Below are 55355 nucleotides of genomic sequence, written 5' to 3'. Positions count from 1 at the left end.
GCGCCGCCGTCAGCGTCGTCTTGCCGTGGTCCACGTGACCAATCGTGCCCACGTTCACGTGCGGCTTGGTGCGTTCGAATTTACCCTTTGCCATGGCTGCTTCTTCTCGAGTAGATCGTTAATGAACTTGCTAATGGTGGTGCTCACGAATGGAATCGAACCATCGACCTCCTCCTTACCAAGGAGGTGCTCTACCGACTGAGCTACGTGAGCGAAAAACTTTCTTACTGCTACGGTTACTGGCGCTTCGGTGTTCAGTGGAGCGGGAGACGGGAATCGAACCCGCACCATCAGCTTGGAAGGCTGAGGTTCTACCGTTGAACTACTCCCGCGCCGGGAGACAACCACAACACACAACATGAATTTTGGTGGAGGGAGGTGGATTCGAACCACCGAAGGCGTGAGCCAGCAGATTTACAGTCTGCCCCCGTTGGCCGCTTGGGTATCCCTCCGAATCACCGGATCGACCCGACCGGCGCGGTCAAATCAAACCAGGGTGAAACAGCCAGAGATTTTGGCCTGAACCGGCGCGGCTGTCAACGCGCAGATACCAACATTTTTCAGACATTGAATCGGAAGTGCAGCACATCGCCTTCTTGGACCCGGTATTCCTTGCCTTCCAGACGCAAGCGCCCCGCATCGCGAGCACCGGATTCGCCCTTGTACTTGATGAAATCGTCGAAGGAGATGGTTTCGGCGCGAATGAAGCCTTTCTCGAAATCGGTATGAATGACCGCTGCGGCCTGAGGCGCCGTGGAGCCGGCCTTGACCGTCCACGCGCGCACTTCCTTCACCCCAGCGGTGAAGTAGGTCTGCAACCCCAGAAGCTTGTAGGCAGCACGGATGACCCGGTTCAAGCCCGGCTCCTCCAGACCCAGATCGGCCAGGAAGGCATCGCGGTCCGCTTCGTCCAGCTGGGCCAGCTCCTCCTCGATGGCGGCGGAAACCGGCACTACTTCCGCCCCTTCGGCAATTGCGCGCGCGCGAACGAGGTCCAGGTAGGGGTTGTTATCGAACCCATCCTCCAGCACGTTCGCCACATACATGACCGGCTTCAAGGTCAGCAGGAACAAGTCACGCACCAGTGCCTTTTCTTCCTCATCCAACCCCAACGCACGGCCCGGCTTGCCGTCGCTCAGGCCCGCATGCAGCTTCTGCAGCACCGGTTTACGCGCAATGGCGTCCTTTTCGCCGGCCTTGGCGGAACGTTCGGCGCGGTTCAGTGCTTTTTCGACGCTGTCCAGATCCGCTAGCGCCAGTTCGGTGTCGATGGTGTCGATATCGGAGATGGGATCGACCTTGCCGGCCACATGCACGATGTCGCCATGTTCGAAGCAGCGCACGACATGGGTGATGGCGTCCACTTCACGAATATGCGCCAGGAATTTGTTGCCCAGGCCTTCGCCGCTGGCAGCACCCGCTACCAAGCCGGCGATGTCGACGAACTCGACCGCGGTGGGCAGCACTTTCTGCGGTTTGACGATTTCGGCCAACTGATTCAAGCGCGGGTCCGGCACCGGCACCACACCAACATTCGGCTCGATGGTGCAAAACGGAAAATTGGCCGCAGCGATACCCGCCTTCGTCAGCGCATTGAACAGGGTCGACTTGCCCACGTTGGGCAGACCGACGATGCCGCATTTGATACCCATGGATTAAAGCCGCCAATGATGAAAAGTAAAGGGTAAAGAAAAGCGCTTCGCCACTCTTTACCGTTGACTCTTTGCAAGCGGCACTTGCCGCTGGTTTTACTACTTGTTGGTATGCAACCTCTTCATTGCCTCGTTGAAGTCTCCCGCCACTGCCAAAGGCAGCACCTCAATGGCGTCGTCGACGGCTTGGCCGATCAGTATCTCGTCGTCTTTGCCGGGCTTACCCAGCACCCAACTGGTCACTCTATCTTTGTGGCCTGGGTGGCCGATGCCAATCCGTAGCCGATGGAATTTGCCGTGACCCAATAGCTGGATCGTGTCACGCAGGCCGTTCTGACCACCGTGGCCGCCATCGAACTTCAAACGCGCGGTGCCGGGAGCCAGATCCAGCTCATCGTGCGCGAGCAGGGCTTCTTCCGGATCGATTTTCCAATAGCGCAATGCCGCGGTGACCGATTTGCCGCTCAGGTTCATGTAGGTAGCCGGCTTGAGCAACCAGATTGACTGACCTGCAACCATTACCCGGGCCGTTTCGCCGAACAGCTTGCTTTCCAGGCCGAACCGCTCGCCTTGCCTTTCCGCCAGGGTGTCGACAAAACGGAACCCGGCGTTATGCCGGGTTCGCGCGTGTTCGGGACCAGGGTTACCCAGCCCGACAATGAGACGTATGCCTGCCATAGCAAAGCCCCGCAACGATGCGCCCGCCTTTGCGGCGAGCGCATCACGGCAGGATTACTTCTCGTCCTTCTTGGTCGCCTTGGCTGCCGGGACGTCCGCGGCCGGCGCTTCAGGCGTCTCCACTTCCTCGACACGGCCGTGCTTGGCGATCACCACCGCCACGTCGTGCTCCTTGCCCAGCTTCAGTTCCGGCAGTTCGACGCCGGCCGGCAGCTTGATGTCGGACAAGTGGACCACATCGCCCACCGACAACGCGGACAGATCGACTTCGATGAACTCCGGCAGATCCTTCGGCAAGCAGCTCACGTGCAGCTCGTTCAGTTCGTGGGTCACGACGACCTCAGCGGACTTGCCGGCCGGCGACTTGTCTTCATTGATGAAGTGCAATGGCACCGTGGCGCGCAGCAGCTCGTTTTCGTTCACGCGCTGGAAGTCCATGTGCATGATCTGTTGCTTGAACGGGTGGCGCTGCAAATCGCGCAGCAGCACTTTCTGGATGTCGCCGTTGAGGCTCAGGTCCAGGATGGACGAATAGAACCAGTCGTTCTGGCTCGCGAGCCAGATTTCATTGTGGTTCAGCTGGATGCTGACCGGCTTGAGATCACTACCGTAAACGATAGCGGGCACTTGGCCAGCGTGACGCAGGCGGCGGCTCGCACCCTTACCTTCGTCTTCGCGGCGTTGCACCTTGATTTCATGTGTCGTTGCCATTTTCTTACTACCTTCAGTTGAATGAACCGTCTCGCGACGGTTTTGGAGACTCTTCCGCGACCAGAAGAGCCTGGGTGACGCGGGAAAGCGGGGAACGGGGAACAGGGAATGCGGAGCTACCGCGATCTGCTACCAATTGCGCTTTCACGCCTTGCATCTGGGCCCGGAGCCGCCACCGCGAACGACACCCATCATTCCCGGCTCCCCGTTCCCGCTGTTGCTCAATCCACGTACAACGAGCTCACCGACTCGCCAAAGGCGATACGGCGGATCGTTTCTGCCAGCAGCTCGGCCACGCTGAGCTGGCGAATCCTGCTGCAGCCTTTCGCTTCCGGCGAAAGGGGGATGGTGTCGGTGACGACCAGTTCGTCCAGCACCGACTTGTTCAAATTGTCCACCGCCGGGCCCGAGAGCACGGGATGGGTGCAGTAGGCCGCCACTTTCTTGGCGCCTCGTGCTTTCAGCGCGGCGGCCGCGGCGCACAAGGTGCCGGCGGTGTCGACGATATCGTCGACCAGCACGCAATCCTTGCCTTCCACGTCGCCGATGATGTTCATCACCGTGGCCACGTTGGCGCGCGGACGGCGCTTGTCGATGATCGCCAGATCGGCGTCGTCCAGCCGCTTCGCCACTGCACGTGCGCGCACCACACCGCCCACGTCAGGCGACACCACGATCAGATTGTCAGTGCCGTAGGCGCGCCAGATGTCAGCCAGCAACAACGGTGACGCGTATACGTTATCGACCGGGATATCGAAGAACCCCTGGATCTGGTCGGCGTGCAGATCCACCGTCAGCACGCGGTCGGTACCCACCGCGCTGAACATCTTGGCCGCCACCTTGGCGGTAATCGGCACACGCGAGGAACGCAAGCGGCGATCCTGCCGCGAGTATCCGAAATACGGCACCACCGCGGTGACGCTGGACGCCGATGCGCGCTTCAGCGCGTCGATCAGCACCAGCAGTTCCATCAGGTTTTCTGCGCTGGGTGCACAGGTCGGCTGAATGACGAACACTTCCTGCCGGCGCACGTTTTCTTCGATTTCCACCTGCACTTCGCCGTCGGAGAAGCGCGACACCAGCGCCTTGCCGGCGCGCACGCCCAGCTCACGACAGATACTGGCGGCCAACGGCTTGTTGGCGTTGCCGGTGAAGACAAGCAGGTTACGATCATCTTGCATCTTGTCTCTCACCGCTGTTGGCTACCGAAGGTCGGGCTTGAATCCCCACACGAGTGTGCGGATTTTGCGCAGAGAAACCTGCATTTATGGCTGGGGCGGTAGGATTCGAACCTACGAAATGCCGGGATCAAAACCCGGTGCCTTAGGCCTCTTGGCGACGCCCCAGTGTGTTTTTCAAGCTAAGTGTTTTTTCAAGCTAGTTCCGCCAGGGATTCGTGCAACGGCGAGCGCGCCGCGCCTTCCGCAACCCAGGCGCGCAGGCCGACCGGTAGCTCCCGTAGCGCAGCCTCGGCAGAGGTGCGATCAGCGAATTCCACGAAACAGCCGCTGCCGGAACCGGTCAGACGAGGTGAGCCAATACGCGACAATGCCGAAAACACAGCATCTACGGCTGGTTCACGACGGCGCAGCACCGGCTCGAACGCATTGTCGAGCAAGTTTCCCGAAACGAAGTCGCGTATTTTCGCGGGTGCAGCATTGCGCGTCAAATCCTCTGATCGAAAAAGATCGCCCGTGGGGACGTGAACACCCGGATCAACCACTACATAACAGGCCGGCGGCAGCAAGATCGGGGTCAATTTCTCCCCCACTCCTTCGGCCCAGGCATTCTCACCCCGGACGAAGACTGGCACGTCGGCGCCCAACGCCAGTCCAAGCTCGGAGAGGCGATCCAGCGGCCAATTCACCTGCCATAACCGATTGAGCACCACCAGAACGGTTGCCGCGTTGGAAGACCCTCCTCCGAATCCGCCGCCTACCGGAATGCGCTTTTCGACGGAGATATCTGCTCCTTGCGCGATCTTAGCTTCTGTTTGGAGAAGAACCGCCGCCCGAACCATCAGGTCATCCGTTTCCGCCACACCGGCAACGGAGTCACCTACTCGCTTGATCAGGCGGTCGCCGCGAACACGCAAACGCACCGTATCGCCCCAATCCAGCACCCGAAAAACGGTCTGCAGCTCGTGATAGCCGTCCGCGCGGCGGCCGGTTATGTTCAGGAACAGGTTCAGCTTGGCAGGGGCAGGCCAAGCTGACCACCCTGCCGATACATCGAAGTCGCTCATTGGGAGCCGAAATCCCAGCGATCCACGATCAGGCGCACTTTGGCGCCTTCACGTACGGCAATTATCTGGCGCGGCAAGGCAGGACGATCACCCTGCGGCTCAAACCAGAGTGCGTAATCGATCCGCCAGCCCGACTCCTGCACGCTGCGCAACCGCCCATCGGGTGCGAAGTCGATCTGTTCGGCCGTCGCGCCCGGGGCCGGCATGCCTTGCGCCCACCGCGTCAATGCCTGGATCGGAATGTCCCAGCCGGTGGCTTCGCGCAACAGTTGTTCGGCGTCCTCGCCCTCGCGTGTGCCGCCCTCCAAGCCTTCCAGCCGGCCGGCCTTGCTTTGCGTGTCTCCGATCAATCGCCAGCTTTGGCGGGTGACCGGCGCGCTTAGCGAAACCTCATAGCGGTCGCCTTCCTGGCGCCAATCGATTCGTCCGTTTCCGCCTTTGCCGTTGTTGTTGATCGCCACGCGCCCCTCGAAAGTCCAGCTACCGTGCGTCCGCAGCCAGCTTTCGCGGATGGCCTGCTGGGCTTGCGCCGCGGCCACTGCTTCCGGGTCGGTCAGCTTCGCCGGCGTTTCCATCCGCGGCCCGCGGCTGACACAAGCCGCCAACACCACCACCATCATGCTCAGGCAGAGCGCCCGCCCCATCCTCTTGCACGGCCTCATGCGCCGGTTTTCTCCAGGGCTCGTTGCAGCGCACGGTTCTCAGGATCGAGCTTGCGCGCCTCATCGAAGTATCTGCGCGCCTCATCCTTTTGGCCGGTGACCCACAGCACTTCGGCGATATGCGAGGCGATCTCCGGATCTTTTTGCAGGGTGAACGCGCGGCGCAACTCCACCAGCGCTTCCTTGTTGCGGCCCAGCCGATAAAGCACCCAGCCGTAGCTGTCGATGATCGCGGCATCTTCCGGCGCGGCCGTGCGTGCGCGGTCGATCAGCTCCAGAGCTTCCTGGTAGCGGTTGGTACGGTCAGCCAAGGTATAGCCCAGCGCGTTCAGCGCGGCCACGTTTTCCGGATCGATCACCAATATCTTGCGAAAGTCCGCCTCGGCGCGATCGATACGATCACGTCGCTCCCACGCCAATCCGCGCGAATACAGCAGCCCCAGATCGTCAGGATAGGCCGCCAAGCCGCGTGCGAATACATCCAGTTCGCCGGCATCGTCCTCGTCCTTTTGCCGCAGCTCGGCCTCCATCAGATAGGCATCGCGGCGTGCTTCATCCTCTACCGTGGCGTCGCCCTGAAGGCGGCGGGCCTCGGCGAACGCTTCATCCTTGCGCTTCAGTTCGTACAGCGTGCTGGCGATACGCAATCTCGCTTCCGTGCGCTGGTCACCAGTGGGTACGCTGCGATACCAGGTCAACGCCTCCTCATTGCGCTTCAGGAACTCGGCAATCTTGCCCAACAGCAGTCGACGATCCGGGCTATAGCGGTCGCTGTCCAACGCCTCGTCCGAATCGCGCCGCAACTCGTCATAGAGCTTTGAAAGTGCGTCGTTGTTGTCGCCTTTAGCCAGCAAGGAAGCTCGCAAACTGTAGGTCAGCGTGTCCTGAGGCCCTTGCGCCAATGCATTGGACGCCGCGACCGCATCCCCCAGCCGGTCGTATTCTTCGGCCAGGTTCAGCCGTACCGTGCTGTTGGAAGCGGCCGTCGGCAGCAGCCCATCCAATATCTTGCGAGCTTCATCCTGCTTGTCGACCTGCCGCAGCTGGCGGGCATGCAGTAGCGCCACCAGCGGCTCCTCGGGAAACCGTTCCACCACATCGCCGACGATGCGCTCGGAAAGTTTCGGCTGATCCAACTGCTGCGCCAGCCCCGCGAATGCCAGCCATGCCTGCAATTTGTCCGGGATAGCTTCGTCATCGACCAGTTCGTCCAGCAGACGCGCGGACAACTTGGGATCCTTGCCGCCGCTGCCCAGGGCGGTCAATGCGTGACGCCAGCCCAGATCGTCGGGCTCCTTCATCAAGGCTCCCAGTTCGCGTCGGGCCGTGCGGGCGTCACCCTCGCGTAGGGCGAGCGTGGCTTCGGCGCCGCGCATGGCCATCGACTTGGGTGCGCGCTGCCGCCATAGCTTGAGCGCTTCGGCGGCACGGCTGTCCTCGTTGGCCAGCAGCGCTATACGCGTGGCTCGTTCGGCCAGGCCGGCATCGTCATCCTGCTGAGCCGCTTCCAAATACCAGCGCGATGCTTCCGGCAGCTGGCCGGCCTGCAGGGCGAATTCTCCCGCCATGACCGCGGCGAGCGGGTCATCGGCGGAAACGGGCTTTTTGGCCGCCTGCGCGGGCTGGATCAGTGCCAGCGCCAACAACGCGGCAACGGTGATACGAATCATTGCGGGCATAAGCATCATACGGGCCGTAAAATAGCGGCCCTCACCAGCCAGCAGCTTAACGCAAGCACCTGAACGATGACGTTGTGGGTTCTCGGCCTCAACCACCAGACCGCGCCGGTCGAACTGCGCGAACGCCTCGCGTTCGACCCGGCGTCGCTGCCTGGTGCGCTGAATTCGGTGCGGGCGCTGCCGCAGGTGACCGAGGCGGCGCTGCTTTCCACCTGCAACCGCACCGAGCTGTACGCGATTGCCGAGGACGGCGACGCACTGGCGAACTGGCTGGCGACACACGCTGAGGGACTGGATGGATATCTGTATCGCCACGCCGATGCCGATGCCGTGCGACACCTGTTCCGGGTCGCGACCGGCCTGGATTCCATGGTGCTGGGCGAGCCGCAGATCCTGGGACAGGTGAAGGATGCCTGGGCCATGGCGCGCGAACACGGTGCTCTGGGCAACCGTCTGGACCGGTTGTTCCAGCAGACCTTCGCCGTCGCCAAGCGCGCGCGCACGGACACGCGTGTCGGCGCCAATCCGGTTTCGGTCGCCTCCACCGCAGTGCGGCTGGCGCAGAACTCCTTCGCCCGGCTCAGTGAATCCACTGTGTTGTTGGTCGGCGCCGGCGAAACCATCGAGCTGGCCGCCAAGCACCTGAGCGAAGGCAGGGTACGGCGGTTGTTGATCGCCAACCGTACGCTGGCGCATGCGCAGGAACTGGCCACCCGCCATGGCGGTTACGCGCTGCCGCTGTCCGAACTGGATCGCCATTTGGCGGAGGCCGATGTGGTGTTTTCCGCCACCGCCAGCCGCGAGCCGGTGGTGACGCGCGCACAAGTCAGCCACGCCTTGTCGCAGCGCAAGCACAAGCCGATGCTGTTGTTCGATCTGGCGGTACCGCGCGATATCGAACCGGACGTGGCGCAGTTGGCTGATGCCTACCTGTACACCGTAGATGACCTGGAACGCGCCGTCGAAGACAACCGACGTAGCCGCCGCGAAGCCGCCGAAGCTGCGGAAGCCATCATCGACCTGCAAGTGCAGCGCTACGTCGAAAGCCTGCATGCCGGTACACGCCAGGAGCCGCTGAAGCGGCTGCGCGCACTGGGCGATGTCACGCGCGACGACGTACTGGCGAAAGCTCGCCAACAACTGGCCAATGGCCGCAATGCCGAGGAAGTACTGGACTTCCTGGCGCACACGCTGACCAATCGGCTGCTGCACCCGCCTACCGCTGCGTTGCGCGACGCGGCGTTGCGCGGAGATGCCGAACTCACCCGCGCCGCCGACCGCCTGTTCCCGGCGCAACCTCCCTACTCCCACCTCAAGAAAGACGATGACGCCGACGCTGCGCCGTAAACTCGAAGCGCTGGCCGAACGCCGCGAAGAACTCGAACGCCTGCTCGCCGATCCCGGCGTGTTGGGCGACAACGACCGCTTCCGCAACTACTCGCGCGAGTTCGCGCAGTTGGAGCCCGTCGTCACCGCGCTGGCCGAGGAAACCAAAGCCAAGCGCGACCTGGCCGCGGCCGAAGCAATGCGCCACGACCCCGAGCTCAGTGAACTGGCCGAAGAGGAAATCGAGCTTGCTCGCAACCGGTTGGCGCAACTGGAAGACGAGCTTTCGCTGCTGCTGGTGCCGAAGGATTCCCGCGACGACGCCAACCTGTTCCTGGAAGTGCGCGCGGGCACCGGCGGTGATGAAGCAGCGATCTTCGCCGGCGATTTGTTCCGCATGTACGCGCGCTATGCCGAGCGGCAGGGCTGGAAGGTGGAGATCGAATCGGATAGTCCCGGCGAACACGGCGGCTACAAGGAAATCGTGGCCAAGATCACCGGGCGCGGCGCGTTCTCCAAACTAAAATTCGAATCCGGCACCCACCGTGTACAACGCGTGCCGGAAACCGAATCCCAAGGCCGCATCCACACCTCCGCCGCCACCGTGGCCATCATTCCGGAAGACGAAGCGGTGGATGAGATCGTGATCAATCCGGCCGACTTGCGCGTGGATACCTTCCGCTCTTCCGGCGCCGGCGGCCAGCACGTCAACAAGACCGACTCGGCCATCCGCATCACCCACTTGCCCAGCGGCGTGGTGGTGGAATGCCAGACCGAGCGCTCGCAGCACGCGAACCGCGACAAGGCGATGAAACGGCTGAAAGCGCAGTTGCTGGATGCCGAACGCAGCAAGCAACTCGCGGCGCAGGCCGAATCGCGCAAGCTGCAGGTGGGCAGCGGCGACCGCAGCCAACGCATCCGCACGTACAACTATCCACAGGGCCGGATCACTGACCACCGTGTGGAAGGTTTGACGCTGTACGATTTGCCCAACGTTCTGCAAGGTGACCTGGACTCGCTGGTGGATCGACTGACCCGCGAATACCAGGCCGACGAACTGGCACGCCTGACCGAGGCCGCATGATGGATGTTCGACGCGCGACTATCGATGATGCGGATGCCATCGCGCCGCTGTTCGACCTGTACCGGACGTTCTATGGGCAGCCAAGCGATCTTGCGCTGGCGCAGCGCTTCATCGCCGAACGTCTGCAAAAAGGTGAATCCGTTATTTTCCTGGCGGAAGCGGACGACAAGGCAGTGGGCTTCACTCAGTTGTTCCCGTCGTTTTCTTCCGTGGGCGCCACGCGCGTCTGGATACTCAACGATCTCTACGTCGATGCCGCTGCACGTCGGCAAGGTGTGGCGCAGGCACTTCTGCAAGCCGCAACAGATTTCGCACGCGCCGACGGTGCACGCCGGCTTGAACTCGAAACCGACCACAGCAACGATTCCGCGCAGGCGCTTTACCGTCGTCTGGGTTGGGAGCTGTACGAAGGTACCCTGCGCTTCCGGTTTCTGCTGAATCCGTGAATCAGGCCTCAGCCGATCCACAGCTGACGCGCCTGCGGCAGACGGTGCACGGCAACCCGCAGGATTTCATCGCCTGGGTCATGCTGTCCGAAGCCGAACTAGATCACGGCGACGCCGCGGCCGGAATACGCGCCGCGGCACGCGCACTGACGCTCCGCCCCGGCCATCCTGAAGCGTTGGCGCGCCTGGGCCGGGCGTATTGGATGCAGGGCCAGCATGCGCAGGCGGTCGAAGCGTTGCGGCAAGCTGCAACGCAAGCACCGCAACATCCCGGCATCGCCTTATGGCTTGGCCACGCACTGGAAGATGCCGGTGAAGCCGAAGCCGCCGCTCAAGCCTATGAACACGCTTACCGGCTGATGCCGAGCGAACCGTCGATAGCGGCGCACCTGTTGAATTGGCGGCGCAAGTTGTGCGACTGGCGAGAACTTGGGACGCTTTCCACGCAGGTGCGGCGCGCGGTGCATGAGGGGCGCGCCGCGGTCGAGCCGTTCGCCTTCCTAAGCGAAGATGCCCCGCCTGCCGAACAACTGGCATGCGCGCGTTTACGCGCCGCCGAAATCATCCAGAGAACCCGGCCGATGCCGGCGGTGCCGACGCCATCACTTGGTCGCAGCACGCTGCGGTTGGGTTTTCTCTCCAACGGCTTCGGTGCGCATCCAACCGGGCTGCTGACAGCGGCATTCTTCGAAGCGCTTTCCTCGTATTCGGCCATCGAAATACATTTGTTCGCACTGAACCGCGATGACGGCAGCATCATTCGGCAACGGTTGCAAGCGGCGACTCGCCTGCATGACGTCGCGGGACAGCCTCATGCGCGCATCGCTCACATCATTCGCGAACAGAACATCGACGTGCTGTTCGATTTGCGCGGCTGGGGCGGTGGCGGCGCGCCGGAAGTGCTGGCGATGCGGCCAGCACCAGTACAGGTCAACTGGCTGGCCTATCCCGGCACGTCCGGTGCGCCGTGGATGGATTATGTGTTGGCGGACCGGTTCGCGCTGCCGGAGGCGCTCGCACCACACTACTCCGAACAGGTGAAATGGTTGCCGGGTTGTTTCCAGCCGTCAGACACGCAGCGCGCGATTCCGCCTGCGCCATCGCGCGCCGAATGCGGGCTGCCGGAGCGAACGGCAGCGGGCGGAGTGGTCTACTGCTGCTTCAACAACAGCTACAAACTCAATCCGCTCAGTTTTGAACGGATGATGGCGGTGCTGCGCGGTGTACCCGGCAGCGTGTTGTGGCTGCTGTCAGGTCCTGGTCGCGCCGACGATCGTCTGCGCGATGCGGCGCGCGATGCCGGCGTCGATCCCGCCCGGCTGATCTTCATGCGCAAGCTGCCGCATGCCGATTACCTGGCGCGGTATCGGCATGCCGATCTGTTTTTGGATACGCATCCCTACAACGCGCACACGACGGCTTCCGATGCGTTATGGGCCGGTTGTCCGGTACTGACTTGCCCTGGCGAAACTTTCGCTGCGCGGGTAGCGGGCAGTCTCAATCACCATTTGGGAATGGACGCGATGAATGCGGCTGACGAACAGAGCTTCGTCGCGCGTGCTATCCAACTAGGCAATGATCCCGCCGTGTTGGCCGTGCTGCGGGAAGAACTGGCAGCGTGCCGCGAGCGGCGGAACGGTTTGTTCGATATGGCGGCGTTTTCTGAAGGCTTCGTTTCCGCCGCGCAGGAAATGCACGCGAGCGCTCAGCGCTAAGTAGCGCATCGTTCGTCAGCGCCAGCCAGCGTCGCGTGCAGCACGCTCACCTTCTGCGTTCAACGGTTCTCCCTGCATCCGCGCATCCACTTGCTCCAACAGCGCTGACGGCAAGGCACTGGATGCCGTCCGCATTTCGCCGCTGGACAATGATTGGGTCTCCATCAATGTCGGCACATACCAACCTTCCGGGCTACGGCAGGCCAGTCCAGCCAGTGTGCGCGGCTGAGTTGTGGCAAAGGTGCGGCAGTATTCGCCGTTGCTGGCCTCGAAGCTCAAGCCAACGGCAGCAACGCCGGCAGTGGGTACGCTAGCCAATTGCGTATCCAATGCTTTCGCCAGCTCGCCACTGGCCAGCAACACGCCGTCGGCGCCGCTCTCCCATGGGCTGGAGCCGCTGTCCGGCCACGTCCGCGCAAACAACACGCCAACCAGAATGCCGGCCGCCATCGCCCCCCAATAACGCCAGGTTCCGCGGCGGCGCGCGGGACTGCGGGTTGCCGGCGGCCGTGCTGTTTCGCCACGCGCGGCGGCGATGAGCCGTTCTGGCACTGGCTCTTCCACCACGGGATCGAACGCCGACCGCAGGCGCTGGCGCAGCGCGCGCTCGCGCGCCACCGCGGCCGCCAGTTCCGGATCATCCGCCAGCGCCGCCTCCACACGCGCGGCGGCGACCGAGTCCAGTTCGCCATCGACATAAGCCATCAGTGTTTCTTCCGCGATTTTCATGCCTCCACCTTGGCTTCATCGCCCAACATGCGTTGTAATGCTTCCCGGCCGCGCGCTAGCCGGCTGGTCAATGTTCCCATTGGGATTTCCAGTACCGCTGCCGCTTCCTTGTAAGCCAATCCTTCTATCAGCACCAACGCGACGGCGCTGCGTTGTTCTTCGGGAAGTTTTGCCATCGCCGCCTCCACCGACATCCGAATGAACTGCGCTTCGATACCCGACTCGCCCACGTTCGCGCCCGCTTCGTCCGGCGCGAACAGTTGTCTGACGCGGCCGCGTGAACGCACTTCGTCGATCCAGGCATTGCGGACGATGCCATACAGCCACGCATCCAGCCGCATGTCGGGCCGCCATTGCGAAGCCCGCGTCAGCGCACGCTCCACCGCCGTTTGCACCAGATCGTCCGCGTCATGCGGGTTGCCGGCCAGCGCACGCGCGAACCGCCGCAAGCGCGGCAGCAATTCGCCCAAGCCATCCTTCACCCGCTGATCGGAATCGAGCATCTTCATAACCTGTTACGAACGACAAGGGCGATTTAATCCCTCGGGTCGGGTTCTGCCCAGGTTTGGTGCCGCAGCAAGCCCGCATTCATCGCGATGCTAGCATCGTCGGCAATCCGACCGTGCCGAACGCGCTACCTATGAATGCCTGGATCCGGCCTCTGCTATCGACGTTTTCGCTGGCGTTTCTCATTGCCGCGCCTGCCGGAGCCCAGTTGGCGTTGCCTACCGTGCCAACGCTGCCGACGGACCTGCCGCAGCGCACGCTGGATTCCATGCAAAGCTCGGTGAACACAGTTAACCAGGAACTCGCCGGCCTGCGCGAGCTCCAGGTTCGCACGTTGCTACGCGACCATCCCGAACGCGTGGATACCGATCCGCGAGGCGCACTGGTGATCCGCGGCGAGGTGGTGGCGATCGATCCGTCGCCACTCTCGCTTCAACGCGCACGTGCGGCGGGATTCACGGTTACCCAGGAACGCACGCTCGATGGGCTGGACATTCGTCTTGTCGTCCTGCGCGCCACCACGGATGAGCGTACACGCCGCGCGTTGGCGCGCTTGCGCAAGCTGGATCCGGACGGTCTATACGACTTCAATCATCTGTACACCGGATCGGCCGCGCAGTCGTCGGCACCCGCTTCTCCTCCCACGGCACGCATGGCACAAGGAAATAGCGGAGCTTGGCGCGTGGGTTTGATCGACACGGGCGTGGATCGCAGGCATCCGGCGCTCGTCGGCGCGGATATCCGCACCTGGGGTTGCGATGGCGTTCCTCATCCGGACCGCCACGGCACCGCCGTCGCGTCGCTGCTGGTAGGCACCGAGAAAGACACCGCGCGCACTCACGCCAGCTTGTTCGCCGCGGACATCTATTGCGGACAGCCCGTCGGCGGGACCGTCGTCGCATTAGTGGAAGCATTAGGCTGGCTGGCACGCGAATGGGTGCCGGTGATCAACGTCAGCTTGGTCGGTCCGCCGAACGCGTTGTTGGAAAAAGCCATCCGTTCATCGCTTCAACGCGGTCACGTCATCATCGCTGCGGTCGGCAATGACGGTCCTGCCGCACCGCCGCTATATCCTGCCTCCTATCCGGACGTCATCGGCGTCACCGCGGTGGATGCACGTCATCGTGCTCTGCCGGAAGCTGGACGCGGCAGACAAGTGGACTTCGCGGCCATCGGCGCCGGCTTGAATGCCGCGGTGCTTGGCGGAAAGTCGGAATCCGTACGCGGGACCTCTTACGCCGCACCGTTGGTGGCGCGCATCGCCGCCCAGGTCGCCGCCGAACCACAAGCAGGGCTCACAGCGCGCATCCAGCAAACGTTAGCGGCCAAAGCGGTCGATCTGGGTCGGCGCGGCAGCGATACGACTTACGGATATGGCCTGCTTGGCGATGATATGTCCGCGGCGATGCCGGCAACGGCAAATGAACGTTCGCCAACACGAACCATAGGCCGGGAATAATCTGCTACTCCGGTTCGTAACTGCCTATGAGCGCCGCAGATGGTCTGCGGCTCGATTCGGAGGCAGAACATGAACAAGAAGACCCTATTGACCCTTGGCGCGAGTGCCGCGCTGTCGATGCTCGTGCTTCCCGCCCACGCCCAGCTGCTGGGCGGCGGCGCTACTGGAGGTATTGGTGGCCAGATCACCGGCGGAGTGGGTGCAGGCGGCGTGTTGGGCCCGCAAACCGACCCCGTGGGTGGAACGCTTCGCGGCGCATCGCGCATGACCGAACGTGGCATCGAACGCAGCGAGCGCCTGGCGCGCCGCGCGGAAGCACGCGCCCGCAAGGCTGCGGAGCGCGCAGGCAATGCAGCAAATCCTGGTGCGGCACTGGAACTCGCTGGTCAGGCGACTGGTTCGGCTCAGGCCGCAACCACAGCTGGTGCACTGGAAGCTGCCGGTAGTGCGGCCGGAAATGCGGGTGCTGCGACTCGACAGGGCAATACGGCCGCTTCAGCCGCTGGCGAAGCGATCGGCCAGGGCCAAGCCCAGCTGCAACCGCAGACTGGTAGCGCCCCCTCTGTGAGCCGAGCGCCCGATGCCTTGAATGGCGTTTCTCCGGTCGCGGACACTGTGCAGCGAACAACGTCTGGAGGACTGACTTCGCAGGGTGGGACCGCTGGCGACGCTTCGGCCGACGCGGCACAGAATGACGGCGCTCTCGGCGGGTCCTCGTCCGCTTCGGGCGACGGCAATGCTGCTTCGCAACGGAAAACGGACGGCGGGAAGCAGAGTGTCGACGCCAACTCATCGGCTCGCGGCAATGCCGGAGCATCCGCTTCGCGCAAGGATCGCAGCATTTCGGCGAATGCTGGCCTGGAAGCCAACGCCGGCGCATCCAAGGACAACGACGAGTAATGGAAATCCGGCGCCTCCCGCTTGGGGGGCGCCCCACACACATCCTTGTAGAGCGGAGCTTGCTCCGCTGCTCCTTGTTTCGGACGATGAAAGCAAAGCAGCGGAGCAAGCTCCGCTCTACGAGAAGCGCTTTTAAGCGGCTGTTTGCTATCACTTGCCGTTGCGACGGCCTCATTGCCACTGAGTCGGACCTATCGCGAGGCGCAGCTCCGCTCTACGTGAAGCGGAAAGCGGAAAGCGGAAAGCGGAAAGCGGAAAGCGGAAAGCGGAAAGCGGAAAGCGGAAAGCGGAAGCGAAATACATCAATAACGATTGAAAGGCCAGCACACTTGCCTATAGGCTGGCCGCATGAGCCATTCCTCTGCCTTGATTCCTCTAACCCTCTGCGTCTTGACCGTGTCGGATACCCGGACACTTGAGGAAGACCGCTCCGGCGATTATCTGGTTGAAGCACTGACGGAAGCCGGGCATCGGTTGGGCGGACGCGCGTTGCTCCCGGATGATCGCTACCGGATGCGCGCGCAGGTCTCGCAATGGATCGCCGATTCCGCCGTGGACGGCATTCTGGTCACCGGCGGCACCGGTTTCACCGGCCGCGATTCCACCCCCGAAGCCTTGCTGCCGCTGCTGGACAAGGAAATGCCGGGCTTCGGCGAACTGTTCCGGCAAATCAGCTTCGACGAGATCGGCACTTCTTCGCTGCAATCGCGCGCCTTCGCCGGCCTGGCCAACCAGACATTCCTGTTCTGCCTGCCCGGCTCCACCTCGGCTTGCCGCACCGGCTGGGAAAAAATCATTCGCGCGCAACTTGATGCCCGCACACAGCCCTGCAACCTGGCCACCCTGCGTCCTCGTTTGAAGGAGTAGTAAACCAATGTCGCCGCCACTGGACACCACGTTGCGTCTACTGGCCAAAGCCAGCGGGCTGACCGCCGCGGACCTCGCCGCCGCCATTCCACGCGCAGGCGCGGCCACGGTCAAAGCCTGGATGAGCGGCGACAAGCTGCCGGGCAAAGACCAGTTGAACGCACTGGCGCGCACTCTGGGCGTACCGGCCGGCGCGCTGTTGTCCGAACTTGCTTCAACACTGGACCCGGCACGCACACGCGGCGAACACGATCTGCTGGCTGCGTACCGCGCACTCAACACCCGCCAGCAAGGTGCATTGCTGGAAGTCGCGCGCAGCATGGCGGGACATTCCAAGCGTAAACGCTGATACGGGAAGATCGCGTCTGCCCTAGCCTTCGTTGGACAGCGGAGAACCCCGCGAAGCACATCGGGCGAAGTTCGCACCAACCGATTCGTTCCGAAAAGGGAGTGTCATGAAAAAGCTCAAACGCAAGGAATACGAAGCGCTGTTGGAACCCATGCAACTCGAACTAGCAGCAATGGCGCGCTGGGTCCAGCATGCAGGCAGCCGGATCGTGGTGGTATTGGAAGGGCGCGACACCGCGGGGAAAGGGGGCGCCATCGGCGCGATCGCGGAGCATCTGAACCCGCGGCAATGCCGGGTCGTGGCGCTACCCAAACCCAGTGAGCGCGAAAGCGCGCAGTGGTATCTCCAGCGCTATGTTTCCCACCTGCCAGCCGCTGGCGAGATCGCGTTGTTCGACCGCAGTTGGTACAACCGCGCGGGCGTGGAAAAGGTGATGGGCTATTGCACCGACGCGCAGTACCGCAAATTTTTGCAACAAACTCCGGTGTTCGAGAAAGCGCTGATCGATGAAGGCATCCTGCTATTCAAATACTGGCTGGCCGTGGATCAGGCACATCAGGAAGAGCGGTTCGCCGAACGCGCGGAAGAACCGTTGAAGAGCTGGAAGCTGTCGCCTATCGACCTTAAGGCGCGGGAGAAATATGGCGAGTACACCGACGCGCGCGAAGCCATGCTCAAGGCGACCCATACCAAGCATGCGCCGTGGACGCTCATCGACTTCAACGACCAACGCCTCGGCCGCCTGACCCTGATCAGGGATCTGTTGGATCGCTTGCCGGATACTGCGGTGCCACTGGAGCCTTTGGGCTTGCCGCCACTGAAAGGCAAACCGCTGAAAGAAAGATACGGCGTGATCAAACCATTGCCGGCCTTCAAGCCGCGCGCGTAGGGTGGGCCCCGGCCCACCATCGCCATGCCCGAGTTCACGACGACAATCCGCGGCGTCGGTCTGAAGCATCCAGCGATTCTTTTGATGGATGTCCGTGCGGCACCGAGATGGCAATGGTGGGCCGGGGCCCACCCTATATACCTTTCAATACAAGTGCCTGACGCGCATGTCGAAGTTAATGGCATAGCAAGCATGTAGGGCGGGTCTCGCCCCGCCATCACCCATCTCAATGCGGGCACGGGTACCCGCCATGTCGCGAGCGCCTGAGCCGGTTCCGCTGAAGGTCGTCGAGAACTCAAGCATGGCAATGGTGGGCCAAGGCCCACCCTACGCATGTGTCGCGAACGTCATGACAAGACGTCCTCCTGTCCTGTGAACGCCGTTGACTGGCCAAGGCATGACAACAATGTCTTGCTCTCATAAAGCCACACGGAAAAGCGAAATCGATTTCACTGGAGAAGAATGACGCGGGACTTCCATGAAGGCAGTCCCTGTTTGTCCATGACAAGCGCTTGTTTTCAACACGAAGTCGCTTGTCATGCGTGTTACGCACGAAAGCAAGCCAACTCTTCGATTTCATGCATCCGGTCACACTCCCTTTCTTCTCCGGTCAGGCATATGCATGACTGGCGCGGCGATTCGTCTCAGCGCCAAACATGCTGAATTCGATCGGGCGTAACGCGCATTTCCACGTTCGGACGACATGCGGCCCATCGACACACCATGCTGACTCCCCACGGTCGGCGGATATCACCAAACAGACAACGGGAGAGCGAAACATGAGGTTGATGAGATTGGGACTGAGGAGCTCGCTGGCGTGCCTGCTAGCGCTGCCGTGGACTTTCGCGGCACAGGCGCAGACCGTCAGCTGCGCCGGGATACCGGCTTGGGACGCGTCGACGATCTACCACGCCGGCGATCGCATGACTTACCAGAGCAAGCTGTACGAAGCGCTGATAGATATCTGGAACGCACCTCCTACTCATTGCGCCACCTGTGGCTGGTACCGCGATCTGGGAACTTGTAGCACCGGTGGCAATCAGCCACCCAGCGTCGCACTGACAGCGCCAGCCAATGGCGCCAGCTTCAATACGGGCGCCACCATCACCCTCTCCGCCACGGCCAGCGACAGCGATGGCAGCATCGCGCAGGTCCAGTTCTTCCGTGGCTCGACTTCGCTGGGAACGGATACCGGTTCGCCGTATAGCGTTGCCTGGACCAATGCAGCGGCTGGCAGCTATGCGCTGACCGCTGTGGCGACCGACAATGCCGGTGCGACGACCACCTCGGCCACGGTCAATGTCACGGTCGCCGCGGCAAGCGACACCACTCCGCCCAGCGTGCCGGCCGGATTAGCTTCACCTTCCAAGACCGCCAGCAGTATTTCGCTCAGCTGGAACGCCTCCATCGACAACAGCGGCGGCAGCGGTGTCGCCGGCTATGACGTGTACCGCAACGGCAGCCTGGTGGGCTCGCCTACGTCGACCAGCTACACGAGCACCGGTCTGGCGGCGAGCACCACGTACAACTTCACCGTGCGAGCACGCGACAACGCTGGCAATGCTTCGGCCCAAAGCGCGCAGATCAGCGTCACTACCTCAACCTCTTCGGACACCACACCACCGAGCGTCCCGACCGGGCTGACTTCACCGTCCAAAACGGCCAGCAGCATCTCGCTAAGCTGGAATGCCTCCAGCGACAACAGCGGTGGCAGCGGTGTCGCCGGCTATGACGTTTATCGCAATGGCAGCCTGGTGGGATCACCCGCTTCTACCAGCTACACCAGCACGGGCCTGGCGGCGAACACCGCTTACACCTTTACAGTGCGTGCCCGCGATAGTGCCGGCAATGCTTCGGCGCAAAGCACGTCCATCAGCGTTACGACGCAGCCCAGCAGCGGCGGCGGCAGCAAACGCGTATTGGGTTATTTCGTGCAGTGGGGCATTTATGGCCGCAACTATCGGGTCAGGAACATCGACACCAGCGGCACAGCAGCCGAGCTGACGCATATCAACTATGCCTTCGGCAATGTCCGCAACAACCGCTGCGAAGTGGGCGTGACGCAGGCGTCCGATCCCAACACCGGCGTGGGTGGCGATGCGTTCGCTGACTACACCAAAGCCTTCAGTGCGGCCGAAAGCGTGGACGGTGTGGCCGATACCTGGAACCAGACCCTGCGCGGTAACTGGAACCAGCTGAAAAAACTGAAAGCTAAACACGCCGGTTTGAAGGTGCTGATCTCGCTGGGTGGCTGGACCTGGTCGCGCGGCTTCTCCGAAGCAGCCAAGCCAGCCAATCGCCAGGCGTTCGTAGCTTCCTGCATCGACGCTTATATTCGCGGCAATCTGCCGGTCACCGATGGCGCGGGTGGGGCCGGTGCGGCGGCGGGCGTCTTCGACGGCATCGACATCGATTGGGAATACCCCAACGCATGCGGTTTGAGTTGCGGCTCGACAGAAGACCGCGCCAACTTCACCGCGCTGATGGCCGAGTTCCGTCGTCAGCTCGATGCGGTTCGCCCGGGGTTGCTGCTGACCGCCGCGGTCGGTGCCGGTGTCGATAAGGTCGCCGCCACCGATCCGGGCCAGTACGCGCAGTACCTGGACTTCATCAACGTCATGACCTATGACTTCCATGGCGCGTGGGAAACCAAGACCAATCACCACTCAGCCCTGTTCGATTCGCCCAGCGATCCCTCCACTGGCGATGTCAGGTTCTACAACAGCAACGATGCCATCGAGGCTTTCCTGGAGCGTGGTGTGCCGGCCAGCAAGTTGAATCTGGGCATCGGCTTCTACGGCCGTGGCTGGACCAACGTGGCGAACGTCAACAACGGCCTGTATCAGACCGGCAGCGCGGCGCCAGGCACCTACGAATCCGGTATTGAGGATTACAAGGTGCTGAAGAATTTGGCATGGCCGAGCTTCGTCGATAGCCAGGCGCGGGCGCATTGGATCTACAACGGCAGCACGTTCTGGAGCTTCGACAATCCCGCGTTGATCACCGAGAAGATGAGCTATGCCAAGACGCAAGGATTGGGAGGCGCGTTCTTCTGGGAATTGAGCGGTGACGATGCGCAAGGCACCTTGGCCAAGGCCATGAGCGCCGGATTGGAATAACCGTGCGACGCGGCAGGAGGGAGCGGTCGGCAGGGCCGCTTCCTCCCGCTTTTTTTTAGTGTGCGCTATGCGTACGAATGAGTGGCACCCCACCTCACGTGCGCACAGCGCACGCTACTTAACCGGTAACGAAGCCCGGGTTGACGGGACTGTCCAAAATGCTGCGTTCCACACGGTCCACGCGCGCCATCGGTGGCCCGTGCCGCAGCCAGGTTTCCAACGCATCGAGGGCGACGGCGTCGCCTTCGGCAACGACTTCCACGCGGCCATCCGGCAGATTGGTGGCGCGGCCCGACAAACCGAGGTCCAGCGCGCGTTCGCGAGTGGAGGCGCGAAAGAACACGCCCTGCACTTTGCCGCTGACCAGAAAACGCGCCGCCGCCATCACGCCTCCGCTTTCGGCCCACCGGCTGCCGCAATCGCGGCTTCTATCTCGCCGGCCGTCACCGGCCCCAGAAATTGCTGTGCGACCTTGCCATCCGGTGCGATCAGGTACGTCATTGGCAGACCGCGTGGGGTTGCGAAATCGGCTGGCGGATTCGCCACATCGACGATAGCGATGGGATAGACCACCGGCCGCTTGCTGAGAAAATCGCGCATCGATTTCGCGTCTATTTCCTCGTACGCCAGGCCGATCACTTCGATGTGCTCATGCATCGCGTCCAACGCGGACAGCTCCGGCATCTCCTTCAGGCAGGGTGCGCACCAGGTGGCCCAGAAATTCACCACCACCCATTTGCCGCGATGCGCCGCCAAGTCGTAGGTGAACCCTTCCACGGTTTCGACGCTCAGCGCAGGCACCTCGGCAGCCTGGCTTTCTTTCGCTGCGGGTGCTTGCGCGGCAGACGGCTCTGGCGCCGGCGATGCGGCAGGCGCTGGTGTTTCCTGCTGGCAGGCCGACACCGCCAACATCAACGGCAACAACAGCGCACCGGCAAACGAACCGCTTCTCATGGTTTTTCCTCGTGGTATCCAGCGTAGATATCGCTGACTTTTCGCTTCAACAAGTCGCGCAACGGCACACGCAGATCGTCCAGCGCCGCGCGGGCGGCAATGCCCAACGTATCGTCGCCGCATGGCAGGTGCGCTTCGGCGACGGGGATCCGCAACTGGCAGGCTTCATACAACGCCGCCACCGTCATATCGTCCAGGTCGCGCGCAAGCAGCCACTCGCCTTCTTCATCGCGCCGCAGCAGGTTGATCTCGCTCAGCTGGCCCAGCATCTGCTGGATCAGCGCGTCGGTGAGCATCGGTTCCATCGTCTGGATCTGATCGCTGTGCAGTCCCTTGCCTTTGGCACGCGCTTCGTTGAAACGCCCCAACATGCGCAGCAATCCGTAAATCTCGTAGCCCAAAGGCAGGCGCATCGACACGGGCTGATAACGGAACGCCGCCATCGACGAAGCCAACGACGCACCCAGCAACACCGCCACCCAGCACAGATATATCCACAAAAGCAGAATGGGCGCCGCCGCCAGCGCACCGTAGACTTTCTGATACGTGTTGAAGCTGCCCAAGTAAATGCCCAAGGCCCATTTAATGAGTTCGAGCAGGGCAGTCGCCAGCAATGCTCCGGCGATGGCGTATCGCCATTTGATAGTCCGATGCGGTACGACACGGTAGATGGCCGTGATGGCGACCAGTTCAATCACCATGGGCGCCACGCTGAGTGACAGGTTCTGCAGGAGTCTTCCGCCCGTGGTCGCAAAGACGGGTAACGCATAGAAACGCGCCGAAAGCGCCAGCGACGCGGCCGCCATCAACGCGCCCAGCGTCAGCACCGTCCAATACACCAGGAAGCGCGACAGCTTGGGCCGCGCACTGCTCACCCGCCAGATCCGGTTGAATGTCGCCTCGATACTGTTGAGCGTGATCAGCAGGGAGATCATCAGCGCCACCACGCCCAGCGCGGTGAGCTTGCCGGTATTGCTCAGGAAGATGTTCAACGTGTCCTTCAAGTCTTCCGCGGCGCCGGGTACGAAATTGGCGAAGACGTAGTCGCGCAACTGGTCGCTCCATTCCTGGAACGCGGAAAACGCCGACAGCACGCCGAAAACGACCATCGCCAACGGCACCAGCGCGAACAGCGTGGTATAGGCCAACGCCGCGGCCGCCTGAAACAGCCTCTCGTCCAGGAAACGTTTTGCCAGAAAGCGGGCAAAAGTACCGGCGCGCGCGCGATCGCGAAGGCGATCGGTCCAGCGGTTGAGTGAATCCAAAGGCTCCATGCGGGGAAGGTTAACCGATGCGCCGGGACGGCGACATCGCCGATACTAGGGCCCATTGTCAGACTCAGGAAAAAGGAACATGCCGGACATTCTGGTGCTCTACTACAGCCGCGGCGGCTCTGTGGCCCGGCTGGCGCGGCAAATCGCGCGTGGCATCGGCGAGGTGGATGGCATGACCGCTCGGCTGCGTACGGTGCCGCCGGTGGCTGCCGTCACGCAGCAGGCGGCGCCACCGGTGCCTGAAGAAGGCTCTCCTTATGTGGACCGTCGCGATTTGGATGAGTGCGCGGGATTGGTGTTGGGCAGCCCGACCCGGTTCGGCAACATGGCGGCGCCCATCAAGCATTTCATCGATGGCCTGGGTGCGGAATGGGCCAGCGGCACGCTGGTGGGCAAGCCTGCGGGAGTTTTCACCTCCACCGCCACCCAGCATGGTGGCCAGGAATCGACCTTGTTGTCCATGCAGATTCCCCTGCTGCACCACGGTTGCCTGATCGTCGGCATTCCATTCACCGAGCCCCTGCTCAGCACCACGCGTACCGGCGGTTCGCCGTATGGCGCCAGCCATGTGGCTGGTGGTGACAACGACGCGCAGCTGAGTGACGAAGAAGCTGCCTTGGCGCGAGCGCTGGGAAAACGCGTCGCCGATACCGTTCGCCGCCTGGGAGATCGCTGATGGCGGGTTCCGTACGTCCTTCCCGGGTGCTGTTGGGTATATCGCTGTTCGCGCTGTCGGTGTTGTTTGCCTTGTGGTTCCACAATGACAAGCACTACCTGGCGTCGATGATCGTTTTCGTCCTGCCGCCGTTGCTGATGCTGCTGGGGGTGCTGCGCGGCAGCGCCAAGGCGGCGTTCTGGTCCGGCGTGTTCGGCCTGTTCTGGTTCAGTCACGGCGTGATGGCCGCTTACTCACGGCCGGCGGAAGCCGGTTATGCAAGTCTAGAAATCGTTCTGTCCGTGATGATCATCGTGGCGTCCAGCTGGCCGGGATTGCGTGCGCGCTTTGGCCGGAGGCGATCGGGGTGATCGCCTCCAGGCTGTCGGCTTCTGTAGAGCCGAGCTTGCTCGGTTGATCTTCGTGAAGGCGCGATGATCCAGGCAGCAGCGGAGCAAGCTCCGCTCTGCGAGGAGCACCTTTAAACAGTTATTCGCTATCGCCTGCCGTTGCGACGGCCTCATTCCTAGCGGCTCGGCACTGTCGCGGGGCGCAGCTCCGCTCTACGAAGAGCGGCTTCGGGAGGTGAGATAGCCCGCAATGCGGGAAAAGTGCTCACGCGTGCGTGGAACAGCGATAATTGGCGGCGCGCACTCTGCCCATTAAATGGCGGCGGACCTGGTCACACCTGAATGAACATAAGCGGCCGGCCGAATGGCGCCTGCCGCGGGAGCAAACAAGATGGAAGAACTGCTGATCGTCACCACCGGCGGCACGATCGACAAGATCTACTTCGACGACAAATCGGACTACCAGATAGGCGAGCCGCAGATCGGCCGCATCCTCGAAGAATTGGGTGTCGCTTTCCGCTTCCATGTGATCCCGATCATCCGCAAGGACTCGCTGCACATCAGCGATGCCGACCGCGAACTGGTTCGCGCCACCGTGGCCGCGCAGAACGCGCGGCACGTGCTGATCACCCATGGCACCGACAGCATGGTGGAAACAGCCAAGGTCTTGGCGACGATCGAAGGAAAAACCATCGTACTGACCGGCGCTTTGAACCCTGCCCGCTTCCGCGGCTCGGATGCCGAGTTCAATATCGGTTGTGCGGTCGGCGCGGTGCAGTCGTTGCCGGCAGGCGTCTACATCGCCATGAACGGTCGCATTTGGGACCCGATGAAAGTACGCAAGAATGTAGCGGCCAATCGGTTTGAAGCGATTGGGTGAACGGTGGAGCGTAGAGCGGAGCTTGCTCCGCTGCTTTTGCGGCAAAGGCACCGCGAAGAGCAGCGGAGCAAGCTCCGCTCTACAAAAAAAATCCCCGGCCGAAGCCGGGGATCATCGCGACGCAGGGGAGAGACTGCGTTGCTTAGAACGTTACGCTCCAGCTGTTGATATAACCGGTGTCCTGGTTGGCGTTGTCGTTGACTCTGAGAGTCCACGTGCCGTTCAGGGCTTCAGACGACAGGTTGACCGTATAGGTCTGATTGATGTTGTTGGCACTGCCGCCACTGCGGTTGTGCAGCACATATACGCTGCCATCCGGCGCGATCAGGTCGACTTTCAGATCGCCGATATAGGTGTGCACGATGTTCACCGCCACCGATGCGTTGCTCGGTGCATTGCCGGTACGTCCGGAAACAGCGACCGAACTAGTGACAGTGGTGTTGTCGCTGATGGTGACGTCGGTGCCGTTGGTGTAGGTCTGCGTGTTGCCGCCACCACCGCCTTGCGCCGCCACTACTGCGCCGTCGGCATTGGCGATACCCGCACCGCAGCCACCCGAACACGTGCCGGGCAACGGGCGTGCCGTGCTCTTCAGCGTGCTTTCCACCTGCGACGGCGTCATCGGCGTGGCCGCCGCGGCCTGCATCAATGCCACCACGCCCGCCACGTGCGGTGCCGCCATCGACGTGCCGTTATAGGACGCATAACTGGCACTGCCCGGTGTGGTGGTGCCCGTGTTCAACGTAGACAGGATGCTCGCGCCTGGAGCCGCGATATCCACGCCGGCGCCGTAGTTGGAGAAGCTGGCCTTGGAACCCGCAGAGGTGATGGCCGCGACCGCAATCACGTTGGGGCAGTTGGCGGGCACCGCACCGGATACGTTGACGTTGCTGTTGCCAGCGGCCACGACGACTGTGGTACCGCGCGACACCGCACCGTTGATCGCGTTCTGGTACGTGGACGAACAAGTGCCGCCGCCGCCCAACGACATGTTGATCACTTCGGCCGGATTGGCGTTTGCGGGCACACCTGTGACCGTACCGCCGGAAGCCCAGACAATGGCGTCCGCGATATCGGACGTATAACCGCCGCAGCGACCCAGCACGCGCACTGGCACAACCTTGGCATTGAATGCGGTACCCGCCACGCCGGTCGAGTTGTTGGTGACCGCCGCCACCGTGCCGGTGACGTGAGTGCCATGCCAGCTGGAATTGGTGACCGGCGAACCGCTATAGCATTCGTTCGCAACGGGGTTCCAGTCGCCTTCATCGTTTGGATTGCTGTCGCGGCCATTGCCGTCGCGCGAAACGAAGGTGTCGCTGATGAAGTCATAACCCGGCAGGATATTGGCATTGAGATCGGCATGGTTGGTGATGCCGGTGTCGATCACCGCCACTACGACGCCGGTACCGGTCGATTTGTCCCACGCCGGACGCACGTTGATGCTGGAAGCGCTGGTGCCGAAGCCCCATTGCGAGCCGAACTGCGAGTCGTTGGGCGTCAGCACTGCCGTCATGCGCTGATCGACTTCCACGTACAGGACGTTGGGATCGGCTGCAATCTGGCGCATCAGCGATTCGGCTTCCACGCGGTCAAGATTGCGATCGGAACGCACCACATCGGCACCTACCGCCAGGCGGCGGAGATGTCCAAGACCGAGTGCCTTGCCTTTTGCTGCCGGTACGGCTTTGGCGGCGCTATTGAGCGAGCCTCGCAGCGTCGCGGTATCGCGTTGTTGCGGACTGCCATCCGCGTATTTGACGATGAACTGCTTGAACCCGTCCTGCTGGGGCGCACTCAGACCAGCCAGGTTGACCTCGCCCGCCATGGCGGGAACAACATACAGCGAAGACAGCAGCAAAGCAGTTGCAGCCGCGGTGGTTTTACGCGAACGGCTCTTCGATGAATCTGACATCAGGGGTTCCCTCTCAAAAGAGTGATGCCGCAATGACGCGGCGCGTTTTCCAGTCGAAAGGCGCGGTAGCTTCAAATAAAAGCGGTGGCGGCCTTGCCCGGTTCTCCTGGAAGATGCGGCCCCGCGTTGCGCAGGGCCGTACTCGACGCTATCCGACAGGCGCGCTGTGAATCAGCGATGCGAGCCACACTTCGGCAACAAAGTAGCTGCCATTACCATCCATGCTGCACATGAATGCATGATTTTGCAGGTAAATTCATTTACTTCGTGCTGTTGGTGGCGGGCTGTGAGGGGGGCGAAAGCACCACGGCTTGATGCGGAGCCGATGTCCTGTTTTGAATGTCACCCAGCCGCGGCGGAGTGTCGGCACATAGCCACCTTGTGGGAGCGACGTGAGTCGCGACGTTGATGTTTCCGGTCGCGACTCACGTCGCTCCCACAAGGAAACCCATCCGCGCTTTTGTAGAGCCGAGATTGTTTAAATCCCCTGGGGGACTCGGCTGCTTTTTACACCGGCCCATCGAACAGAAGCAGCGGAGCAAGCTCCGCTCTACGTTTCATCGACTCGACAGAAAATAATGAGATCGCAAACTAGCGATCAGAGCATCCCGGTTTCCAGCTTGGCGGCATCCGACATCATGTGCCGGCCCCACGGCGGATCGAATACGAGTTCGACGTCCGCTTCGGCGATGGTGGGAATCATCTCAAGTTTGCTGCGCACATCGTCGACCAGTATCTCGCCCATGCCGCAACCTGGCGCAGTCAAGGTCATCTTGACGTCGACCTCGCGCTGACCGTCTTCGCGGTGCCGCAGATTGGCCTCGTAGACCAAGCCCAGATCAACGATGTTGAACGGAATTTCCGGATCGAAGCATGTCCGCAACTGGCTCCAGACCAGCGCTTCGACTTCTTCATCGCTGGCATCGGCTGGCAGGCTGAGCGTCGCAGCCGCTTCCTTGCCGATGGCATCGGCATCTTGGCCAGCGATACGGAACAGGTTGCCTTCGACGAACACCGTATAGCTGCCACCCAGCGCCTGAGTGATGTAGCCGTAGCTGCCGGCTGGCAGCGTGACACTTTCACCCTGCGGCACCAGGACGGCGGGGCAATCGCGTTCGAATTGGACGGGTTCGCTGCTGCGGGAATACATGTCGATCAGATATGGGCGGATGGGGGCCGCGCAAGAGCGCTATTGTAGCCCGCCGCGGCGAAGCGCCGCTTTGGGCGAATCCGTGGCCGTGGACTGGGGTGTACGAACTGCTCTCACCCACCTTCCCTTCCACAACCCTTTATCCTTGGCGTCCCCACCCGGAGTCGCCATGCCCGCCCAAGCAGTACCCCGATCCTCCCGCTGGCTGGCGCCTTCCCTACTGTTGCTGGGCGGCCTCTCCTTCATATTCATCTGGATTCTGCTGGCGCTGTATCTCAACGGCCAAGCCGGTTGGATGGCATTGCTGGGTGCCGTGGACGTCGTGCTGATGCTGCGTTTCGGCGGTATGCCACATGGATTGGGACGCAGCGTTCTGGCCACGGCGGCGACGGCAGGCATGATCGTTTTGGCGAATTGGGGCATCGCCGCCACCCAGATCGGTTTCGCGATGGGGCTCAACCCCTGGGAATCGGCCGTCAAACTGGGACCTGCCTACGCGTGGACGCTGAGCCAATTAGCCAACAGCCCGTCCGATCTGGTCTGCATGGCCGCTGCGGTGATCATCGCAGCGTGGTTTTCGCGCTAGAGGCTTTTCAAAAGTCTTGCGCGCGCTACAAAGGCGCGTCAGCGGGAAAGCGTCTCCTGCACGCAACGCGCGAACAGATTCACCGCCTGCTCTATCTCGCCCACCGACATGCCGGCGTAGCCCATCAGCAGGCCGGCACGATCGGGCGGCCGTTGGTAGTACGGCGAGATGGAATACAGATCAAGGCCAAGCTCGCGTCCGTGGACAATCAGCGCCTCTCCCCGCGCAGCATCAAAATCCCGTAACCAAGCGACCAGGTGCATGCCGGCGCGTGAGTCGGCGATCTCGACCTGATCGCCCAGCGCATCGCGCAGCCCCTTCAGCAAGGCCGTGCGTCGCTCGCTCAAGGCCCGTCCTGCACGGCGCAGGTGGCGTTCGAATCCACCGTTCTCCATGAAATGCGCCAGTGCGCTCTGCTCGATGGCCGACGTGCCGAAGTCTTCCTGCCATTTGGCGGTGATGTAGTCCTCGCGCAGGCCCGGCGGCATCACCAGATAACCCAACCGCAAGGACGGGAACAACACCTTGGAGAAGGTGCCCACGTAGATGACGCGACCGCCGGTATCCAGCGAACGCAATGCGGCCAGTGGTTGCGCGTCGTAGCGGAATTCGCCGTCGTAGTCGTCTTCAAATACCCAGCAGCCGTGCCTGCGCGCGTAGTCCAGCAGTTCCAGCCGGCGGCTCAACGACATCACCACGCCGCTGGGGAATTGGTGCGACGGTGTCACGTAGAGCAGCCGCGGCGGCGGCTCCGGCAGATAGTCCAGCACCAGCCCCTGTGCATCCACGTCGATGGAGTGGACACGGGCACCGTGGATTTGCAGGACTTCGCGCATGGCGGTGTAGTGCGGCTCTTCCACCACCGCGGTATCGCCGATGTTCAACAGCACGCGGGCGGTCAGCGCCATGGCTTGCTGGGTCCCCGCCACGATCAGCACATCGGCCGGCGTTGTCTGCACGCCGCGCCGGCGTGCCAGGTAATCGCACACAGCCTCGCGCAGGGCTGGCAGGCCTTGTGTCATCGGATAGTTGGGCAGCGTGTAAGCGGCGGCATGCGCCAGTTCGCGTGCCCACGCGCTGGTCAGTGCGGGATTGGTGTATGGCACACCGTATTGGAAGGCGTAACGCATGCCGGGAGTGGCGCGTCCGGCCATGGCCGAATGGTTGTGGTATTTGCGGGCGCGGCGGGCGTATTCGGACTGTGGCGGCAACGAAGTCACTGAATCCGGCGCTGGCGCGTTCGCGGGCTGTACCGGCGGCGTAATGAAGCTGCCGGAGCCGACCCGCGCCGCGACAAAGCCTTCCGCGCGCAGTTGCTCATAGGCGGCCAGCACCGTGTTTCGGGACACACCCAGCTCACGCGCCAGAAGTCTCGTGGCAGGCAGCCGGGCACCACGCGCCACGGCGCCGGCGAACATCATTCCCTTCAGGGCGCGGGTCAGCTGCGCGTGCAGCGGCCCTTTTCCGTCCATTTGCAGGTGCATCAACATGCCTCGATTCCAATTGGCTCCATTCGAACCCAAGGAATTGGACCTTGATAGTGCCACTTTTCTGCTTCCTGATAGGGCCAATTCCCGGATCGACCCCAACCCAGGAGCACGCCGATGAACCTGACTGCCTCGTTTTACCGGCCCCATGCTGTCGCGGACCGCCCTGTCCCCTGGCTGCTGCTGGCCGCTGTCATCGCGACCGTCCTGGATCTGGGCTTCGCCGTGTTGTTCTGGGCAGCCGAGGGTGTGCCGGCGATCCGAGTTCTCCAGTCCATCGCCACTTGGCTGCTGGGGCGGGCCGCCTACGAAGGCGGCATCGCCACTGCCGCGCTGGGTAGCGTTCTTTACGTCGTCCTCATGTGGGCGCTGGCGGTGATCTATCGCGGGCTTTCGCGCTCTTTTCCGCGGCTGTTGCGTCAGCCGGTCCGATTCGGCCTGGCCTATGGCGCCTTGATGTACGGACTGGTGTTCCATATCGCCGTTCCTCTGTTTACGGCCGCTGGACCAGCATCGCAGCGCCCGGATTGGATCGCCGCCTGTGTCCTGGCCTACATGGTGCTGGTGGGGCTGCCTTGCGCGTGGGCGGCTCGCCGCGCGGCGGGTAGGGAGTGATCTGTACCCATTTGGCGCCCTTCGCGAGCGCCTGATTGGCCCTCGCGCGACACCCCGGATATGCGCTGAAATCGACCACCGCCCTGTCGGGCTTCCGGGAAAAATCATCATGAATGTTGCGGCTGGTCTCACCACTTCCGCCCGTCTTCCCCTGCGCTACGTCGCATTGGGAGGCATCGCGGCCGGCACGCTGGATCTGATCTACATCTGCAGTCTGTACGCATTCAAAGGCGTCAGCCCGGTGCGAATATTGCAGTCGATTGCCGCCGGATGGTTGGGACGCGACGCCGCTGTCGCTGGCGGATCGGCGACCGCACTGCTGGGATTTCTTTCCCACTTCGGTATTGCGTTGGTGATGGCGTACGTCTACTACGCCGTCAGCCGGCACTGGAAAATCCTGGTTGAACAACCGCTTCGCTATGGCGCGCTGTATGGACTGGTGCTGTACGCGGCCATGACCTACGTCGTGGTGCCGTTGTCCGCCGCCGGCGGATCGCAGTCGCCGCCTTGGCAGTGGATCAACCTGGCGCATATCGGCGCGCACGTGCTGCTGGTAGGTGTGCCCTGCGCATTGGCCGCACGCGTGGCGTCGAAAGCAACACGCCGGTAGCGGTTAGTCAGCCATCGGCCGGGCAGGCCGACAACGGCAACTCCAGGGACTGCAAACCAGCGCCCGTCAGCGAGGACTCGGCGAACAACACCAGTCCCAGCTGATCCTCCCCGGCCTGCGGTAGCGAAATGCTGGCCTCTCCTTCGAAACGGCTTTCCTGCATGCGCCAAGGTCCTTTCAACGTCCGGACCACGCGGTCGTGCCGCAAGGTCATGCCTTTGTTTTCACCTGCGGTCACCGTGCTACTGAGACCATCCTGATACAGCGCCAGCCATAGCAACGGTTGCAGACGGACGTGTTCGTTCTGGCGCAGCGTGGCACTGAACCGCACCAGCAAACCCGTGCCTTGCTGGCGATTGGCTTGGAGTGTCAGATCCACCGCTGGTGAATCCGCCAGTGATGAAAGACTGGAGGCCAAACGCCGAGGGTCGCGCCAGTCGACTTGTGTGTTGCGTCCCACCATCACTTGTGGCGTGTACACCACCCGCTTGCCGGCCAACGTCACCCGCGCCTCCTGCCGCTTGCCATGCAGCGGGGCAGCGAACCGGTCCGGCCAACCGATCTCGTCCCAATAGTCCACATGCAAGGCCAGCAGCGAAGGACGCGCCGACGCAGGTTGCTTGCTGAGTTCGGATAACCAGCGGTCGGCGGCAGGACACTCATTGCAACCTTCGGCGGTGTACAGCTCTACCAGCGGCACCAGGCGTTCGCCGCTCTTGCCCAGGCATTTCGCGCTTGCGGCATGTATCCCAAGCACACAGATCAATACGATCGCCGAACCGCTGAGCGTCTGCTTCATGGTGAATCCTCTCCGGCCGAACGGCTGTCGCTTTCGAACCTACTGCCCGTGGAATCGCGTTGTTGTGCATGCGCTGCGCGATCGCATGCCGATGTTCGCCATCTGCACGCGCGCATGCACGAGGCACGCGATTACTCAATTGGCGCATATCGGTTTCGTTGTATTCGCGCATCAAGAGCAGTTAAGAATTCGTAATTTGCAGTCATGCCCGTGCACGCCGCCCGCTGCGGCGAAAAGCAGCACGGACTTCTCACGAACCATGACTGGAGCCAACCCATGACACTGAAAACCTGCCGGCTGCGCGATGCGATTATTGCGGCGATCGCCGTCGGCACCACCCCGATCCTTTCTGCTTCCGCACAGGAAGCGGAGCCGGCCACCACCACGCTGGACCGCATCGAAGTCACTGGCACACGCATCCGGCAAGTCGATGTGGAAAGCGCCGCACCCGTGCTGACCATCAGCCGCGCGGATATCGAAAAGCAGGGATTCCAGTCGATCGCCGACATTCTGCAGAACATCTCCGCAGCCGGCGCGCCCGCGATCAGCCGCGCCATGCCGCTATCCGCTGGCGAAAACGTGGGCGGGCAGTTCATCAGCATGCGCAATCTGGGCACTACCCGTACCTTGATCCTGGTCAATGGCAAGCGTCTGGGCATCAGCACCAGTGGCCTGCAGGACGTGTCGCTGATCCCGACGACCGCGGTCGAACGCATCGAAGTGCTGAAAGACGGCGCCTCTTCGCTTTATGGCTCCGACGCCATTGCCGGCGTCATCAACATAATCACGCGTTCCAACTTCGAGGGCGCCACCGCGCAGGCTTACTACGGTCAGTACGATGAAGGCGACGGCGAAACCACGCGCGCCGACTTCATCATGGGCTTCACCGGTGACCGCGGTTCGCTGACCACGGCGGTGGAATACCGCAAGGAAGAGGAAGTAATGTCGGGCAATCGCGCCTTCAGCGCGTATCCGCAAGGTCAATGGCACCCGACTCGCGGTTGGACCACGGTCAGCCAGTGGGGCGTGATCAACCTGGGCAGCGGCGCCAGTCAGATCGGCCCTGGCGGCAACCGCGTGCTCAACACCGACGCCGACTGGCGCAGCCTGGCCAACTATCACGCGCAGGACGCGGTAACCGGCACCACTGCTGCGAACCCGAACGGAAGCACCGTCGACAAGAGCAACACCAACTTGCAAACTCATCTGCGCACACCGCTGGAAAGCCGTTCGCTATTCGTCGATGGCATCTTCGACATCAACGACAAGGTGCGCTTCCGCGGCAACATGCTGTACACATCGCGCGATGCCGAAAACGAAGTGGCGGGCTATCCGTTCCAGAGCGCCCCTTTTGGTACTCCCATGTCGGTGGACAGCTATTACAATCCGGTCGGCAGCCACCATGGCTTCGCCACACCGACAGCGGTCAACTTCTGGCGCCGCACTTGGGAAGTGCCACGCACCAACCTGTCCACCTCCACCACGTGGCGCTTCTCCGCCGCGCTGGACGGCAGCTTCAACGTAGGCGAACGCTTCTTCGATTGGGATGTCGGTTATCTGTACAACAACAACAAGATCACCCAGCAGAACTATGGCAACCTCAATATCGCGCGCGTAGCACAAGCCGTGGGTCCGTCGTTCCTCAATGCCGAAGGCGTGGTCCAGTGCGGGACGGCGGCTGTTCCCATCCCGCTGGCATCATGCACGCCATGGAATCCGTACATTCCTTTCGGCCGCTCGGGCGATGGCGGGCTGACCGGCAATCAGACGCTACAGGACTTCCTCTTCCAGTCGCTTAACTTCACCGGCGAAACTGAAACCGAAGTGTTCAGCGCCAACCTGAGCGGTTCGCTGTTCACGCTACCGGGCGGCGATCTGGGCTTTGCGGTCGGCGTGGAGAGTCGCAAGGAATCGGGTGAGTTCAATCCGGATGCCATGGCGGTCACTGGCAACTCCACCACGCTGGCGGGCGGCCCGACAAAAGGCGGCTACAGCGTGGATGAAATCTACGGCGAGTTGCTGATCCCGGTGCTGGCCGATGTTCCCGGTGCGCAGGAACTGAGCTTCAGCGTGGCGACTCGCTATTCCGACTACGACACCTTCGGCGATACGCTCAACAGCAAGTTCGGCTTCAAATGGAAACCAATCGAATCGCTGCTGGTGCGCGGCACCTTTGCCGACGGCTTTCGGGCGCCGACCATCAACGACCTGTATGGCGGCGGTTCGCAAACGTTCTCGTTCTTCACCGATCCCTGCGACACCTTGTTCGGTGCGTCGGCATCGAATGCAGCGGTGCGTGCACGCTGCGCACAGGACATCGTGAATGCCGATACGTACCGCCAGTTGGCGCAGGGTTTCAATCCGGCCGGCGCACCCAATGCGCAGACGCCGGTGGCGTTCTTCTCTGGTTCCAACGAGAACCTGATACCAGAGACCTCCGAGTCCAAGACGCTGGGTGTCGTATGGAGCCCCAACTTCATGGAAGGACTCAACGTCAGCCTGGACTGGTGGAAGATCCGCATCGACGACACCATCGTGCCGGACAGCCCCACCCAGATGCTCAACGATTGCTACATCCAGATGGATGCTTCGCGTTGCGTCGACTTCACACGCGACCCGGCGCTGGGCTTCGTCAACAACCTGACCTTCACCGGCATCAACGCCGGCTATCGTGAAGCGGAAGGCTACGACCTGGATCTGAGCTACCGTTTGAGAACCGATTTCGGCAACTTCAACATGGTGTGGCAGACCACCTACACCAGCAAGGACGAGATCAAGACCGATACCAACGCCGCCACGTTGCCGCAACAACTGGTGGGCTACGCCACATCGCCGGGTTTCATCGGCACATTCCGCATCCGCTCGAACGCCAACGTGACCTGGACCCAGGGCGCATGGAGCGCGACGTGGGGTGCGCGTTATTTCTCGTCGCAAAAAGAGACCTGCCTGTCGGCGACGCTGTTCCCGGAGGAATGCACCGACCCAGGGTTCATTGCCGGCAACCCCGCGCAGACCCGTCCACTCAACAAGACAGGTTCGATCACATTCAACGACATCGAAGTGCGTTGGACCGCACCATGGAACGCCACCATCTCCATTGGCGCTACCAACGCGTTCGACCGCGAAGGACCGCAGATGTACAGCGCGCCCAATGCCAACGTGCCGTACAACGGCCAGTTCGACATTGGTCGCTTTACTTATATGAAATACCAGCAGCGTTTTTGAGTGCGAGCAGCACCGAGTCTTTGGACTCGGCGCTTTCGTAGAGCGGAGCTTGCTCCGCTGCTCTTGAGACAGTGGCTTCCGGATAAATCCAGCGGAGCAAGCTCCGCTCTACGAAAAAGCCGCACTAAGCGGCTATTCACTATCGCTTGCCGTTGCGACGGCCTCGTTGCTACTGGCCCGATGCTACCGAAGCGCGATTGGCCCTCTCGCACCCGAATGAATTGGCACTAAAACCCGCGACATCGCAGCGATATGGTGGGGCCAATCAATCCTCGCCTACACGTGCTCATGCGCATCATCCGTCACACGCTTCGTTTCGGGGACCAGCTGGATTTGTCCCACCAGCCTCACGACAGCCTGCATCTCCTGCACGGTAGCGGGCGCGGCGTCCAGGCCGATGTTCCCGCTGGCTGGACGTCGGTCTGGTGGCCACTACGGGGCCAAGTATCGCTGGCGACGCCGGGTAGCGATTGGGAACTGGGATCGCGCGATTTGCAGGTCTGGCGCGAAGGTCCGTTGCGCTGCCGTTCTCGTGGCCCACAAGGCTGGTTGGGACTGGCCGGTACGGCTGCGGCATGGCCTTCCCATACCGCCACGCGCGCTGACGGGCTGTTTCCTTGGCAGGGACGCATTTGGCGCGACACCGCAGGCCTGCTCATGAAGCTCGCACGGCAGACGCCGTCGTCCGTCGCGTCGTACGCAGGCGATCAGGAAGCCTGGGTGACAGCGCTATCGGCCAGCCTGCTGGAACAGCAGCATTCACTGCACTCGCTTTTGTCGCGCTGCAATGGCCGGACGTTGGCACGCCGGCGGCAGACGCTGATGCGGCTGCTCCGCGTCCGCCATCAGATTCATTGCCATCCCGATGTCCGGCTGGACCTGGAGTGCTTGGCAAAAACCGCAAACTATTCCCCATGCCACCTGATCCGCGTCTATCGCGCGGTGTTCGGCGAAACACCTTCCGAATACGCGGCGCGTCGACGTGAGGAACAAGCCTGGCGCATGGTCAGCGATACGGCGCTGCCCATCTGCGAAATCACCGGCATGGTCGGCTTCGAAAGCCAGAGCGCGTTCTGCCGCGCGTTCAAGAACACCTTTGGCATCACGGCAAGCGAAGCGCGGCGTCAGCTTGCCGGGCGCGACGCGATCGCCGCCTGAGTTCTTCAGTACCGGGCACCGGGGCAACGCCTTCCCTCACAACGCATGCATCGCCGCCGATAGACGAATGAACCAGCGCGATATCCATTTTCCGCCCGCGCGGACATCGGGGTACCCCAACGCATCGGACCGCGCACCGGTGCGTATCGAAGGAGACAACGCGATGAAACACCTGACCCTATTGCCATTGCTACTGGCTTGCGTCACCGCCCCGGCGCTGGCGGGATCCTGCAAGGCGATCCACGCCGACTTGACTGAAGTCAGCTCGGCCGAAGGCTGCAATCCCGGCCTGGCATCATGTTTCCTGGGCGAAGTCGACGGCAACCACGGGCTACGCGGGACCACCCATTTCGCTGCCGACAGCGGTCGCGCGGGCCCACCCACTTCGCCAAGTTTCATTTCCTACAGCGGGCCGTTCGAATACCGCACGCAGAGCGGCACGCTGACGATGCGCGAAACCGGCGTTACCACCAACAACTCCGAAGGCGTGGTTACCGCTTATCAGGAAATCGTCCAGGGAACCGGCCTTTATGCCGGCGCCAGCGGCTACCTCTTCGTCAGCGGCCACAAAAGCGGCGGCATGATCACCACCTTCGTCAAAGGCGAGATCTGCTATCCCTGACCGTGTTGCGGCACGCCACGCACTCGCGGCTCCGAGCGTAGGCAAACGCTGCGCCGGCTAACGCTGGAATAGCGCTGTCATCCGATTGCTAGCGGACGCAGGCAGCGGAGCGCTTTCGTGTTGATCGCTGGGGACAATAACGCATCGTCATCCCGGCGTAGGCCGGGACCCAGCGCCTTACGATCCGGGTGGCAGTTGCTTTGACCGGCTGCGCTGTTGAAAAACTATTCAACAACCGAATGGCTGGTCATGACGCTTATCGTTACTTGAAGCAAAAAGGCCTTAATGCCCGCCGTCCAGCGCCTTCAGTTCGCTGACCAGCGCACTGGCCATCTCGGCGCCATCGCCATACAGCATGCGGGTGTTGTCGGCATAGAACAGCGCGTTTTCGATACCGGCAAAACCGGTGCCCTTGCCGCGCTTGATGACGATGGTGTTCTTGCTGTTGACCACGTCCAGGATGGGCATGCCGTAGATGGGGCTGGCCGGATCGGTCTTGGCGACCGGATTGACTACGTCGTTGGCGCCGATCACCAGCGAGACATCGGTGTTGGCGAATTCCGGGTTGATGTCATCCATGTCGGCGATAAGGTCGTAGGGCACGCCAGCTTCGGCCAGCAGCACATTCATATGGCCGGGCATGCGGCCGGCGACCGGATGAATCGCGAACTTCACCTTGACGCCGCGTTCGATCAGCCGCTGCGCCAGTTCCCATATCTTGTGCTGCGCTTGCGCCACCGCCATGCCGTAACCCGGCACGATGACCACGCGTTCGGCGAATGCCATCATCGCCGCGACGTCGCCGGCTTCGATGGGTTTCTGCGCGCCGGAGATTTCCTGCGCTTCGCCACCGCCCCCGAAGTTGGAGAACAACACGCCGCTGATGGGCCGGTTCATGGCCTTGGCCATCAGCCGCGTCAGCAGGATGCCCGCCGCACCGACCATCATGCCGGCGATGATCAACGCCTCGTTGCCCAGCACATAGCCTTCGAACGCCACCGCCAAACCAGTGAGCGCGTTGTACAGCGAGATCACCACCGGCATGTCGGCGCCGCCGATCGGCAGCGTCATCAGCACGCCCAGTGCCAGCGCCACCACGAAGAACGCGATGATGGCGATGGGATTCAACGTGACGGCCGCCCAGCCGCCGAGCACGGCCATCGCCACGAAGACCAGCAGATTGAAAATTTGCTGCCCCGGGAACGTCACCCGCCTGTCCAGCCGTCCGTCCAGCTTGGCCCACGCGATGACGGAGCCGGACAACGACACCGCGCCGATCGCCGAACCGATGACCGCCAGTGCCAGAGTGATCGCACCGGGCTGGCGCGCCGCCAGTTCGGCCAGCGCCGATTGGCTCCAATTGGTGGTATCGCGATTCATCAGGAACGAGAAGCGCAACAGTTCGACCGCACCGATAGCGGCCGCCGAACCACCGCCCATGCCGTTGTACAGCGCGACCATCTGCGGCATGTCGGTGATCGCCACCTGCTTGCCCGACACCCACGCCGCCGCGGTACCGATGGCGATGGCCGCTAGGATCAACGGAATATTGTGCAGGTCGGGCAGGAAGAACGTCGCCACCGTGGCGATCAGCATGCCCATGCCGGCCCAGCGGATACCGCTGCGCGCCGTCATCGGTGATGCCATCCGCTGCAGGCCCAGCAGGAACAACGTGGCAGCCACCAGGTAGCTGGTCTTTACCGCAAGCGAAAGCATTTCCGTGAGCGTCCAGTCCATCACTTGGCTCCCTGCTTGCCGGCAGGCTTCTTGGAGCTCTTGAACATCTCCAGCATGCGTTCGGTTACCACGTAACCGCCGGCGGCGTTACCCGCGCCCAGCAGTACCGCGACGAAACCGATGGCCTTCTCCAGCGTGGTATCCGCATGGCCCAGCACCACCATGGCGCCGATCAGCACGATGCCGTGGATGAAGTTGGAGCCCGACATCAGCGGGGTATGCAGGATGACCGGCACCCGGGAAATGATCACGTGGCCGGCGATCGCCGCCAGCATGAAGATGTACAAGGCCACGAACCCGTCGCTCATCCACTCTCTCCGTCAGTTGTCTGCCGCTATGCAGGTGCCGGGACCAAGTATCCACGACGCGCTCCGCATCATAACCGCACCTGAACTCCTTGGGACTCATGCGGCCTCCGGTCAACGGACCACGCCGCGGAACGTTTCCCTTCCCGCACCCCACACCATCCGAGGACCGCGCCATGAATCGTCACCGCACGCTGGGTTTGGCCGCACTGTTGTTCGGCACCATCGGCACCGCGACCGCAGGCGACTACGGCGATCGTGTCGACCGCCGCCTGGACCGCAAAGGCGACCGCATCGAACACCGTCTGGATGCCAAGGGCGACCGGATTGAGCAGCGTTACGACCGTCGCACCGATTGGGCCGACCGGCATGGCTACCACCATGCCGCCGATCATCTGGACGCCCGAGGCGATCGTATCGACCGCCGCCTGGACCACCAGGGCGAACGCGTCGAAGCCCGGTGGGATCGCCGGGGTGATCGCTTCGACCGCCGCTGGGATCGCCGCTAAGGCCTGCTGACGCTGTCGGACAAGCCAGGCCCTAATCTATGTTGATGAGCACCGATGCCAACCGGGAATTCCAATCGCCAGCTCCGCCGCGCGCACCCGTTACGCTGGAAGCGTTTCTGGCGGATATCGGCACCCGCGCCTTTCGCTTCGCCGAAGCAGGTTTGCGTAGCCGCGATGACGCCCTGGATGCCGTGCAGGACGCCATGATGAAGATGCTCGTCTATCGCGAACGGCCGCCTGGCGAATGGACGCCGTTGTTCTGGAGCATCCTGCGGCGCAAGATCGTCGATGTGCAGCGCCGCCACAATTTTCGTCTGCGCTGGCTGTTGCCTGCGGGAGATCGCAATGAGGACAGCCTGGTCGACTGGGCTGATCCTGCCGTCGGTCCCTCGCAGTCGCATGATCAGCAGGAGGCATATACGCGGCTGGTGAAAGCGCTGCGCGGCCTGCCGGCCCGCCAGCGCGAAGCGTTCACCCTACGCGTGCTGGAAGAACTGGATGTGGCCGACACGGCCAAGGCGATGGGTTGTTCGGAAGGCTCGGTCAAGACTCACCTCTCCCGCGCCCGCGATGCATTACAGAAACAGTTGGAGGATTTGCGATGAAACCCGCGGACGATTCCCAGAACCGCTTCGACCAGCAGGCCAGGCTATGGCACAACGCCGCTCTGAAGGAGTTGTCGCCGGCGATGCTCGCGCGCCTGCGTGCCGCACGCCACGCCGCACAGGCAGACGCACGTCCTCCGCGAGGCCTACACGGCTATGGACGCTGGATTGCCGCCACTGCCTTCACCGCGGTGTTGGCGGTGGGAATAGGCGTGCGTTTACTACCCTGGGGCGAAAACCCGCTTCCCGGCGAAATGCCGGCAGCACCGGTGGCCAGCAATGGCGATGCCAGCACTAATGAATACAGCACTACCAATGTGCTGGACGAAGATCCCGACTTGTACCTGTGGCTGGCCTCGGCTGACGCACCGCCGCTGGCAATGGAGTAACCGATGAAAACTTTTCTGACCCATCTACTTGGATGGTCGTTGTTGGTGGCCGGATCGGCGCTGGCGCAAGATCCGGCGCCTGCTTCATTGCCCGAGTGGGACAAGCTGACGCCGCAGCAACGCGAGACGTTGATCGCCCCCGTCCGTGACCGGTGGAATAGCGAGCCGCAGACGCGCGAACGCATGATGGGACGCGCGCAGCGCTGGAAGACGATGACACCCGAGCAACGCGCCCAGGCGCGCCACGGCATGAAGCGGTTTGAACGGATGAATCCCCAACAGCGCGAACAGGCGCGCGCGTTATATGAGCACATGCTGGACCTGACGCCGGAACAGCGTAAGCAACTGCATGATCAATGGAAGCAAATGACGCCGGAGCAACGCCGTGCCTGGCTGGAGAAGAACCCGCCGAAAGGCGCAGTCCCGCGGCAGCGCGATAAATAACAACATCGGTAGGAGCGGCGTCTCGCCGCGAGCTCTTTCCGTCAGATCGCGACAAAGGCGAAACGCTCTTCAACAGCGAAGCTGGTCAAAGCTCGCGCCGGGACGGCGCTCCTACAAAACAGGACCGAGGGCCCACCTTGTGGGAGCGACGTAAGTCGCGACGTTGATGTTTCCGGTCGCGACTTACGTCGCTCCCACAGGTGGCGCCGATGGCTTTTGCGCTTGCTTCGATTAACCCGACACACGCTCCGGCCAAACCGTCTTGGCCAGCAACTCATCGTTCCAGTCGAACTGCAGCGATCCCTCTTTGACGAACAGCGCAACGAAGTTGAAGACGTTGCGCGCATACATCTCGCTCGCATGCACGGCGCCCATGCTGGCCAGATTCAAGGGACCGGACACAGTCACTCCACCCAGTTCGACGGATTCGCCTGGCTGGGTCGCCTCGCAATTGCCGCCTGTTTCCGCAGCCAAATCCACGATCACGCTGCCCGGCTTCATGCCCTGAACCATGGCGGTGGAGATGATCTTCGGCGCGGGGCGTCCTGGAACCGCGGCAGTGCAGACGATCACGTCGACGCCTTTCACGTGTTCGGCCAATTTGCGTTGCTGTTCGGCGCGTTCCTCATCGGTCAACTGGCGCGCGTAACCGCCCTCGCCTGCGGCGCTGACGCCCAAGTCCAGGAACTTGCCGCCCAGCGATTCGATCTGTTCGCGCGTTTCCGGACGCACGTCGAAACCTTCCACCTGCGCACCCAACCGCTTGGCAGTGGCGATGGCCTGCAATCCGGCCACGCCGGCACCGACGATCAACACTTTGGAAGGGCGGATCGTGCCCGCAGCAGTGGTCAACATCGGAAAGAAACGCGGCGCCAACTGCGCGGCAATCAATACCGCTTTGTAGCCGGCCATGCCCGCCTGGGAGCTGAGCACGTCCATGGCTTGTGCTCGCGTGGTGCGCGGCAAGCGCTCCAGCGGGAACGCCAGAATGCCCCGCGCCTGCAGCGCTTCCCCGCGCGCAACATCGGCTTGCGGTTGCAGCGTGCCCACCAATGTGGCGCCCTGCTTCAAACCACCGATCGCGGCGGCATCGGGCGGCTGGACGCAAAGCACCAGATCCGCGTCCGCGCGATCAGCGGTGGCGGCCAGTTGCGCGCCTGCGTCCACATAGGCCTGGTCGGTAAATCCGGCAGACAGTCCAGCACCGCTTTCGACACTGACCCGCGCGCCCGCGGCGATGAGTTTCTTGACCGTTTCCGGCGTGGCGGCCACGCGGCGTTCGCCCGTTGCCGATTCCTTCAGTACCCGTACTTCGACCGCCATGCACGCCTCGTCATCGGACTTCCGTCCGCCGATGCTAACAAAGCGCGAGGCTTATCGGAGAACGCCAGAGGGTGTTACGGCGTTTCAGAGAGTGCGACGTCACCACCGGCAGGCAAGCGATGCGTTAGCCAGTGCAGCTTTAAACCCGGTACAGCGCTGAACCAGTGTGGTCTCTAGGCCTTAGACCGGCGCGACCGTCTTGTTTGGCTCCAGCCGATCGATGACGCCCTGCATGGCTGCGTCGAAAGCGTCTTCGGCCTGATGGGTGCGCAGCCGGCCCATCCGCACCATGGCCGCCAGTTCTTCCGGCGAGGCGACGCAGAAGCGCACGCCACGCCGGTTGACGAACAACAGGCGCGAGGAGATGGGGCTGACCCACGAGAGTTTGCCCGCCTGCACCTTGTTGTCTTTGTCGATGAAATCCAGCCAGGTGCCGATCTCCAGCTTGCGGAAGTGATCCGCATCGGAATGATCGAAATCCAGCGTGTCGATACCGCCTACCAACTGGATGCCCGCCGAATCCTCTTCGGCCGCGGGTTTGGGCAGGATGACCTGCGGCAACTCGGGCAGGGGTTTTTCCAGGTCCGGGCGCGAAGCAGCCACCGCCTGCAAGGTGTCATGCAACGCGTCCACAGCGCCGCTGGCCGCATCGGCATTCATGCCGACGCTGGCGAATACATGCTGCAGCGCCGGACGCCAGGCCTGCAGCCATGGCTTGCCGATAATCTGGCGTTGCGCCTCGGCCAGCTCTTCCAGAACGCCATCAGCGAGCGCCATCGCTTCGCGTAGTCCATCGCCCTCCTCGCCTTCGCGCAGCAGCGTCATGGTGACGTGGTGCGCCCACGGCTGGCGCAGGAAATCCGCGATGGCTTGCGGTATGTGGCGATTTTCGAGCCGGACGTCCAATTCGGCCGTCATGCGGATTCGCGCGGCTTCCAAGCGCTCCTGACCGCGCTGGATTTCAGCGGCGCGGCGCTCGGCGATTTCGATACGACGGCGATGTTGCTCGAGGAATGAGCGGAACTCTTCTTCCAGGGTCAGGAAGATGGCGAGGTTCTCGTTGAACTCGGCCACCAGCCGGTCCACCACTTCCTCGACTTTGGTCAACAACGTGCGTTCGGCAGCGCTTTCGCCGTTGTTGCCCTCGACGGCTTCGGCCAGCACATTGAGCAGGCGCCGCGCCGGATGGGTCTTCTGCACGAACATGCGGCGGTCCAGCAATGCCACTTTGACGAAGGGCACGACCAGGCGCCCGATCAACTCGCGTGGCCGGCCTTCCAAGGCGCGCTCGTCCAGCATCACGTCGAACAGCATGCCGACCAGATCGATGGCGTCTTCGTCCACCGGGGCCAAACGCGCCGTCGACGGGTCGACCCCGAGCTGCATCGCGCTGCTTAGCACTTCGCTTTTCAAACGCTGCGCCAGCGACTCGCCGGTATCGCCGATCGCGGCGCGCAATGTGGCGCTGGGAGTGGCCTGCAGCAATGAAAGCACCGACAGCATCTCGCGCTGGGAGAGATCGCGCTGGGCGTGCTGTTGGTTCACCTGCTGGTGCGCGGTCTGCTGTTGAGCGGCTTGTTGTTCCCGGCCAGTACGCGATTCCTGCAGCAGATGGTGGAGCGCCTCGAGCAGGACGCCCTGAGCCCCTGGACCGGCTGCGTATCCTGGCGGCCCATCGAATTCCTGCTGCTCCGCGCGGTGTCCGGTTGAAGCCTGGATGGCGCGATTGACACCCGCCATGCGGTTGACGAAGCGCGCGGCCCAGGCGGGCGCATTGGCCGTTTCCTCGGGACCGAGTTCTTCTTCCTGCGGTAACGGCTTGGGCTGCGGGTCCCGCTTTCGCGCCGTTTGGATCTCGGGCATCACGCCAGCCTGTGCCAACCGCTGGTCCAGGGTTTCATAGATTCGGCCCAGCGCCGGCACCAAGTCGCGTTCGCAAAGCTTGATCACCACCAGCCTGACTTCCAAAGTCAGGTCGCAGGTAGCGAAAGCCTCATGAATGGCGACACCAATATGTTCCGACCCGATAGGGTTGTAGTCGCTATCCAGCGGCAGATTGCCGGCGATGCAGCCCAGGCGGCGGTCCAGTCGGCTCAATACAGGTTTCCACTCGCGCATCACCACGCTGGCGAGGTTGCGAGCGGCCAGGCGGGATTCCAGCTCCTGGTCCGACACCAGGCTCAGGGCATCCTGGTGATCCTGCGCGAAGGCCTGCTCTACCGACAGCGGTTCGCCAGCTTCCATGGAGCGCCAGGCTTTGACCAGGTGGCCACGAAAACGGGCGGTGATCTCTTCGCGGCGGCGGCGCAATTCACGCATCGCGTCCAGGAAGGCCATCTGCGAGGGGCCCGCGCGCTCGGCGCGGTCGAACAAGGCGTCGTCGAACCGGCCCAACACCACGGCGAACGTATCCACCAACGGCGGTAGCGCCATTTGTTTGGCCTGATCCAACAGACGCGGATCACGCCCGGGGCGTTCAGCGGTAGAGAAGGCGTTCGGCATGCACAAGGATCCCCGCCTCGGCAGGCGATAGATTTTCCAGGGGGCGCGGCGAGGGAATCCGCAAGCACATCGTAGGGAATCCGGTGTGTAGGCAACCGTGACCTGCTCTGCACTTTGACGCCGTGCAACACGATTGACAAGTTAAACTTGGTCGATGGCTGCCCAATCCCCCCTGCAAATGCTCGATGCCCGCCGTTCCGTCCCCTCCAAGCAGCTAGGCGAGCCCGGGCCGGACAATCCCGCTTTGATGCGCATGCTGGAGTCGGCGGTCCGGGTGCCCGACCACGGCAAGCTGGTGCCGTTCCGCTTCATCCGTATCGCAGGCGATGCCCGTCTCGCCTTGGGCGAAAAGCTGGTGGAGCGCACTTTGCAGCTCGATCCGCAGGCACCGGACGCGGTTGTCGAAAAGGATCGCCAGCGCTTCTCGTATGCGCCGACCGTCATCGCCGTGGTCGCCAGGCTGACGCCCGATCACAAGGTGCCGGAGCAGGAACAACTCCTGAGTGCCGGCAGCGTCTGTTTCGCGCTGCTGCAGGCGGCGCAGGCGTGCGGTTTCGGCGCGCAATGGCTGACCGGCTGGATGGCCTACGACGAAGTAATCGCAGACGTCTTGGGACTTGAAGCGCACGAAAAGATCGTCGGCTTCATCCATATCGGCACGCCCCGCCTGGAAGCGCCGGAACGCGACCGCCCCGACGCCGCCGCCCTGCTGAGCGATTGGCAACCACATGACTGACATCGTAGTGAAGCCGGCGCTCTACCTGGTCGACGCCAGCCTTTATGTTTTCCGCGCCTGGCACTCGATGCCCGACGAATTCCAGGACGCCGACGGTTGGCCGACCAATGCGGTGCACGGCTTCGCCCGTTTCCTGCTGGAGCTGCTGGAGAAAGAACGCCCGCAACACATCGCCATCGCTTTCGACGAGGCTTTGGACAGCTGCTTCCGCAACCGGATCTACCCGGCCTACAAAGCCAACCGCGACCCCGCGCCGGAAGAGCTGCGCCGCCAGTTCACCCACTGCAAGGCGCTGTGCGCTGCGCTGGGGCTGAATGTGCTCGCCCATGCCGAATACGAAGCCGATGACCTGATCGGCAGCGCCCTGCATGCCATGCGGCCGCGCGGCTTTCGCGGTGTCATCGTTTCGGCCGACAAGGATCTGTCGCAGTTGCTGATGGAAGCGGACGAGCAATGGGATTTCGCGCGCGGCATCCGTTGGGGCATGAGCGGTGTCAAGGCACGGCACGGCGTGGAAGCACGGCAGATCGCAGACTATCTGGCGCTCAGCGGCGACGCCGTGGACAACATTCCCGGCATCACCGGCATTGGCGCGAAGTCGGCGGCAATCCTGTTGGCGCATTTCGACACCCTGGATGCTTTGCTGGCGCGTATCGATGAAGTTCCGTTTCTACGCTTGCGGGGCGCCGCGACATTGGCGTTGCGACTGCGCGAACAACGGGAACATGCCCTGCTGTGGCGACAGCTCACGACCATCGCACTGGACGCGCCGTTCGAGCCGGTGGAGCCGGACTTCGTCCGCGTCAGCGCCGACGCCGGATTGCTCACCGCGCTGTCGGATGCCCTGCGCTTCGGTCCCATGACCCGCCGCCGGCTGCGCACCGCCGCGGGCCTGGAAGAGGCGTTCGCGTAGGCTTCGAGCTCTTGTAGGAGCGCCGTCCCGGCGCGAGCTCTTCGCTTTTATCGCGATCTGACGGGAAGAGCTCGCGCCGGGACGGCGCTCCTACACGTATCTGGTGCCTACAATTCGTAACGCTTACCCGCTAGCATCGGAACCATGAACGACGACGCACCTCATTCAAATAAAACCGCGGCGCCGCGCATCGCCTACGAAGGCAAGTATCTGCGCATGGTGGAACGTGGCACTTGGGAATATTCCGAACGCACTCACGCTGGCGGACTGGCCGCGATCATCATCGCAGTCACGCCAGAAGACAAAGTGTTGTTCGTGGAGCAGTTCCGCGTTCCCCTGCAGGCCAACACCATCGAGATGCCAGCGGGGCTGGTAGGCGATATCCATGCCGAAGAATCCATCGAGCTATCCGCCATCCGCGAGCTGGAAGAGGAAACCGGCTGGACTGCCGAGCATGCGCAGGTGCTACTGATCGGGCCCACTTCGTCCGGCAGTAGCAACGAAAAAGTCGCTTTCGTTCGCGCCACTGGACTGACCAAGGTAGGCGAAGGCGGCGGCGACGGCGACGAAAACATCACCGTCCACGAAGTGCCGCGCACCAACGCGGCCGCGTGGCTGGTTAAGAAGATGGCCGAGGGTTATCAATTGGACGCCAAATTGTGGGCCGGTTTGTGGATGATCGACCACGAGTTGGATGGCACGCCGCGTACCTGATTGCGTCGCTGCGCGGTGCTTCTTTCGTAGAGCGGAGCTTGCTCCGCTGCTCTTCGCGCAGTATTCCGTAGCCAATCAGCCGAGCAAGCTCGGCTCTACAAGAAAGCGCTTTAAGCGGCTATTCGCTTTCGTCTGCCGTTGTGACGGCCTCATTCCACTGACCCGTTGCTATCACGGGGCGCAGCGCAGCTCTGCGTGAAGCGGCCAGAGCCGCTCCGGACTATTCAAGATGCTTTTTGAAGAACGCAATCGTTCGCTGCCACGACAACTCGGCGGCCGCCTTGTCGTAGCGAGGCGTGGTGTCGTTGTGGAAGCCGTGGTTGACGCCCGGATAAACGTGAGCGGTGTAATCGACACCCGCTTGCTTCAGTGCCTGCTCGTAGCCTGGCCAACCATCGTTGACGCGCGTGTCCAGCTCCGCAAACTGCAACAGCAGCGGCGCCTTGATGCGCGCGGCCTCTTCTGCCGTAGGCGGGCCGCCGTAGTACGGCACACCGGCGTCGACCAGATCAGGCAAGCGCGAGGCCAATACGCCGGTCAGCCAGCCGCCGAAGCAGAAACCGACCACGCCCAATTTGCCATTGCTGTCGGGCAAGTCGTGGGCGAAGCATACGGCGGCCACGAAGTCGCGGACGATCTTCTCGCGGTCCAGCCTGGCCTGCAGCTCCCTGCCCTTGTCATCGTTGCCGGGATAACCACCCACCGGGTACAGCGCATCCGGGGCGAAAGCAATGAAGCCTTGCGCGGCCAACCGTCTAGCCACGTCCTCGATATAAGGATTGAGGCCTCGGTTCTCGTGTATCACCAGCACCACCGGCCGCTTGCCTTCCATGTCTTTCGGCTGGGCCAGCAATCCACGGCCTTCGCCGCTTCCCTCCGGCGACGGAAACTTGCGGTACTCGGACACGATGCGCGGATCGTTGGCGAGCACCTGTTCCGCCAGCGCGTATTGCGGGTTGAGCAAATCGAGCAGCGTTACCGCAGTCAGCCCACCCACCGCGAACTTGGCCGCCCGGCTCAGAAAGGCTCGCCGGTCTATCTGACCGTGGACGTAGTAATCGTAGAGATCCAGCAGCTCCTGATCGAATTCGTGCGCCTGCTTGCGTGACTCAGACATGGTCAATCTCCGGATGTATGTACGACTCTTCCACAACCAGAAGAGCCTGGGAGTGAAGGTGAAGTCGCCCGCTTCGCGGGCTGCGAATAGCAAAGAAAACCCTCCCTTTCTTTACCCTTAAAAGACGGCGCAGCCGTCGACTTCACTCTTTACGTTTACTACACAGCGTACTGGAGCAACGAAATGCCGCACGGCCATTTGACACACAAGCCTGGAATCTGCTCAGGCCTTTTTCAAAAACTCGGTCTTCAGCACCAGGCCCTTGACCTTCTCCGCATTGCACTCGATTTCGCCTTCGTCATCGGTCAAGCGGATGTTCTTGACCAACGTGCCGCGCTTGAGCGTCACCGACGTGCCTTTCACTTTCAGATCCTTGATCAAGGTGACGGAATCCCCATCGTGCAACTGGGTCCCATTGCTGTCCTTGACCACCCGCGTTTCTTCGTCTGACATTTCCTCTCCCGTAGGGTGGGCCCTGGCCCACCGCGCTAGTGAAAACTAAACAACCCGATCTTACGGAAGTGCGCTCAGGCGAACGCATCCGTCGCGCGAACCAGCGCATCGATATTTTCCACCTCGAATGCGGAATGGCCGGATGTCGGTGTGATCTCCAATTTAGCCTTCGGCCACGCTTTGTGCAGCTCCCACGCGTTGGCAACCGGGCACACCACATCGTAGCGGCCATGCACGATCACGCCCGGAATGTCAGCGATGCGGTTGGCATCGCGCAGCAGCTGATCTTCGACTTCAAAGAAGCCGCCGTTGACGAAGTAATGGTTCTCTATGCGGGCGAAAGCCAGCGCGAATTCCTCATCTTCGTGGCCGCTGACAAAATCCTGATCCACATGCAGGAAGCTGGTCGCGCCTTCCCAGACGCTCCAAGCGCGCGCAGCGGCCAAGCGGGTTTCCGCATCAGCGGAAGTCAAACGGCGGTGAAAGGCCGAGATCAGGTCGTGCCGCTCCACCGGCGGAATCGCGGCGAGATAGTGCTCCCAAGCGTCGGGAAACAACCGTGAGGCACCTTCCTGATAGAACCACTCCAGCTCCCAACGGCGCAACATGAAAATGCCTCGCAGCACCAACTCGGTCGCCCGCTCCGGATGGGCCTGCGCATACGCCAACGCCAGCGTCGATCCCCAACTGCCTCCGAACACCTGCCACTGGGCGATGCCCAGCTTTTCTCGCAACTTTTCGATATCAGCCACCAGGTCCCAGGTGGTATTGCCCGTCAGATCGGCATGCGGCCTGGAACGCCCTGCGCCGCGCTGATCGAATAGCACGATGCGGTACTTGGATGGGTCATGGAAACGTCGCATCTTGGGGCTGCAACCCGCACCGGGGCCGCCGTGCAGCAACACCACCGGCTTGCCGTCCGGATTGCCGCACTGCTCGTAATAGAGCGTATGCCGATCATCGACCTTTAGCGTTCCGATGTCGAAAGGTTCAATGTCTGGATAGAGCGTGCGCATAGGGAATTCCCGGCAGGACAGGCGCCTAGTTTAGCCGACCTGATCGCCGTGGTTCCTTGCTCGCCCGGAGTGTTGCCCGGAGCATCGCCGTGCCAGATAGGGACGCTTCTACGTGGATGCTGGTGCGGTGTAGCCGCTAACTGTTTCCTTGTAGGAGCGACGTGAGTCGCGATGCAACTTTCCATGAAAGCCTCTTCGCGACTCACGTCGCTCTTACAAACAACGAGAATGAACTACTGCATCCAACACACCGGCAAAGTATGCGGATAACCAAGTGGGGCAACCCTTGGGCCAGGCGCTGATGAACGCGGTCAAGGTCACCGGCCGCAACAATCGCCAGGCGTTATCTGATCGTGCAGGGTTTCAACGAACGCGCGGCCACCGCCGCGTTCGCGCGCCAACCTGGATATATTGGGAGCCTCCGACTAGCCGAAACAGGGGCTCGTCACGCTGAGCATGCTCCATTGGCTGCCCCCTCCGACATAACCTTGCGATCACTATGAGATCTACCCTCAACGCCCGTATCCGTGCGGCCACCAAGCTTTTGCTTGCCGTATCGTTCGCCATCTACGCCACTGGCATCCCAGCGGCGACCGCCACCGACCTCGTCATTCTTCCCGCATCCGCTAACGCGTGGCGCATCACTGTCGGCCACTGGGAAGATCAGGCCGAACTGAGCGGCAACCGCGTGGTCGCTCCACGACCCACGGCCGAGTACGCGCGCGCCAGCCACGCCAGTGTCAGCGCCGAGGGAAGTGACGGCCGCCGCGAGACACTGTTGTTCGAATGGAAGGATCTCTGGCTCGCCACGCTGCGCATCGAGAGCCCGCAACCGCTGGACTTGCGCCCGTATCTCGGTGGCACGCTTGAGCTGGATATGGACGCTGCCGACCTGGCCCAGGGCGCCGTCAAGGTCAAGCTCGACTGCGGCGAAGGCTGCGAGCGCAGTGTGAGCCTGATGGATCAGGCGCGGGCCCACGCCGGCAAGGGCCCGCAGCACGTGTCGCTGGCGATAGCCTGCTTCATGCGCGAAGGCGCCGACTTCTCCAAGGTGAAACTGCCGTTCCAGCTCGAGGGCAACGGCCGCGGCCGCGTCAGCGTCTCAAACGTGCGTTTCGTGCGCGACGGCAAACCGAACACAAACTGCCCCGACTACCGCACCGAATCGGTGACGCCAGCGATGTTGAATGAATCGTGGTCGGTCGACTGGTGGCTACCACGACACAAAGAGAAGCTGGCGGAGGCACGTAAGCTCGTGGCGAGCGGCCGCAGTCCCGAAGTGGTCTTCATCGGCGATTCCATCACTCAGGGCTGGGAAAAAGAGGGCCGCGAAATCTGGCAACGCCACTATGCCGGCTACGGAACACTGAATCTTGGTTTCAGCGGCGACCGCACGGAAAACGTGCTGTGGCGGCTACAACACGGCGAACTCGACGGCCTCGCACCCAAAGTGACGGTGCTGATGATCGGCACCAACAACACCGGCCACCGCGCCGAGAACCCGGAAACCACGGCGGCCGGCGTCAAACGCCTCATTGGCGAGATCCGCCAGAGCCTACCGAACACGAAAGTGCTGCTGCTTGCCATCTTCCCGCGCGGTGAGAAGCCCGACGATTCCCTGCGCGACATCAATGAGCGCGTGAACCGGCTCATCGCCGGCTACGCCGACGGACGCCATGTGCACTTCCTGAACATCAACGCCGCGCTGACCGCCCCCGACGGCACGCTATCGAAGGACGTGATGCCCGACCTGCTGCACCCCAACGCAGAGGGCTACGTTATCTGGCAGCGCGAGATGCAGTCCCTGCTGCAGGAACTGCTTGGGCGATCGCCGGAGGTGGACGACCGCTCGGCTGTGGACTAGAACCTTGGGGAACTCGATCTGGTCCTAATTAATTACCGTCGAACGTCTGATGTGCAATGAAAGCAGCGGTGACAGCCTGAATATCGTTCATCCGCCCCTTCGCCGCGGGGCCCTTTGCTGTTGTAGGAGCGGCCTCCGGCCGCGAGCTCTTCGCTTCAACGCGATCTGACGGAAAGAGCTTGCGCCGGGACGGCGCTCCTACGAACTTTTCCGCCGTTAGGAAGACGCGGGCCCGCAAATTCTCCGTTATCCCGCGATACTTCCCATCGTTACTCGGTCACGTCCTTCCAGGTCTTGGGCTGTGGAAACCTCAGCGAACCCCGCCTGCTCCAGCAGCGCGCGTATAGCATCGCCCTGCTCCCAGCCGTGCTCCATCAACAGCCAGCCACCAGCAAGCAAGTAACGCGGCGCTTCCAAGACGATCTCGCGAATGGCATCCAGACCGTCAGCACCCGATGACAATGCGCCGGCAGGCTCGAACCGCAAATCACCCTGCCGCAAGTGCGGATCGCTCTCCGCGATATAAGGTGGATTGCTGACGACTATCTGGAATCGCTCCCCATCCAGCGGCGCGAACCAGCTGCCATGGCGAAACTCGACGTTGTGGATGTCGTTGGCACGTGCGTTTTCGTTTGCGATCGCGAGCGCGGCTGTACTGACGTCCGTACCTATGACACGCACCTCTCGCCTTCCACTGGCGATCGCCAGCGCAATGGCGCCGCTGCCGGTGCCTAGATCGGCCACTCGGATGGACGTATTTTCCGGTAGTCGCTCCAGCGCCAATTCCACCAGCAGTTCGGTCTCCGGCCGCGGAATCAACGTGTCCGGGGTGACTTTCAGTTCCAGCGTCCAAAAATTGCGCGTACCAGTGAGATAGGCGACCGGCTCGCCCGCGATCCGCCGCTGCAGCAAAGCGCCGAACGCCGCCTGCACATCGACCGGAAGCGGGTCGGTGGCGTGCGCAAACAGCCATGCGCGGTCCCGCTTCAGGACATGCATCAACAGGCGTTCGACTTCATAGCGGCTTTCGGGCATCGGCAGCTGCGCGGCCGCATCGCGCAGCAGGGCGTCCAGGCGCGTGGGGGCATTGGTTTCCATGAGGGACATGGTAGCGGTTGAGAGCGGTCGCCCTTGCCCTCACGTACTCAACAGGCCAGCTGCACTAGGGTCATCCGGCCCTTCGGGCACACATGCCCGGGCAATCGGATTGATAGAGGTTAACTATCGATTCAATTTTACTAATCGATTTGATATATCAATAGAGTCCGCCTAAGATGGCCGCCATGCAACATCCCACCCCACTTTTCAAAGAGGATTACTGATGTCCCTGATCAATACGCAAGTCAAACCCTTCAAAGCGACCGCGTACCACAACGGCGAATTCGTTGAAGTGACCGACGCCAGCCTCAAGGGCAAGTGGTCGGTGGTGGTGTTTTACCCGGCCGACTTCACCTTCGTGTGCCCGACCGAGCTGGAAGACCTCGCGGACAACTATGCCGAGTTCCAGAAGCTGGGCGTGGAAATCTACGGCGTGTCCACCGACACTCATTTCGCTCACAAGGCGTGGCACGACACCTCGGCAGCCATCAAGAAGGTGCAGTACCCGCTGATCGGCGACCCCACCGGCACTCTGACCCGCAACTTCGAAGTCATGATCGAGGAAGAGGGCCTGGCGTTGCGCGGCACCTTCGTGATCAATCCGGAAGGCCAGATCAAGCTGTACGAAATCCACGACAACGGCATTGGCCGCGACGCCAGCGAACTGCTGCGCAAGGTCCGGGCCGCGCTGTATGTCGCCTCGCACCCGGGTGAAGTGTGCCCGGCCAAGTGGAAGGAAGGCGCTGAAACGCTGAAGCCTTCGCTGGACCTGGTTGGCAAGATCTAATCCACCTGATTGCGTGAGCGGGCCTCCCGCTCACGCGCAGTCGTTTCGCGATACTCCGGTATCCGGGCTCCGGCGCGGGTACCGATGCTCACCAGACATATGTTCTCCGGGTGCTTGCAGCAGCGGCTTACGTCGCCACCGGACTCCCAACCGGCCCCTCCCTGCCCGGTTCAAGCGTGCTTTTACTAAGCGGGCTTTATTAAGCCTCTCCTGCAAGCGTCTTCGCAACACTCCTCTCCCCGATTTTTTGGAGCTGCCACATGTTGGATGCCAATCTGCAAACCCAGTTGAAGGCTTACCTGGAAAAACTCACGCAGCCGATCGAACTGGTTGCCTCGCTGGACGATGGCGACAAGTCGCGCGAGCTGGAAGCCCTGCTGCAAGAAATCGCCACGCTGTCGGACAAGATCACCTACGAACGGCGCGATGACGATGTGCGCAAGCCTTCGTTCGCCATCAATCGCATCGGCACCGACATCGGCGTGCGCTTCGCCGCGATTCCGCTCGGTCACGAATTCACTTCTCTAGTGCTGGCGCTGCTGCAAGTCGGCGGGCATCCGCCCAAGCTGTCGGACGAGCTGATCGCTCAGGTTCGCGATCTCGATTTGTCGGCCAGGGACGGCAAGCTGCGCTTCGAAACCTTCATGTCGCTGTCGTGCCAGAGCTGCCCGGACACGGTGCAGGCGCTGAATCTGATGAGCGTGCTGAATCCGAATATCCAGCACGTGGCGATCGACGGCGCGTTGTATCAGCAGGAAGTCGAAGCGCGCGAAATAATGTCGGTGCCCACCATATTCCTCAACGGTGAGCCGTTCGATCAGGGCCGCATGACCATCGAACAGATCCTGGCCAAGCTGGACACTGGCGCGGCGGGTCGTGCCGTCGAGCAGATCAAGGCCAAGACACCGTTCGATGTGCTGGTCGTGGGCGGCGGTCCGGCGGGCGCTGCGGCAGCGATCTACGCAGCGCGCAAGGGCATCCGTACCGGCATCGCCGCCGAACGCTTCGGCGGCCAAGTATTGGACACGATGGCGATCGAGAACTTCATTTCGGTGTCGTATACCGAAGGCCCAAAATTGGCGGCGGCGCTGGAGCAGCACGTCAACGAATACGACGTCGACGTGATGAACCTGCAGCTGGCCCAGAAGCTGGTGCCAGGCAAGGAGTTGATCGAAGTGCAGCTGGCCAATGGCGCCGCGCTGAAAGCCAAGACGGTGATCCTGTCTACCGGCGCGCGTTGGAGGCAAATGAACGTGCCCGGTGAAAACGAATACCGCAACAAGGGCGTGGCGTACTGCCCGCACTGCGATGGCCCGTTGTTCAAAGGCAAGCGCGTGGCGGTGATCGGCGGCGGCAACTCCGGCGTGGAAGCGGCCATCGACCTGGCCGGCATCGTCAGCCACGTCACCTTGATCGAGTTCGACAGCCAACTGCGCGCCGATGCGGTGCTGCAGCGCAAGCTGCACAGCATGCCCAATGTGCGCGTCATCACCAGCGCGCAAACCACCGAAGTGCTGGGCGACGGCAGCAAGGTCACCGGTTTGGT

53 protein-coding genes, 4 tRNA genes and 1 pseudogene (1 of these 58 running past the window's edge) are annotated in these 55355 nt (G+C 62.4%); 29 read left to right on the top strand and 29 right to left on the bottom strand.

Translation table 11 applies throughout. The features are described 5' to 3' along the window. The 12 genes from AB6O04_RS05750 to AB6O04_RS05695 all read right to left on the bottom strand — a co-directional run. Window positions 1-94, bottom strand: a 94-nt coding sequence (locus AB6O04_RS05750) for a GTP-binding protein (RefSeq protein WP_005434227.1), incomplete at its 3' end; no start/stop codon positions are given. A 43-nt stretch (window positions 95-137) separates the two neighbouring features. Then, a tRNA-Thr gene (locus AB6O04_RS05745) sits at window positions 138-213 on the bottom strand. Window positions 214-258: 45 nt separating this feature from the next. After that, window positions 259-332: transfer RNA gene (locus AB6O04_RS05740), tRNA-Gly, on the bottom strand. Window positions 333-366: 34 nt separating this feature from the next. After that, window positions 367-452: transfer RNA gene (locus tag AB6O04_RS05735), tRNA-Tyr, on the bottom strand. A gap of 108 nt (window positions 453-560) precedes the next feature. After that, window positions 561-1652 (bottom strand): redox-regulated ATPase YchF, encoded by a 1092-nt coding sequence (ychF, locus tag AB6O04_RS05730; protein ID WP_368562859.1) that lies wholly within the window; start codon window positions 1650-1652, stop codon window positions 561-563. A gap of 99 nt (window positions 1653-1751) precedes the next feature. Further along, on the bottom strand, window positions 1752-2330 hold the full coding sequence (pth, locus tag AB6O04_RS05725) for an aminoacyl-tRNA hydrolase (protein WP_368562858.1): 579 nt from the start codon (window positions 2328-2330) through the stop codon (window positions 1752-1754). 54 nt (window positions 2331-2384) lie between these two features. Continuing rightward, window positions 2385-3041, bottom strand: coding sequence for a 50S ribosomal protein L25/general stress protein Ctc (locus tag AB6O04_RS05720; protein WP_368562857.1), 657 nt, complete (start codon window positions 3039-3041; stop codon window positions 2385-2387). A 221-nt stretch (window positions 3042-3262) separates the two neighbouring features. Continuing rightward, the gene (locus AB6O04_RS05715) at window positions 3263-4222 is read right to left on the bottom strand and encodes a ribose-phosphate diphosphokinase (RefSeq protein ID WP_368562856.1); all 960 of its coding nucleotides are present in this window, start codon (window positions 4220-4222) and stop codon (window positions 3263-3265) included. A gap of 87 nt (window positions 4223-4309) precedes the next feature. After that, window positions 4310-4387, bottom strand: a tRNA-Gln gene (locus AB6O04_RS05710). Window positions 4388-4413: 26 nt separating this feature from the next. Beyond that, a complete protein-coding gene (ispE, locus tag AB6O04_RS05705; protein ID WP_368562855.1) occupies window positions 4414-5286 on the bottom strand; it encodes a 4-(cytidine 5'-diphospho)-2-C-methyl-D-erythritol kinase in 873 nt (290 codons plus the stop codon). After that, on the bottom strand, window positions 5283-5948 hold the full coding sequence (gene lolB, locus AB6O04_RS05700) for a lipoprotein insertase outer membrane protein LolB (protein ID WP_368562854.1): 666 nt from the start codon (window positions 5946-5948) through the stop codon (window positions 5283-5285). The genes ispE and lolB overlap by 4 nt, the downstream gene beginning before the upstream one ends. Next, window positions 5945-7627 (bottom strand): tetratricopeptide repeat protein, encoded by a 1683-nt coding sequence (locus AB6O04_RS05695; RefSeq protein WP_368562853.1) that lies wholly within the window; start codon window positions 7625-7627, stop codon window positions 5945-5947. Before AB6O04_RS05695 ends, lolB begins: the two co-directional genes overlap by 4 nt. A gap of 66 nt (window positions 7628-7693) precedes the next feature. On the opposite strand from AB6O04_RS05695, the gene hemA reads away from it, so the two are divergent. Genes hemA through AB6O04_RS05675 form a run of 4 tightly spaced genes read left to right on the top strand, consistent with a single transcriptional unit; the run spans window position 7694 to window position 12198 of the window. Then, entirely contained in the window at window positions 7694-8974 is a 1281-nt protein-coding gene (gene hemA / locus AB6O04_RS05690) for a glutamyl-tRNA reductase (protein WP_368562852.1), read from the top strand. Further along, window positions 8952-10037 (top strand): peptide chain release factor 1, encoded by a 1086-nt coding sequence (gene prfA, locus AB6O04_RS05685; RefSeq protein ID WP_368562851.1) that lies wholly within the window; start codon window positions 8952-8954, stop codon window positions 10035-10037. Before hemA ends, prfA begins: the two co-directional genes overlap by 23 nt. Then, window positions 10034-10483, top strand: a complete 450-nt coding sequence (locus AB6O04_RS05680) for an N-acetyltransferase family protein (RefSeq protein WP_368562850.1) — start codon at window positions 10034-10036, stop codon at window positions 10481-10483. The genes prfA and AB6O04_RS05680 overlap by 4 nt, the downstream gene beginning before the upstream one ends. Beyond that, on the top strand, window positions 10480-12198 hold the full coding sequence (locus tag AB6O04_RS05675; protein WP_368562849.1) for a tetratricopeptide repeat protein: 1719 nt from the start codon (window positions 10480-10482) through the stop codon (window positions 12196-12198). The genes AB6O04_RS05680 and AB6O04_RS05675 overlap by 4 nt, the downstream gene beginning before the upstream one ends. A 15-nt stretch (window positions 12199-12213) precedes the next feature. Here the strand turns inward: AB6O04_RS05675 and AB6O04_RS05670 are convergent, their stop codons facing one another. After that, window positions 12214-12927 (bottom strand): anti-sigma factor, encoded by a 714-nt coding sequence (locus AB6O04_RS05670; RefSeq protein ID WP_368562848.1) that lies wholly within the window; start codon window positions 12925-12927, stop codon window positions 12214-12216. Continuing rightward, the gene (locus tag AB6O04_RS05665) at window positions 12924-13430 is read right to left on the bottom strand and encodes an RNA polymerase sigma factor (RefSeq protein WP_368562847.1); all 507 of its coding nucleotides are present in this window, start codon (window positions 13428-13430) and stop codon (window positions 12924-12926) included. The genes AB6O04_RS05670 and AB6O04_RS05665 overlap by 4 nt, the downstream gene beginning before the upstream one ends. A 137-nt stretch (window positions 13431-13567) precedes the next feature. Between AB6O04_RS05665 and AB6O04_RS05660 the strand changes: the two genes are divergently transcribed. The 6 genes from AB6O04_RS05660 to AB6O04_RS05635 all read left to right on the top strand — a co-directional run bounded on the left by AB6O04_RS05660 (window position 13568) and on the right by AB6O04_RS05635 (window position 21017). Then, on the top strand, window positions 13568-14893 hold the full coding sequence (locus tag AB6O04_RS05660) for a S8 family serine peptidase (RefSeq protein ID WP_368562846.1): 1326 nt from the start codon (window positions 13568-13570) through the stop codon (window positions 14891-14893). Window positions 14894-14962: 69 nt separating this feature from the next. Continuing rightward, window positions 14963-15793 (top strand): hypothetical protein, encoded by an 831-nt coding sequence (locus AB6O04_RS05655; protein WP_368562845.1) that lies wholly within the window; start codon window positions 14963-14965, stop codon window positions 15791-15793. Between the two features lie 348 nt (window positions 15794-16141). Beyond that, window positions 16142-16660 carry a molybdenum cofactor biosynthesis protein B gene (gene moaB / locus AB6O04_RS05650; protein ID WP_368562844.1) on the top strand — a complete coding sequence of 173 codons (519 nt, stop codon included), beginning with the start codon at window positions 16142-16144 and terminating at the stop codon, window positions 16658-16660. 7 nt (window positions 16661-16667) lie between these two features. Beyond that, the gene (locus AB6O04_RS05645; protein WP_368562843.1) at window positions 16668-17009 is read left to right on the top strand and encodes a helix-turn-helix domain-containing protein; all 342 of its coding nucleotides are present in this window, start codon (window positions 16668-16670) and stop codon (window positions 17007-17009) included. Window positions 17010-17115: 106 nt separating this feature from the next. Further along, window positions 17116-17898 carry a polyphosphate kinase 2 gene (gene ppk2 / locus AB6O04_RS05640; RefSeq protein WP_368562842.1) on the top strand — a complete coding sequence of 261 codons (783 nt, stop codon included), beginning with the start codon at window positions 17116-17118 and terminating at the stop codon, window positions 17896-17898. Between the two features lie 779 nt (window positions 17899-18677). Next, window positions 18678-21017 (top strand): glycosyl hydrolase family 18 protein, encoded by a 2340-nt coding sequence (locus AB6O04_RS05635; RefSeq protein WP_368562841.1) that lies wholly within the window; start codon window positions 18678-18680, stop codon window positions 21015-21017. A gap of 118 nt (window positions 21018-21135) precedes the next feature. On the opposite strand, the gene AB6O04_RS05630 is transcribed toward AB6O04_RS05635, so the two are convergent. Genes AB6O04_RS05630 through AB6O04_RS05620 form a run of 3 tightly spaced genes read right to left on the bottom strand, consistent with a single transcriptional unit; the run spans window position 21136 to window position 23245 of the window. Next, window positions 21136-21402 carry an acylphosphatase gene (locus AB6O04_RS05630; RefSeq protein ID WP_368562840.1) on the bottom strand — a complete coding sequence of 89 codons (267 nt, stop codon included), beginning with the start codon at window positions 21400-21402 and terminating at the stop codon, window positions 21136-21138. Further along, on the bottom strand, window positions 21402-21971 hold the full coding sequence (locus AB6O04_RS05625) for a TlpA family protein disulfide reductase (RefSeq protein WP_368562839.1): 570 nt from the start codon (window positions 21969-21971) through the stop codon (window positions 21402-21404). Before AB6O04_RS05625 ends, AB6O04_RS05630 begins: the two co-directional genes overlap by 1 nt. Next, on the bottom strand, window positions 21968-23245 hold the full coding sequence (locus AB6O04_RS05620; protein WP_368562838.1) for a YihY family inner membrane protein: 1278 nt from the start codon (window positions 23243-23245) through the stop codon (window positions 21968-21970). The genes AB6O04_RS05625 and AB6O04_RS05620 overlap by 4 nt, the downstream gene beginning before the upstream one ends. Window positions 23246-23324: 79 nt before the next feature. On the opposite strand from AB6O04_RS05620, the gene wrbA reads away from it, so the two are divergent. From wrbA to AB6O04_RS05605, 3 genes are all read left to right on the top strand, one after another. After that, entirely contained in the window at window positions 23325-23921 is a 597-nt protein-coding gene (gene wrbA / locus AB6O04_RS05615; protein ID WP_368562837.1) for an NAD(P)H:quinone oxidoreductase, read from the top strand. Continuing rightward, window positions 23921-24271 carry a DUF2069 domain-containing protein gene (locus AB6O04_RS05610; RefSeq protein ID WP_368562836.1) on the top strand — a complete coding sequence of 117 codons (351 nt, stop codon included), beginning with the start codon at window positions 23921-23923 and terminating at the stop codon, window positions 24269-24271. Before wrbA ends, AB6O04_RS05610 begins: the two co-directional genes overlap by 1 nt. A gap of 370 nt (window positions 24272-24641) precedes the next feature. After that, window positions 24642-25130, top strand: a complete 489-nt coding sequence (locus AB6O04_RS05605) for an asparaginase domain-containing protein (RefSeq protein ID WP_368562835.1) — start codon at window positions 24642-24644, stop codon at window positions 25128-25130. A gap of 142 nt (window positions 25131-25272) precedes the next feature. Here AB6O04_RS05605 and AB6O04_RS05600 read toward each other — a convergent pair whose 3' ends face one another. Both AB6O04_RS05600 and sufT read right to left on the bottom strand, forming a co-directional pair. Beyond that, window positions 25273-27045, bottom strand: coding sequence for a S8 family serine peptidase (locus AB6O04_RS05600; RefSeq protein ID WP_368562834.1), 1773 nt, complete (start codon window positions 27043-27045; stop codon window positions 25273-25275). 598 nt (window positions 27046-27643) lie between these two features. Next, the gene (sufT, locus tag AB6O04_RS05595) at window positions 27644-28195 is read right to left on the bottom strand and encodes a putative Fe-S cluster assembly protein SufT (RefSeq protein WP_368562833.1); all 552 of its coding nucleotides are present in this window, start codon (window positions 28193-28195) and stop codon (window positions 27644-27646) included. 169 nt (window positions 28196-28364) lie between these two features. Here sufT and AB6O04_RS05590 point away from each other — a divergent pair, with 169 nt between their 5' ends. Beyond that, window positions 28365-28781: a hypothetical protein gene (locus AB6O04_RS05590; RefSeq protein ID WP_368562832.1), complete on the top strand. Its 417-nt coding sequence runs from the start codon at window positions 28365-28367 to the stop codon at window positions 28779-28781. Window positions 28782-28819: 38 nt separating this feature from the next. Here the strand turns inward: AB6O04_RS05590 and AB6O04_RS05585 are convergent, their stop codons facing one another. After that, complete coding sequence (locus AB6O04_RS05585; RefSeq protein WP_368562831.1) at window positions 28820-30271, bottom strand: PLP-dependent aminotransferase family protein; 1452 nt, start codon at window positions 30269-30271, stop codon at window positions 28820-28822. A gap of 114 nt (window positions 30272-30385) precedes the next feature. On the opposite strand from AB6O04_RS05585, the gene AB6O04_RS05580 reads away from it, so the two are divergent. Together AB6O04_RS05580 and AB6O04_RS05575 are read left to right on the top strand one after the other, a co-directional pair. Continuing rightward, a complete protein-coding gene (locus tag AB6O04_RS05580; RefSeq protein WP_368562830.1) occupies window positions 30386-30883 on the top strand; it encodes a hypothetical protein in 498 nt (165 codons plus the stop codon). Window positions 30884-30992: 109 nt separating this feature from the next. Next, the gene (locus AB6O04_RS05575; RefSeq protein WP_368562829.1) at window positions 30993-31493 is read left to right on the top strand and encodes a hypothetical protein; all 501 of its coding nucleotides are present in this window, start codon (window positions 30993-30995) and stop codon (window positions 31491-31493) included. Between the two features lie 7 nt (window positions 31494-31500). Here AB6O04_RS05575 and AB6O04_RS05570 read toward each other — a convergent pair whose 3' ends face one another. Continuing rightward, on the bottom strand, window positions 31501-32292 hold the full coding sequence (locus tag AB6O04_RS05570; protein ID WP_368562828.1) for a DUF1223 domain-containing protein: 792 nt from the start codon (window positions 32290-32292) through the stop codon (window positions 31501-31503). A gap of 276 nt (window positions 32293-32568) precedes the next feature. On the opposite strand from AB6O04_RS05570, the gene AB6O04_RS05565 reads away from it, so the two are divergent. The 3 genes from AB6O04_RS05565 (at window position 32569) to AB6O04_RS05555 (ending at window position 37297) form a co-directional block, all read left to right on the top strand. Then, window positions 32569-35517 carry a TonB-dependent receptor plug domain-containing protein gene (locus tag AB6O04_RS05565; RefSeq protein WP_368562827.1) on the top strand — a complete coding sequence of 983 codons (2949 nt, stop codon included), beginning with the start codon at window positions 32569-32571 and terminating at the stop codon, window positions 35515-35517. A gap of 333 nt (window positions 35518-35850) precedes the next feature. Then, window positions 35851-36675, top strand: a complete 825-nt coding sequence (locus tag AB6O04_RS05560) for a helix-turn-helix domain-containing protein (RefSeq protein ID WP_368562826.1) — start codon at window positions 35851-35853, stop codon at window positions 36673-36675. A 163-nt stretch (window positions 36676-36838) separates the two neighbouring features. Further along, on the top strand, window positions 36839-37297 hold the full coding sequence (locus AB6O04_RS05555) for a hypothetical protein (RefSeq protein ID WP_368562825.1): 459 nt from the start codon (window positions 36839-36841) through the stop codon (window positions 37295-37297). Between the two features lie 282 nt (window positions 37298-37579). Here AB6O04_RS05555 and AB6O04_RS05550 read toward each other — a convergent pair whose 3' ends face one another. Next, window positions 37580-39034 carry an NAD(P)(+) transhydrogenase (Re/Si-specific) subunit beta gene (locus AB6O04_RS05550; protein WP_368562824.1) on the bottom strand — a complete coding sequence of 485 codons (1455 nt, stop codon included), beginning with the start codon at window positions 39032-39034 and terminating at the stop codon, window positions 37580-37582. Beyond that, a complete protein-coding gene (locus AB6O04_RS05545; protein ID WP_337343189.1) occupies window positions 39034-39342 on the bottom strand; it encodes an NAD(P) transhydrogenase subunit alpha in 309 nt (102 codons plus the stop codon). The genes AB6O04_RS05550 and AB6O04_RS05545 overlap by 1 nt, the downstream gene beginning before the upstream one ends. A gap of 173 nt (window positions 39343-39515) precedes the next feature. On the opposite strand from AB6O04_RS05545, the gene AB6O04_RS05540 reads away from it, so the two are divergent. The 4 genes from AB6O04_RS05540 to AB6O04_RS05525 are packed head-to-tail and all read left to right on the top strand — an operon-like array spanning window position 39516 to window position 41286. Continuing rightward, entirely contained in the window at window positions 39516-39848 is a 333-nt protein-coding gene (locus AB6O04_RS05540; RefSeq protein WP_368562823.1) for a hypothetical protein, read from the top strand. Window positions 39849-39886: 38 nt separating this feature from the next. Continuing rightward, window positions 39887-40453, top strand: a complete 567-nt coding sequence (locus AB6O04_RS05535; RefSeq protein ID WP_368562822.1) for an RNA polymerase sigma factor — start codon at window positions 39887-39889, stop codon at window positions 40451-40453. After that, window positions 40450-40842 (top strand): hypothetical protein, encoded by a 393-nt coding sequence (locus AB6O04_RS05530; protein ID WP_368562821.1) that lies wholly within the window; start codon window positions 40450-40452, stop codon window positions 40840-40842. The genes AB6O04_RS05535 and AB6O04_RS05530 overlap by 4 nt, the downstream gene beginning before the upstream one ends. 3 nt (window positions 40843-40845) lie before the next feature. Further along, the gene (locus AB6O04_RS05525) at window positions 40846-41286 is read left to right on the top strand and encodes a DUF3106 domain-containing protein (protein ID WP_368562820.1); all 441 of its coding nucleotides are present in this window, start codon (window positions 40846-40848) and stop codon (window positions 41284-41286) included. Window positions 41287-41517: 231 nt separating this feature from the next. On the opposite strand, the gene AB6O04_RS05520 is transcribed toward AB6O04_RS05525, so the two are convergent. Together AB6O04_RS05520 and AB6O04_RS05515 are read right to left on the bottom strand one after the other, a co-directional pair. Beyond that, the gene (locus AB6O04_RS05520) at window positions 41518-42609 is read right to left on the bottom strand and encodes an NAD(P) transhydrogenase subunit alpha (protein WP_368562819.1); all 1092 of its coding nucleotides are present in this window, start codon (window positions 42607-42609) and stop codon (window positions 41518-41520) included. A 180-nt stretch (window positions 42610-42789) separates the two neighbouring features. Further along, window positions 42790-45111, bottom strand: a complete 2322-nt coding sequence (locus tag AB6O04_RS05515) for a DUF1631 domain-containing protein (protein WP_368562818.1) — start codon at window positions 45109-45111, stop codon at window positions 42790-42792. 154 nt (window positions 45112-45265) lie between these two features. Here AB6O04_RS05515 and AB6O04_RS05510 point away from each other — a divergent pair, with 154 nt between their 5' ends. The 3 genes from AB6O04_RS05510 to AB6O04_RS05500 all read left to right on the top strand — a co-directional run bounded on the left by AB6O04_RS05510 (window position 45266) and on the right by AB6O04_RS05500 (window position 47474). Further along, a complete protein-coding gene (locus AB6O04_RS05510; protein ID WP_368562817.1) occupies window positions 45266-45847 on the top strand; it encodes a nitroreductase in 582 nt (193 codons plus the stop codon). Then, entirely contained in the window at window positions 45840-46760 is a 921-nt protein-coding gene (locus AB6O04_RS05505) for a 5'-3' exonuclease H3TH domain-containing protein (RefSeq protein WP_368562816.1), read from the top strand. The genes AB6O04_RS05510 and AB6O04_RS05505 overlap by 8 nt, the downstream gene beginning before the upstream one ends. Before the next feature lie 144 nt (window positions 46761-46904). Then, window positions 46905-47474 (top strand): NUDIX hydrolase, encoded by a 570-nt coding sequence (locus AB6O04_RS05500; protein WP_368562815.1) that lies wholly within the window; start codon window positions 46905-46907, stop codon window positions 47472-47474. Between the two features lie 220 nt (window positions 47475-47694). Here the strand turns inward: AB6O04_RS05500 and AB6O04_RS05495 are convergent, their stop codons facing one another. The 3 genes and pseudogenes from AB6O04_RS05495 to pip all read right to left on the bottom strand — a co-directional run bounded on the left by AB6O04_RS05495 (window position 47695) and on the right by pip (window position 50060). After that, window positions 47695-48591, bottom strand: a complete 897-nt coding sequence (locus AB6O04_RS05495) for a dienelactone hydrolase family protein (RefSeq protein ID WP_368562814.1) — start codon at window positions 48589-48591, stop codon at window positions 47695-47697. Between the two features lie 222 nt (window positions 48592-48813). Next, window positions 48814-49053 (bottom strand): annotated as a pseudogene (locus tag AB6O04_RS05490) (alkylphosphonate utilization protein); the annotation flags it as partial. 65 nt (window positions 49054-49118) lie between these two features. Then, entirely contained in the window at window positions 49119-50060 is a 942-nt protein-coding gene (gene pip / locus AB6O04_RS05485) for a prolyl aminopeptidase (protein WP_368562813.1), read from the bottom strand. 499 nt (window positions 50061-50559) lie between these two features. Between pip and AB6O04_RS05480 the strand changes: the two genes are divergently transcribed. Then, window positions 50560-51924 (top strand): GDSL-type esterase/lipase family protein, encoded by a 1365-nt coding sequence (locus AB6O04_RS05480; RefSeq protein ID WP_368562812.1) that lies wholly within the window; start codon window positions 50560-50562, stop codon window positions 51922-51924. Window positions 51925-52170: 246 nt separating this feature from the next. Here AB6O04_RS05480 and prmC read toward each other — a convergent pair whose 3' ends face one another. Then, on the bottom strand, window positions 52171-53022 hold the full coding sequence (gene prmC / locus AB6O04_RS05475; RefSeq protein ID WP_368562810.1) for a peptide chain release factor N(5)-glutamine methyltransferase: 852 nt from the start codon (window positions 53020-53022) through the stop codon (window positions 52171-52173). A 223-nt stretch (window positions 53023-53245) separates the two neighbouring features. On the opposite strand from prmC, the gene ahpC reads away from it, so the two are divergent. After that, complete coding sequence (gene ahpC, locus AB6O04_RS05470) at window positions 53246-53809, top strand: alkyl hydroperoxide reductase subunit C (protein ID WP_368562808.1); 564 nt, start codon at window positions 53246-53248, stop codon at window positions 53807-53809. A gap of 260 nt (window positions 53810-54069) precedes the next feature. Next, on the top strand, window positions 54070-55355 hold the 5' portion of the coding sequence (ahpF, locus tag AB6O04_RS05465; protein ID WP_368562807.1) for an alkyl hydroperoxide reductase subunit F. 310 nt of this gene lie beyond the right edge of the window; the window shows 1286 of its 1596 coding nt (coding positions 1-1286); its start codon is at window positions 54070-54072; its stop codon lies off the right edge, out of view.

The organism is Pseudoxanthomonas sp. UTMC 1351 (assembly GCF_040948865.1).
Lineage (GTDB): Bacteria > Pseudomonadota > Gammaproteobacteria > Xanthomonadales > Xanthomonadaceae > Pseudoxanthomonas_A.
This window is presented reverse-complemented; position numbering and strand designations above follow the sequence as displayed.

What these genes read in the sequence shown, in the direction of transcription:
- ychF (WP_368562859.1), bottom strand. Translation starts at nt 1,652, where the DNA reads ATGGGTATCAAATGCGGCATCGTCGGTCTGCCCAACGTGGGCAAGTCG.
- pth (WP_368562858.1), bottom strand. Translation starts at nt 2,330, where the DNA reads ATGGCAGGCATACGTCTCATTGTCGGGCTGGGTAACCCTGGTCCCGAA.
- AB6O04_RS05720 (WP_368562857.1), bottom strand. Translation starts at nt 3,041, where the DNA reads ATGGCAACGACACATGAAATCAAGGTGCAACGCCGCGAAGACGAAGGT.
- AB6O04_RS05715 (WP_368562856.1), bottom strand. Translation starts at nt 4,222, where the DNA reads ATGCAAGATGATCGTAACCTGCTTGTCTTCACCGGCAACGCCAACAAG.
- ispE (WP_368562855.1), bottom strand. Translation starts at nt 5,286, where the DNA reads ATGAGCGACTTCGATGTATCGGCAGGGTGGTCAGCTTGGCCTGCCCCT.
- lolB (WP_368562854.1), bottom strand. Translation starts at nt 5,948, where the DNA reads ATGAGGCCGTGCAAGAGGATGGGGCGGGCGCTCTGCCTGAGCATGATG.
- AB6O04_RS05695 (WP_368562853.1), bottom strand. Translation starts at nt 7,627, where the DNA reads ATGCCCGCAATGATTCGTATCACCGTTGCCGCGTTGTTGGCGCTGGCA.
- hemA (WP_368562852.1), top strand. Translation starts at nt 7,694, where the DNA reads ATGACGTTGTGGGTTCTCGGCCTCAACCACCAGACCGCGCCGGTCGAA.
- prfA (WP_368562851.1), top strand. Translation starts at nt 8,952, where the DNA reads ATGACGCCGACGCTGCGCCGTAAACTCGAAGCGCTGGCCGAACGCCGC.
- AB6O04_RS05680 (WP_368562850.1), top strand. Translation starts at nt 10,034, where the DNA reads ATGATGGATGTTCGACGCGCGACTATCGATGATGCGGATGCCATCGCG.
- AB6O04_RS05670 (WP_368562848.1), bottom strand. Translation starts at nt 12,927, where the DNA reads ATGAAAATCGCGGAAGAAACACTGATGGCTTATGTCGATGGCGAACTG.
- AB6O04_RS05665 (WP_368562847.1), bottom strand. Translation starts at nt 13,430, where the DNA reads ATGCTCGATTCCGATCAGCGGGTGAAGGATGGCTTGGGCGAATTGCTG.
- AB6O04_RS05660 (WP_368562846.1), top strand. Translation starts at nt 13,568, where the DNA reads ATGAATGCCTGGATCCGGCCTCTGCTATCGACGTTTTCGCTGGCGTTT.
- AB6O04_RS05655 (WP_368562845.1), top strand. Translation starts at nt 14,963, where the DNA reads ATGAACAAGAAGACCCTATTGACCCTTGGCGCGAGTGCCGCGCTGTCG.
- moaB (WP_368562844.1), top strand. Translation starts at nt 16,142, where the DNA reads ATGAGCCATTCCTCTGCCTTGATTCCTCTAACCCTCTGCGTCTTGACC.
- AB6O04_RS05645 (WP_368562843.1), top strand. Translation starts at nt 16,668, where the DNA reads ATGTCGCCGCCACTGGACACCACGTTGCGTCTACTGGCCAAAGCCAGC.
- ppk2 (WP_368562842.1), top strand. Translation starts at nt 17,116, where the DNA reads ATGAAAAAGCTCAAACGCAAGGAATACGAAGCGCTGTTGGAACCCATG.
- AB6O04_RS05635 (WP_368562841.1), top strand. Translation starts at nt 18,678, where the DNA reads ATGAGGTTGATGAGATTGGGACTGAGGAGCTCGCTGGCGTGCCTGCTA.
- AB6O04_RS05630 (WP_368562840.1), bottom strand. Translation starts at nt 21,402, where the DNA reads ATGGCGGCGGCGCGTTTTCTGGTCAGCGGCAAAGTGCAGGGCGTGTTC.
- AB6O04_RS05625 (WP_368562839.1), bottom strand. Translation starts at nt 21,971, where the DNA reads ATGAGAAGCGGTTCGTTTGCCGGTGCGCTGTTGTTGCCGTTGATGTTG.
- AB6O04_RS05620 (WP_368562838.1), bottom strand. Translation starts at nt 23,245, where the DNA reads ATGGAGCCTTTGGATTCACTCAACCGCTGGACCGATCGCCTTCGCGAT.
- wrbA (WP_368562837.1), top strand. Translation starts at nt 23,325, where the DNA reads ATGCCGGACATTCTGGTGCTCTACTACAGCCGCGGCGGCTCTGTGGCC.
- AB6O04_RS05610 (WP_368562836.1), top strand. Translation starts at nt 23,921, where the DNA reads ATGGCGGGTTCCGTACGTCCTTCCCGGGTGCTGTTGGGTATATCGCTG.
- AB6O04_RS05605 (WP_368562835.1), top strand. Translation starts at nt 24,642, where the DNA reads ATGGAAGAACTGCTGATCGTCACCACCGGCGGCACGATCGACAAGATC.
- AB6O04_RS05600 (WP_368562834.1), bottom strand. Translation starts at nt 27,045, where the DNA reads ATGTCAGATTCATCGAAGAGCCGTTCGCGTAAAACCACCGCGGCTGCA.
- sufT (WP_368562833.1), bottom strand. Translation starts at nt 28,195, where the DNA reads ATGTATTCCCGCAGCAGCGAACCCGTCCAATTCGAACGCGATTGCCCC.
- AB6O04_RS05590 (WP_368562832.1), top strand. Translation starts at nt 28,365, where the DNA reads ATGCCCGCCCAAGCAGTACCCCGATCCTCCCGCTGGCTGGCGCCTTCC.
- AB6O04_RS05585 (WP_368562831.1), bottom strand. Translation starts at nt 30,271, where the DNA reads ATGTTGATGCACCTGCAAATGGACGGAAAAGGGCCGCTGCACGCGCAG.
- AB6O04_RS05580 (WP_368562830.1), top strand. Translation starts at nt 30,386, where the DNA reads ATGAACCTGACTGCCTCGTTTTACCGGCCCCATGCTGTCGCGGACCGC.
- AB6O04_RS05575 (WP_368562829.1), top strand. Translation starts at nt 30,993, where the DNA reads ATGAATGTTGCGGCTGGTCTCACCACTTCCGCCCGTCTTCCCCTGCGC.
- AB6O04_RS05570 (WP_368562828.1), bottom strand. Translation starts at nt 32,292, where the DNA reads ATGAAGCAGACGCTCAGCGGTTCGGCGATCGTATTGATCTGTGTGCTT.
- AB6O04_RS05565 (WP_368562827.1), top strand. Translation starts at nt 32,569, where the DNA reads ATGACACTGAAAACCTGCCGGCTGCGCGATGCGATTATTGCGGCGATC.
- AB6O04_RS05555 (WP_368562825.1), top strand. Translation starts at nt 36,839, where the DNA reads ATGAAACACCTGACCCTATTGCCATTGCTACTGGCTTGCGTCACCGCC.
- AB6O04_RS05550 (WP_368562824.1), bottom strand. Translation starts at nt 39,034, where the DNA reads ATGGACTGGACGCTCACGGAAATGCTTTCGCTTGCGGTAAAGACCAGC.
- AB6O04_RS05545 (WP_337343189.1), bottom strand. Translation starts at nt 39,342, where the DNA reads ATGAGCGACGGGTTCGTGGCCTTGTACATCTTCATGCTGGCGGCGATC.
- AB6O04_RS05540 (WP_368562823.1), top strand. Translation starts at nt 39,516, where the DNA reads ATGAATCGTCACCGCACGCTGGGTTTGGCCGCACTGTTGTTCGGCACC.
- AB6O04_RS05535 (WP_368562822.1), top strand. Translation starts at nt 39,887, where the DNA reads ATGTTGATGAGCACCGATGCCAACCGGGAATTCCAATCGCCAGCTCCG.
- AB6O04_RS05530 (WP_368562821.1), top strand. Translation starts at nt 40,450, where the DNA reads ATGAAACCCGCGGACGATTCCCAGAACCGCTTCGACCAGCAGGCCAGG.
- AB6O04_RS05525 (WP_368562820.1), top strand. Translation starts at nt 40,846, where the DNA reads ATGAAAACTTTTCTGACCCATCTACTTGGATGGTCGTTGTTGGTGGCC.
- AB6O04_RS05520 (WP_368562819.1), bottom strand. Translation starts at nt 42,609, where the DNA reads ATGGCGGTCGAAGTACGGGTACTGAAGGAATCGGCAACGGGCGAACGC.
- AB6O04_RS05515 (WP_368562818.1), bottom strand. Translation starts at nt 45,111, where the DNA reads ATGCCGAACGCCTTCTCTACCGCTGAACGCCCCGGGCGTGATCCGCGT.
- AB6O04_RS05510 (WP_368562817.1), top strand. Translation starts at nt 45,266, where the DNA reads ATGGCTGCCCAATCCCCCCTGCAAATGCTCGATGCCCGCCGTTCCGTC.
- AB6O04_RS05505 (WP_368562816.1), top strand. Translation starts at nt 45,840, where the DNA reads ATGACTGACATCGTAGTGAAGCCGGCGCTCTACCTGGTCGACGCCAGC.
- AB6O04_RS05500 (WP_368562815.1), top strand. Translation starts at nt 46,905, where the DNA reads ATGAACGACGACGCACCTCATTCAAATAAAACCGCGGCGCCGCGCATC.
- AB6O04_RS05495 (WP_368562814.1), bottom strand. Translation starts at nt 48,591, where the DNA reads ATGTCTGAGTCACGCAAGCAGGCGCACGAATTCGATCAGGAGCTGCTG.
- pip (WP_368562813.1), bottom strand. Translation starts at nt 50,060, where the DNA reads ATGCGCACGCTCTATCCAGACATTGAACCTTTCGACATCGGAACGCTA.
- AB6O04_RS05480 (WP_368562812.1), top strand. Translation starts at nt 50,560, where the DNA reads ATGAGATCTACCCTCAACGCCCGTATCCGTGCGGCCACCAAGCTTTTG.
- prmC (WP_368562810.1), bottom strand. Translation starts at nt 53,022, where the DNA reads ATGGAAACCAATGCCCCCACGCGCCTGGACGCCCTGCTGCGCGATGCG.
- ahpC (WP_368562808.1), top strand. Translation starts at nt 53,246, where the DNA reads ATGTCCCTGATCAATACGCAAGTCAAACCCTTCAAAGCGACCGCGTAC.